This is a genomic window from Acidovorax sp. NPDC077693, from assembly GCF_044542805.1.
Classification (GTDB): domain Bacteria; phylum Pseudomonadota; class Gammaproteobacteria; order Burkholderiales; family Burkholderiaceae_C; genus Acidovorax.
Window position 1 is genome coordinate 56,375 of sequence record NZ_JBITVD010000021.1, and the last position, 55,349, is coordinate 111,723.

Here is a 55,349-nt window from a genome sequence, read left to right on the forward strand (position 1 = left end):
GACGACCCGCCGCCGCAGGCCGTGAGGGTCAGGGCCAGGGCGCCGCCCAGTGCCAGCGCCAGAGGGGAAGAAGATGTGTGCATGGAGTCGCTCCTGATCATGGTTGTGGAAGGTGAAGATGCCGTCACCGCAGGCGCTCGATGGCGATGCTCAGCGGTTGCCTGACTGTCTGCAAATGCGGCACGCTGCGCATCCCATGAACATGGGGGCCGTCCGTCTTGTGTGCCGGCAGGTTTGCCCCTACGCTGGGGCGCATGAAAATCGTCTTCACTTCCTGCATGGACGCCGAGCGTGTGGCAGACCAAGAGATATGGAGGCGCATCGCAGAACACGAGCAGCCGGACGTGCTGATGCTGCTGGGAGACCACATCTACATGGATTGGGGCCTCGGGCCCGGCGCCAGGGACTGGCGCTCGCTGATCGCCCGCGAGCCCGTCCAGGGCCTGCGGGCCTATGCCATCGATATGCACCGGCGCTACGCGTTGCAGTGGGGTGTGCAGGCCTTTCGCGACATGGTCTGCGGCTTTGCCGGGCGGTCGGACCCGGCCCGGCTGCTGCTGACCTGGGATGACCACGACTACGCGTGGAACAACAGCCTGGGCGTGGACGGCACTGGCGATGCCTACCGGCACGGCGTGCCCGAGCGCGTGAAGGCGGTGTCGCGCCGCTTGTGGGCGCAGTTCGAACACCAGTTGCGCGAAGCGGCTGTCGATGCTGCCTACCCGGCCGGGCTGCCCCCCGACTGGGACAGCCCTCTGCCCGCTGGCGTCGGCGACCTGTTCTGGTCGGGTGCTCTGGGTGCAGAGGATGGCCCCACCTGCTTGCTGCTCGACACGCGCTGGCACCGCCAGGCGCGGGCGCCGGGTGCCAGCCTGCTGGGCGTGGAACAGGCCCGGGCGCTGCGGGATGCAGCGGGCGAGCCCGGCGCCGGCCTGCTGCTGGTGGCGGCGGGAACGCCCATGGCCCACCACTACCTGTTGTCCCAGCAGGGCTGGCATGCCGAGGGCGGGCACAGCTATGCGGAGTACGACGGCACCCTGCGCGCGGCGCGGCGGCCGGTGTTGTTTCTGGGGGGCGATGTGCATGCCAACGTCTGGAGCGGCCGCTTGCCCGCCTCCGATGGCGCCAGCAGCCGGGTGGTGCAGGTGCTCTCGTCCGGCGCTGCGATCGGCCGGTACGGACCCCAGCGCTTTGCCCCCTCGTATGGCGTGGCGACCGTGCCGGAGACCTGGCGCACGGGCGGCGTGGTCGAGGTGCAGTTGTGGGCGCAGTCGCGTGGCGGCGCGTGGGAGCCCGACCCTCCGATGCCGCCGCTGCCCTTCGATGCCGGCGATTGGACCGAGCCCCTGCAGGCCCAGGCGCACAGCCGCGTGGACGCCGCAGCGGATGACCATCCTGTGGCGGTGCTGGCGGCCCGGACGCGGTCCGGTGCATTCCGGGACCGGACGCAGGTGTCGCTGCCCCAGGGCCTCGACGGCCTGGACGCGGTGTATCTGGACGAGCCTATGCAGGATGGGCACTATGCCGAACCTGTGCACTGGTGCGTGGCGGCAGATGGTTCGGCACGCCTGGAGGGTGAGGCGGACATGGGCCGCCCCGGCGACTGGCCCGCAGCCACCTACCGCCTGGTGCAATCCGCGTTCGACCGTGCGCTGGCGCAGCCGGAAAAAACCGCGGTGGTGCTGTTCATCCATGGCTTTGGCAAGTCTCCCGCCATGGGGCTGGAGCAGGCCTATGGGCTGCGTGCGGTGTATCCCGCATGCGAGCCGGTGTTGTATGGCTGGGAGGCGGGGCGCGGTGGCGGTGTGCTTGCCGCGCTCAGTGGTGTGCCGCGCGCCCGGCAGGGTGCCCAGGGCGGCAGCTTTGCGCTGGCGACCGTGCTGCATGCGTTCAACACGGTGGCCGCGCAGCCGGCCTACGCGGGGCTGGCCAAGGTGGTGCTCGCGCGCAGCGCGGGATGTCTCGCCTTGCACCACGCTCTGGAGCGCATGGGCGTGGGCGGGCACCGTCTGGCGAACCTGAACCGTATCGTGCTGTCGGCGCCCATGCTCAAGGCGTCCGAATACCGCCGCCAGGCAGGCCTGGGAGGGCTGGAGCTCCCGGTGGTCATGACACGCAATCGCCATGACCAGACGCTGCGGTTTGCCGACTGGTTCGATGGCGCGGGTGCGTTGCTGGGCGTGGACGAAGACTTCGTTCCTGCGCGCCAGGGCCACAGCTGCCTGGATTTCTCGGACAGCGCTGGCGTAGGCCCGCAGCACGACTATCTGCTGCTGCGCATCAACCCGCAGCAGCACCGGCTGCACGAGACGCTGCTGTGCCAGCGCGACTTCGCGTGGTCTGATGCGGTGGCTGAGGGCCTGGTGTCGGCAGCCGGCGCAGGGGTCTTTGATGTGCCGTGACCGCACACCCGTGCCACGCCGGGTACCGCGGGCCTGCCGCCACGACGCCGCTTGAACGCCATGCACCGCACCCCCTTGCCCAGCCCGGAGATCTCGGTCGCCCTGGTGGAAGACGACCCCCGCACACGGGAGCGCCTGGTGCAGGCGCTCTCCCGCGCGCCGCGCCTGAGCCTGGCTTTCACCGCCGCCACCGTCGGCGACATGGTGGGCTGGCTGCGCGACAACAGCGTGGATGTGCTGCTGGTGGACCTGGGCCTGCCGGACGGCTCCGGCCTGGAAGTCATCCGCCAGTGCCGCGCGCTGTCTCCGGTCACTGAAGTCATGGTCATCACCATGTTCGGCGACGAGGCCAACATGATGAATGCCTTTGAAGCCGGTGCGCGCGGTTACCTGCTCAAGGACGGGACGGAGGACGACCTGGCGCAGCACGTGCTGAGCCTGCGTGCGGGCGGCTCGCCCATGACGCCCATCATCGCGCGGCAATTGCTCGCCAGGCTGTCGCCGCGCCCGGCCGTGCCCCACAGCCTGGCGCCGGCCGATACGCTCACGGCGCGCGAGCAGGATATTCTGGCGAAGCTCGCACGTGGCTACACCTATGCCGAGGTCGCAGAACTCCTGGGCATCGCGCCCTCCACCGTCCAGTCCCATGTCAAGAACATCTACAGCAAGCTGGCCGTCCATTCCAAAGCCGAGGCCATCTTCGAGGCGCGGCAGATGGGGCTTTTGTAGCCGCACTTCGGCCCGCGCGCGCGGCGGCGTGGCGCTGCGCCGGTGGGTGCTGTGGCCGGTGCTCTGGGTCGTGCTTGCATCGTGGGCAGGGCTGGCGGGTGCACAAGATGCGGATCACGACGCCGCACCGGCCTCTGCCGCACAGCCCGGTGTTCACGTCCTGCACAAGGCCTTCGCGTACCTGGAGCCCGAGGGCGCGGCGCCGTGGTCCGGAACGTTGACGCTGCCCCACCGGTGGGACAAGGCGTTCGCGGGCCTGTCCGGGACGGCGCGCTATGTGCTGGAGATCCCCCCCGTGCCCAAGGGCAGCCCGCTGTCGGGCGTGTACTTCCCGCGGATCGGAAACCAGGTGGAGGTGTATGTGGGTGGCGAGTTGCTCATGCACCGTGGGGCACTGGGAGACACCCGCACCGACGCTGCCAAGTCGCCGCTGTGGATGCCGGTACCCGCGAGTTTTCTGTCCGACGTGGAGCCCACCCCGCTCGAGGTGCGCGTGACCGCGCAACCCGGGCGCTGGGGTGGGCTTGCCACGCCGCAATTCGGGCCCGAGGCAAGCCTGCTGCCCGAGTATCACGAGCGCTATGTCTGGCGGCAGTGGGCTGCGGTCGGCGTGGTGTTTTCACTGGCGCTCACCGGGGTGATTGCCGGTGGCTTGTGGCGCTTGAACCGCGAGCCGGTGTATGGATACTTTGCGCTGTGCGCACCGTTTGGCATCGTGCGGTATGGCGACAGGCTGTGGGAGACACCGCCCATAGGCTGGCCGCTGTGGGGCGGTCTCATGGCTTTTGCATTGGCCATCCATCTGCTGCTGCTCACCCGCTTCGCGCTGGCGATGGTGGGATGCGATGGCCCGCGCGTGCGCCAGGCATTCTGGGCATGGCTGGTGGTGGAGGTCGTGGTGATCTCGGGCGCGTTCGGAGCGGGCGTGCCCTGGCTCTGGACGCTGGGCCTGGCGCTGTTGTTTCCGCCCGCGTTCTTTGCCTACGCTTTGTCGACCCGGCACGCGGTGGTGACGCGGGAGCCCGAAGCGATCGCGCTGTGCCTGGCAAGCTTCATCCCTGTCGGCGCGAGCATCTACGACTTCATCGCGGTGCGCATTCCCAGTGCGGGGCAGGGCCGCACCACGGTGCTGCCCCTGGCCACCATGCTGTTCGTGCTGCTGGTGGGCTGGCTCATCCTGAGCCGCTACGGCCGCCAGGCGCGCGCCTACCAGGGCCTGAGCAACTCGCTGGACGAGAAGGTGCGCCAGCGCGAGCGCGAGCTGCAGGTCAGCTACGACCTGCTGCAGCAAGAGCACGCGCAGCACGCAGCGCTGCAGGAGCGCCAGCGCATCATGCGCGACATCCACGACGGCGTGGGCTCGCAGCTGGTGGGCTTGCTCAGCCTCATCGGCAAGGGCCGCGCCAGCCGCGCCGAACTGCGCGAGCACGCCAATGCCGCGCTGGATGAACTGCGCATGGCCGTGGATGCCATGCAGCCGGTGGATGGCGACCTGGGCACGGTGCTGGCCACCCTGCGCTACCGGCTGCAGCCGCGCCTGGCGGCCACGGGCATCCAGGTGGACTGGCAGGTGCAGGAACTGCCCACTCTCGACACCCTCACGCCGCACATGGTGCTGCAGATCCAGCGCATCCTGCTGGAAGCCTTCACCAATGTGCTGCGGCATGCCCAGGCCACGAGCGTGCGGGTGAGTGCGCGCCACCAGGCCGCGCTGGCGAATCAGCCGCCGCGCCTGGTGCTGGAGATTGCCGACAACGGCGTGGGCATGGAGGGCACGGCGCAGGCACGCGGCCAGGGCCTGGCCAACATGCGGGCGCGTGCGCAGGCCGTTGGCGCGCTGCTGGAGATCACGGCTGCGCCGGGCCAGGGGACGTGTGTGCGGATTGCGTTGCCTGTGGTGCCGCAGGCGCCCGCACCCGCGATGCCAGCCACACCAGCACCAGCACCGGCAGCCCCAGCAGCGCCGTCGACGTGAAGAAGTGCGCGTAGCCGAAGGCGTTCACGTAGTCGCCCGAAAACCCCGCGACGAACTTGGGCAGCAGCAGCATCATGGAGCTGAACAGCGCGTACTGCGTGGCCGAGTAGCTCACGTTGGTCAGGCTCGACAGGTAGGCGATGAACGCGGCCGAGGCGATGCCGCTGGCCAGGTTGTCGGCCGAGACCACCGCGATCAGCGCCGTCACATCGTGCCCATGCCCTGCGAGCCAGGCGAACAGCAGGTTGCTGGCCGCGCTCAGGATGGCGCCCAGCATCAGGATGCGCATCACGCCGAAGCGCATGGACAGCACGCCGCCCACGACGGCGCCCGCCAGGGTCATGATGACGCCGTACACCTTGGTGACGGCGGCCACCTCGTCCTTGGTGAAGCCCATGTCCACGTAGAACGGGTTGGCCATGATGCCCATCACCACGTCGCTGATGCGGTAGACGGCGATGAGTGCGAGGATCAGCGCCGCGTGCCAGCCGTAGCGGCGCAGGAAGTCGGCAAACGGCTCGATCATCGCGCCCTGGATCCATTCGGCCGCGTTCTTCGCGGGGGGCAGCTCCACCGGCGCGGGCTCGCGCGAGAACAGCACCGTGACCACGCCCACGGCCATCGAGGCGGCCATCACCAGGTAGGCCGTTCGCCAGGCGCCGTTCTGGTAGGCCGCCGCACCTTGGGCGATGGCCTGGCCGAGGGCGGGCGCGACCTCAGAGCGTGCCGCGATCCACAGCACGCCCGCGCCCGCCCAGATCATGGCCAGGCGGTAGCCCGTCTGGTAGGACGCGGCCAGCGCCGCCTGGTGGTTGGCGTCGGCCGATTCGATGCGGTACGCGTCGAGCGCGATGTCCTGCGTGGCCGAGCCGAACGCCACCGCCAGCGCGCACCACACGATGGGCCCGAGGGTCAGGCGCGGGTCGCAGACCGCCATGCCGATCAGCCCGGCGACCACGATGGCCTGCGACAGCAGCAGCCAGCTGCGGCGCCGGCCCAGCAGCGCGGTCAGGCCGGGGATGGGCATGCGGTCCACCAGCGGCGCCCACACCCATTTGAATCCGTAGGCCAGGCCCACCCAGCTCAGGTAGCCGATGGTGCTGCGGTCGATGCCCGCCTCGCGCAGGCGAAACGACAGCGTGCCCAGCACCAGCAGCAGCGGCAGCCCGGCCGCGAAGCCGAGCGTGAGCATGCGCAGGCTGGCGGGCTCCAGGTACACGCGCAGCGTCTGCAGCCAGGGGGTGCGGCGGGGCGTTTCGGGGGGCAGGGCGGGGTGGGTGGAGGGGGATTGGTTGGCGGAGGTGTCTGACATGGGCGCCCGGGGGTTTTGTCTATCATCGCTGACACCTTGCAGCCTGGCGCGCCGACCTCCATCGGGCTGGCGACGCCGCTGCGGGGGACACGGCCTGTGCCGTGCGGTCCCGCGTCAGTGCAGCCGCCTATTATTCCCTTGCCCTCTTCCCTTCCCTTCAGGTGATCCGGTATGTGCCTTCTGTGCCCCACGCCTTCCGTCGCTCCCTCGTCACCCTGGTCCGCGCGCCGCGCCTTCCTGCTGGCCGCTGGCGCCACCGCTGCCGCGCCCGTGATGGCGCAGGTGGATGTGGGCACGGCCTCCAGCGTGCGCAAGCTGATCCCGGCGGAAACGCTGGAGAACTCCGCCGCCCAGCAGTACCGCCAGATGCTCGAGCAGGCCAAGGCCAAGCGTGCGCTCGCGCCGGAGGGCCACCCGCAGCTGCAGCGCCTGCATGCCATCGCCAAGCGCCTGATCCCGTACACCGCGCCGTGGAACGACCGCGCCAAGCAGTGGCGCTGGGAGGTCAACCTGATCGGCAGCCAGCAGATCAACGCCTTTTGCATGCCCGGCGGCAAGATCGCCTTCTACACCGGCATCCTCGATCAGCTCAAGCTCACCGACGATGAGACCGCGATGATCATGGGCCACGAAATGGCCCATGCCCTGCGCGAGCATGCGCGCGAACGCCTGGCCAAGACCCAGGGCACCAACCTGGCGCTGCGCCTGGGCTCGCAACTGCTGGGGCTGGGCGATCTGGGCCAGGCCGCGGCCGGCCTGGGCGGGCAGCTGCTCACGCTGCAGTTCAGCCGGTCGGACGAGAGCGAGGCCGACCTGGTGGGGCTGGAGCTGGCGGCCCGCGGCGGGTTCGACCCCGCGGCGTCGGTCAGCCTGTGGAAGAAGATGGGTAATGCCACGGGCGGCAAGCAGGGCGGGCTGGCCTTCCTCTCCACCCATCCCTCGGGCCCCGCGCGCATCAAGGAGCTGGAGATGAACGTGCCCAAGGTGCAAAAGCTCTACGAAGCGGCACGCAAGGGCTGAGCGGTCACGCGGTTGCGGCCGTCGTGCTTGCTGCGGTACAGCGCCTTGTCGGCGCGCGCGATGGCCGCGGGCAGGTCGTCGCTGCTGGCCACCTGCGCCACGCCGAACGACATCGACAGCGGCACGGGCACACCCTGGTGGTCCAGGGTAATCCGCTCGATGGCCGCGCGGATGCGCTCAGCCACCTCCACGGCGGATGCCAGCGAACTGGCCGGCATGAGCGCCAGAAACTCCTCGCCGCCCCAGCGCGCGAGCACGTCGCTCTCGCGCAGTTGGCCGGCGAGCACCTGCGCCACGGCCACCAGAACGCGGTCCCCCGCCGCGTGGCCGTGGCGGTCGTTCACCTGCTTGAAATGGTCGATGTCGCACAGCATGAGCGCCACCGGCTCGCCCGTGCGCTGGATGCGGGTGAGCGTGTGCCCGGCCAGCGTCTGGAAGTGCGCCCGGTTGTTCAGCCCCGTCAGTGCATCGAGCGTGGCCTGCCTGAGCAGGCGGTTCTCGGCGATCAGGATGGTGCGCCGGTAGAACGCCGCCAGCGCCGCGAACATGCCGAAGACTACGCACACGTGCAACATGTTGACGATCTTCTGCCCCTGCCCGGCCAGCGGTGCCAGCGGGCCCAGGTGGTCGCACACCAGGCGCAGCCCCAGGTAGTAGGCCAGCAGCGCCAGCACCACGGGGACGGCGTAGCGGCCGGAGTTGGCGATCACCACCGCAGGAATGAACAGCAACAGGTAGTAGTGAAAGCCGCTGTCCCAGCCCACGAGCAGCGATCCCAGCGCCGAGTGCGCGATCACCTCCAGCCAGATGAGCAGGATGCCGGCCGTGTTGCGCCGCCGCCGGATGAGCGCATGGGCGCACAGGTACATCGCGATGCTGACCACATTGACCAGCGCGAGCGGCACCGAGCCCAGCCAGAGAAACAGTGCGATGTACAGCCCATCGATGCAGGCTGCGGTGAGCGCCACCCGCTGCGCCATCGCCCAATAGGCCTTGCCCGCCACGCTGGAGCCGCGCTGCGCAGGCTCGTAGGGGCGTGGTGCACGGGGTGCGGGCGGGGAGGAGCTTGCAGAGGAATCCATGGCGTGCAGCAGCCGGAGGGCGCATGACGCCCGAGGTTGTTAACAAAATGTCACATCCTAGGCCGCGCCTGCGCGAGGCATCCGACGATCAGGGCAGCGAATACCGGTCAGTTGCCGGAAAGCCTGCTTCGGTGGACCCTTGGGTGCAGGTACGGGTACGGGTACGGGTGCAGGCCCGGACGGCAGCGCTGGGCTGCAGCGCATGCATCGGCGTCATCCGCTGGAATGCGAATGCTCCTATTTTGATAGCTGCTACCGCTTGTGTAGTGAGCGGTAGGGGCCAAAAATACCCCGGAGGCCTTCGTGCACCGCAGGCTGATCAGGTCCCGCCCACGTAGGGATTGCTCTGGCGCTCCCGCCCGAAGGTGCTCTCCGGGCCATGCCCGGGGATGAACACCGTCTGGTCGCCCATGGGCCACAGCCGCTGGGTGATGCTGTCGATGAGGTCCTGGTGGTTGCCCATCGGAAAGTCCGTGCGCCCGATGCTTCCGGCAAAGAGCACGTCACCGACGAAGGCGCGGTCGATCTGCGGCGCGTGGAACACCACGTGGCCGGGTGTGTGCCCGGGGCAGTGCCGCACCTGCAGCGTCTCGTGGCCGATCTGCACCGTGTCGCCATCGGCCAGCCAGCGCGTGGGCGTGAACGGTTGTGCTGGCGGAAAGCCGAACATCGCGCTTTGCTGCGGCAGCCCGTCGATCCAGAACTGGTCGCCGGGGTGGGGACCCACGATGGGCAGGGTCAGGCGCTGCGCCAGTTCGCCCGTGCCACCCGCATGGTCGATGTGCGCGTGGGTGAGCCAGATCTGCTCCAGGGCCAGGCCCCGCCGCTCGGTCTCGGCCAGCAGCGTGTCGAGATCGCCGCCCGGGTCGATGACCGCGGCCTTGTGGGTGGCATCGCACCAGACGATGGAGCAGTTCTGTTGGAACGCCGTGACGGGGACGGTGAGATAGCGGAGCATGGTTCAGGGTGTGGGTTGTTGCGAGCAATGGGGGATTGTGCAAACAAAGTTCGCCCTGTCGGTGGGAATGTTCCTGCAGCGGTGGGTGGTAGGCGCATCCGAGAGGCGCCATGTCTTTGGCCACCCTGCCACCAACAAAAAGGGCTCCCACACGGGAGCCCAGTTTGCTGTCGCGTCGCGGCGGGTCCAAAACACTCCCCATGGCAGCAGCACCAGCGACATGCCGCCAATGCCACCACCATGGGAAGGCCCGCAACTGCGTCAATTACATCGCGCTGATTTCGCCCGAAGGGATCGTGCCGGTGCGCACGGCTTCAGCAGCCTGGGCACGCACGGCAGCGCGGTCAGCCGTGGACTTGTAGGTCACGACGCGCGAACCAGCGGGCTCGATGCTGCGGGTCTGGGCAACGGTGGAGGCTTCGGCAGCCACTTCGGCGCGGGTGCGGTTCGTTTCGAACTTCGTGGCGAATTGCGAAGCATCGGCTTCGTCAGCGTGGGCACCGAAGGCAGCGAAAGCGGACACAGCGGCGATGGAGAGGAAACGTGCAGTCTTGTTCATGATGAAAGTCCAGTGTATTTTTTAGAAGTCAGGTTTTTTATGGAGAGAGTCAGGAAGCTGAATCCGTCGGATCCAGATCAGCCTTGCTCACCCGAAGGGATCTGGCCGGTGCGCACAGCGTCGGCAGCCTGGGCACGCACGGCAGCGCGGTCGGCCGTGGACTTGTAGGTCACGACGCGCGAACCAGCGGGCTCGATGCTGCGGGTCTGGGCGACGCTCGAAGCTTCTGCAGCCACTTCGGCGCGGGTGCGGTTGGTTTCGAACTTGGACACATATTGCGAAGCGTCGGCTTCGTCGGCTTGGGCGCCAAAGGAAGCGAAGGCAGCGACAGCGGCGATGGAGAGGAAACGTGCGGTGTTGTTCATGATGAAAGTCCTTGAAGTTAAAAGCGTCTCAATAAAGCCGGTACAAAAACCATTCCTGAACCGGGTTCGGTGAGTCGCCTTGCGGGTTCGGCTCATCGATGGGTTGAACTGTACGCCGGTGGTGTCCAGAGAAAAACCACCCAGTCGCGAACTGACTGTTCCAGTATTGAGAACAATCCGGGCGAGATCTCAGTCCTTCGTGGTTAATGGGAAAATCGCCGCAGATGCACAGCACTTCCTCCTCCCTTCCCAGCCGGTGTGGCATTTGCGGCGCCACCAGCTATCACCGCGTGGTGGCCCGCGATGGCGGTGGCGTCATGCGCTACACCGAGCGCCTGCAATGCACCGGGTGCTCGCACGAGTTCGCTGACGTGAAAGCGTGGCGCGAAGGCGCCTGCGCAGAACCACGTGCCAACGCACAGTCCGCATGAATTCGACGCGTCATGCAGGCGTGCCGCCGCGCTTCACCACCACGACATCCTCCTGAACCCTGATTTCCCGATGACCACCTACGCAGAACTCCTTGCGCAAAAGCGCAACCTCGACGAGCAGATCCACAAAGCCCGCAAGGCGGAAGCCTCCGCTGCGCTGGAAACGGTCAAACAGTTGATCAAGGAATTCGACTTCACGGCACAGCAGGTGTTTCCCTGGACACCCGACCCCAAGAAGGTCCCCGCCAAGTACCACGATCCGCAGTCCGGCTCCACCTGGACCGGCCGCGGCAAGCCGCCGAAATGGATTGCCGGCAAAGACCGCGAGCAGTTCCTGATCCGATAAGGCGCACTGTCCAGCGCAGCCAGAGGGCAATGGCAAGGGACCGGCTCCTACAGTGCCGGTCAGGCGGGTCAGGCTCAATCTCGCCTTTCATTCCCATTCGGAGATTGCCATGGACTCGATCAACCAGAACCAGCCCGAGGACACCCACAAGCACTTGACCGGAAACGATGCCACGCAGCGCATCCGGGACATGGCCGAGGATGCCCAGTCGTGCTTCTTTTGCACCAACGCTCCCCACAGTGAAACGGGCGGGACGCGGCCCATGGGCGTGGAGAAGGTGGACGAAGCCGGCCACCTGTGGTTTCTGAGCGCGTCCGACAGCCACAAGAACCGCGAGATCGAAGCAGACCCCAAAGTGCGGATCTTCATGCAGGGTTCCAAGCACTCGGGCTTTCTGGTGCTGGACTGCACCGCCAGCATCCACCGCGACCAGGCCTTGATCGATGAGCTGTGGGATCCCATCATGAAAACCTGGTTCACCGAAGGAAAGCACGATCCGCGCATCACCGTGATCGAAGTCGCGCCCGTGTCGGGCTACTACTGGGACACCAAACACGGCAGCCTGGTCGCTGCCACCAAGATGGTGATTGGCGCGGCCATCGGCAAGACGCTGGACGACTCGGTGGAAGGGCGCCTTCGCCCATGATGCAGGGCCTGCGGCGCCTGGGCCGTGCCATTACCGAGCTCCCGGTGGTGGGTGTGCTTTTGGTGGCCGTGCGCAATTACGTCTTGCACCAGAGCGCCAACCAGGCGGGCAGCCTGGCATTTTCTGCCGTGCTGGCGATGTTCCCGCTGTTGCTGCTGCTATCGGCAGCGGCGGGCTTTGTCGGCCAGCCCGGCGACGCGGCCGCGCTGGCCGAACGGGTGCTGGGCTACGCGCCGCAGCTGGTGCGCGATGTGATGCAACCCGTGGTGCAGCAGGTGCTGGCTCAGCGCAACGAGGCGCTGCTCACCGTGGGGCTGGCCATCACGCTGTGGACCGGTTCCTCCGGCATGCAGGCGGTGCGCTCGGCGCTCAACCGCTCGTACGGCATCGACCGGGGTCTGCCGTTCTGGAAGGCGCGCATCAAGTCCACGCTGTTCACCGTGGTGGTGGGGTCGGGGCTGCTGCTGGTGTTCAGTTCCGTGATCGTCATGCCGCGCATCTGGCAGTTCGTGGTCACCAATGTCGCGGCCGACGGCGACGAGGCGATCTGGCTGTACGACAGCGTGCGCTATGGGGCCGCCTACCTCACGCTGGTCGTGCTGTATGCGCTGCTGTATGGCTGGTTGCCGGACATTCCACAGCGCGTGGCCACGGTGCTGCCGGGCGCGCTGGTCGGCGCAGCGCTGTGGGTGGTCGCTGCGGCCACGCTGTCGTACACCCTGCGCACCGCGGGCAAGTTGGTGTTGATCTACGGCAGCTTTGCGGGCGTGGTCGCCACCCTCGTGTTTTTGTACGCGAGCGCGACGACGCTGATCTACGGCGCGGAGGTCAATGCGGTAATCCGCGAGCGGCATTGACAGCGCGCGGGCTCCCTACAGGCTGAAGTCGTAGTCCACCGTGATGGGCGCATGGTCCGAAAACTTCTCGCCCTTGTAGATGGACTCGCTGCGCGCCAGCGCTGCCAATGCCGGCGTGGCCAGGTGGTAGTCCAGCCGCCATCCCACGTTGTTCGCATACGCCTGGCCGCGATTGCTCCACCAGGTGTAGGCCGTGTCGGTAGCCGTGGGTTGTAACTGACGGTAAACGTCGATGAGCCCGCCGCCTTCATCAGTTGTGTGTAACAACTTTGTCATCCACGCACGCTCTTCGGGCAGGAAGCCGCTGTTTTTCTGGTTGCTGCGCCAGTTCTTGAGGTCGATCTGCTGGTGCGCGATGTTGATGTCGCCGCACAGGATGAACTCGCGTTCGCCCTTGGTGCGCATGAGATGGGGATGGAACTCCGCCAGAAAGCGGAACTTGGCCAGCTGGCGCTCCTCGCCCGACGAGCCGCTCGGGAAGTACGCACTGATGATCGACAGCTTGCGCGCGGGCGTGTCAAAGCGCAGTTCGACATAGCGGCCCTCGGCGTCGAACTCGGCCGAGCCGTAGCCCACGACCACGTCGGACGGCTCGTGGCGCGTGTAGATGCCCACGCCGGAGTAGCCTTTTTTCTGGGCAAAGTGAAAATGCCCCTGCAGGTCTGCCACGCGTTCGAAGCGGTTGGCGATGTCGGCCGCCTGGGCTTTGACTTCCTGCACGCAAATACAATCCGGCCGCGTGGCTGCCATCCAGCTTTCCACGCCTTTGCTGGTGGCCGAGCGAATGCCATTGAGATTGAGGCTGGTTAATTTGAACAAGGATTTTCCCATGGTGGATGTTGGCGCACAAAAAGATGGTCAGGGCCAGCTGGCGCAGGATTTTGTACGTTTTGCGGTCGAATCGGGGGTGCTGCGCTTCGGCGAATTCAAGACCAAGGCCGGTCGCTTGAGCCCGTACTTCTTCAATGCGGGACTGTTCGACGATGGCAGCAAGATGGGCCGGCTGGCGGAATTCTATGCAAAAGCCCTGATCGCCAGCGGCATCGAATTCGACATGGTCTTCGGTCCGGCCTACAAGGGCATTCCCCTGGCCGCCACCGTCGCCGTGGAGCTGGCGCGGCTGGGGCGCAACGTGCCTTTTGCGTACAACCGCAAGGAGGCCAAGAACCACGGCGAGGGCGGGACCCTCGTGGGAGCGCCGCTGAAGGGCCGCGTGCTCATCGTGGACGACGTGATGTCCGCCGGCACGGCAGCCCGTGAGTCGATCGCCATCATCCGCGCGGCCGGTGCCACCCCGCACGCGGTAGCCATTGCGCTGGACCGTCAGGAGAAAGCCACCGAGAATGGCCAGGACGTGGACCACAGCGCGGTCCAGTATGTGCGCCAGCAACTGGGCATGCAGGTGTGCACGATCGCGCGGCTGGCAGACTTATTGCTGTATCTCTCGCAAAACGGGGGGGAGGGGATGCGTTCCCATCACGAAAATGTGCTGGCATACCGCCAGCGGTATGGCGTCAATGAAGGGTGAATGATTTGAGCAGGTCGGCGTGGATCGTCGGTACGGTGTTGTGCGCCACCCTGGTCGCGGATCTCGCGCGCGCGCAGCAGCCGCCAAGCGGTGGCATCTATACCTGTGTGGATCGCAACGGGCGCAAGCTCACGGCCGACCGCCCCATTCCGGAATGCCTGGACCGCGAACAGCGTGAACTGAGCCCGATGGGCACGGTCCGCCGCCAGATCGGCCCGTCGCTCACGGAGAACGAGCGTGCGGCCCAGGAAGTGCAACGCCGCAAGGAGGCCGAAGAGCGCGCCCGTGTCGTCGAAGAGCGCCGCCGCGAGCGCGTGCTCACGGCCCGCTACCCCGACAAGGCCACGCACGATGTCGAACGCGCCGCCGCCATCCAACTGGTGGACGACGTTACGGCCACGGCAGAAAAGCGCATTGCCGAACTCAAGCAGCAGCGAAAAGGCTTCGATACCGAAATGGAGTTCTACAAGAAGGACCCCAACAAGGCGCCGATGACGCTGCGCCGCAAGATCGCGGAAAACGAAGACAGCATTGCCGAGCAGCAACGCTTTTTGGCCGGGCAGGACCAGGAAAAGCGCCGGGTGCACCAGCGCTTCGATACCGAACTGGCGCTGCTGCGCAAGCTGTGGGAGTCGCAGCGGGCACCGGCACTGGCACCTGCGGCCACCGGCGCAGGAGAGCTTGCTGCGCCCGCTGCGTCACGCTAGGCGGTAGATTCAAAGAGCTTGTATCCGGCCTGCGCGCAGCGGGGCGACGGCACGAAAAAAGGGGCATGATGCCCCTTTTCCGTTGCTGCATGCCGGGGAGTTTTCCACCCCCGGAGTTGATCACTCAGCCTGCCAGCTTGGCGCGCAGCACGTCGTTGACCTGCTGGGGATTCGCCTTGCCCTTGCTGGCCTTCATGATCTGGCCGACCAGCGCGTTGAAGGCCTTGTCCTTGCCCGCGCGGAACTGCGCCACGTTGTCCGCGTTGGCAGCGATGACCTCGTCGATGATCGCCTCCAGCGCGCCGGTGTCGTTCATCTGCTTGAGGCCCTTGGCCTCGATGACTGTATCCACCTCGTGGCCGTCACCCGTCCACAGCGCGTCGAACACCTGCTTGGCCGCGTTGTTGGAGATGGTGCCGTCGGCAATGCGCGCGATCAGCGCGGCCAGCTGGGCCGACGATACCGGCGCCTGCTCGATGCCGGTCTCCACCATGTTCAGGCGGCGCGACACCTCGCCCATGATCCAGTTGCTGGCGAGCTTGGCTTGGCCACACGCCTTGGCCGCGGCCTCGAAATACGCGGCCATGGCCTTGCTCTGCGTCAGGGTCGTGGCATCGTACTCGGGCAGGCCATAGTCCGCCACGAAGCGCGCCGCCATGGCGCGCGGCAGTTCGGCCATCAGCGCGCGTTGTTCGTCGACCCACTGCTGCGAGATGTGCAACGGCGGCAGGTCCGGGTCCGGGAAGTACCGGTAGTCGGCCGCATCTTCCTTGGTGCGCATCGCACGCGTCTCGCCCGTGTCGGGGTCGAACAGCACGGTGGCCTGCTGGATCGCGCGGCCGTCTTCGATCTCTTCGATCTGCCAGCGGATCTCGTAGTCGATCGCCTGCTGCATGAACTTGAAGCTGTTCAGGTTCTTGATCTCGCGGCGCGTGCCCAGCGGCTCGCCCGGCTTACGCACCGAAACGTTCGCATCGCAGCGGAACGAGCCCTCCTGCATGTTGCCGTCGCAGATGCCGATCCAGGTCACGATCTTGTGCAGCTCCTTGGCGTAGGCCACGGCCTCTTCGCTCGAGCGCATGTCGGGCTCGGTCACGATCTCCAGCAGGGGCGTGCCGGCGCGGTTCAGGTCGATGCCCGACTGACCGATGAAGTCCTCGTGCAGGGACTTGCCCGCATCTTCTTCCAGGTGGGCCCGCACCAGGCGCACGGTCTTTTTCTCATCGCCCAGAAAGAACTGCACTTCGCCGCCCTGCACGACCGGGATCTCGAACTGGCTGATCTGGTAGCCCTTGGGCAGGTCGGGGTAGAAGTAGTTCTTGCGGGCAAAAATGCTCTTCTGCGCAATGTGGGAGCCCAGAGCCAGTCCTAATTTGATAGCGCAGACCACCGCTTCGCGGTTCATCACCGGCAGCGTGCCGGGCAGCGCCAGGTCCACCGGCGATGCCTGGGTGTTGGGCTCGGCGCCGAAGGCGGTGGGCGAGCGGCTGAAGATCTTGCTCTGCGTGGCGAGCTGGGTGTGGGTCTCGAAGCCGATGACGACCTCGTAGCCGTGGATCAATTTGGGGGTCGTCGTCATGTCACAGGCCTCCGGGTTGGCGGAGGTGGTAGTCGGTGGCTTGCTGCAGGCGGTGCGCAGCGTTCAGAAGGCGGGCTTCCTGGAAGTAGTTGCCGATGAGCTGCAGGCCCACGGGCATGCCGGCGTCGCCAAAGCCCGCGGGCACGCTCATGCCGGGCAGGCCGGCGAGCGAGCCGGGAAGGGTGAAGATGTCGGCCAGGTAGTCGGCCAGCGGGTCGGCGCCGTGCTCGCCCAGCTTCCAGGCCACGGTGGGTGCCACGGGGCCGGCGATCACGTCGCAATCCTTGAACGCGTTCTGGAAGTCGTCGGCGATCATGCGGCGGATCTTCTGCGCCTGCAGGTAGTACGCGTCGTAGTAGCCGTGGGACAGCACGTAGGCGCCGATCATGATGCGGCGCTTGACCTCGTCGCCAAAGCCTTCGGCACGCGTCTTCTTGTACATGTCCACCAAGTCGGTGTAGTCCTTGGCGCGGTGGCCGAACTTCACGCCGTCGAAGCGCGACAGGTTGGACGACGCCTCGGCCGGGGCGATGATGTAGTACACCGGGATCGACAGCTCCGTGCGGGGCAGGCTGATGGGCACGAGTTTGGCGCCGAGCTTCTCGTATTCCTTGAGCGCGCCGTCCACGGCAGCGCGCACGTCGGGTGCCAGGCCTTCACCGAAGAACTCGGCAGGGATGCCGATGCGCAGGCCGTCGATGGAGTCGTTGAGCGAGCGGCTGAAGTCTTCCGCGGGCACGTCCAGGCTCGTCGAATCACGGTCCGGATCGGGGCCGCACATGGCGGACAGCAGCAGCGCGCAGTCCTCGGCGCTGCGGGCCATCGGGCCGGCCTGGTCAAGGCTGGAGGCGAACGCGATCATGCCGTAGCGGCTGGCCCGACCATAGGTGGGCTTGATGCCGGTGATGCCGCAGAACGACGCCGGCTGGCGGATGGAGCCGCCCGTATCGGTGCCGGTGACGGCCGGGGCCAGGCGCGCGGCCACGGCCACGGCGCTGCCGCCCGAGGAGCCGCCGGGGACGCGGCTGGTGTCCCATGGGTTGCGCACCGGTGCGGGCGCATCGAAACCCACCGGGGCCACGGCAGAATTCTCGTTGGCCGAGCCCATCGCGAACTCGTCGCAGTTGAGCTTGCCCAGCGTCACCGCGCCGGCGTCGGCCAGCTTGGCCACCACGGTGGCGTCGAACGGCGACTGGTAGCCCGCCAGCATCTTCGAGCCTGCGGTGCTGGGGAAGTCGCGCGTGACGAAGATGTCCTTGTGCGCCAGCGGCACGCCTTCCAGCGCGCCTGCCGTGCCCGCGGCCAGGCGGGCATCGGCGGCGCGCGCCTGCGCCAGGGTGGCTGCTTCGTTCAGCGCCACAAAGGCGCCCAGTTGGGGGTGGGCCTGGGTGCGCGACAGAAAATGCTGCGCGGCTTCCACCGCAGAAAATTGCTTGTCGCGCAGGCCGGCGGCCAGTTCGGTCACGCCCAGGTCGTGCAGGGCTTTGTTCGTGGTCATGGTCATGCGGGCCTTCCTCACTCGATCACTTTGGGGACGAGGAACAGGCCACGCTCCACGGCAGGGGCGCTCTTCTGGTTGGCTTCGCGCTGATTGGGCTCGCTGGCGACGTCGTCGCGCAGGCGCAGGGCCACGTCCTGGATGGCCGCCACGGGGTGCGCCAGCGGTGCAACGCCCGAAGTATCCACAGCCCGCATCTTTTCCACGATGTCGAAGAAGCCATTGAGCTGTGTCAGCATGCGCTCACTTTCGGAGGGTGTCAGCTCAAGCCGCGCCAAATTGGCAATGCGGCCGATGTCCTGGGGGGTCAGTGCCATAGGGAGGAGAATCTAGAGAAACCAGAAGTAAAGCTGTGATCCACGCCGCGCCGGGGGGAGTTATTCACAGGGGATCGGGTATTATCCCGGCTTTGCCGCAATAGCCTCCTTCCTGCCGGTCATTGTGCGAAAAAAGCGATATTTGACCCCGTAAACCCGGCGATGGCAGGCCGACGTGCATGCCGTGCCTGAGAGGATTTTTGAATGTTCGGAGCTTTCCGTCGGTACTTCTCCACCGACCTTGCCATTGACCTTGGCACAGCCAACACCCTCATCTTCGCCCGCGACAAAGGCATCGTCCTCGACGAACCTTCCGTGGTGGCCATCCGCCACGAAGGCGGGCCCCACGGCAAGAAAGTCATCCAGGCCGTAGGCCGCGAAGCCAAGGCCATGCTGGGCAAGGTCCCGGGCAACATCGAAGCCATCCGGCCCATGAAGGACGGCGTGATCGCCGACTTCGTGATCACCGAGCAGATGATCAAGCAGTTCATCAAGATGGTGCACCCGCGCACGCTGTTCACCCCCAGCCCGCGCATCATCATCTGCGTGCCCTGCGGCTCCACCCAGGTCGAGCGCCGCGCCATCAAGGATGCCGCAGAAGCTGCTGGCGCCACTGCTGTCTACCTGATCGAAGAGCCCATGGCTGCCGGCATCGGTGCAGGCCTGCCAGTCTCTGAAGCCTCGGGCTCCATGGTCGTCGACATCGGCGGCGGCACCACCGAGGTGGGCGTGATCTCGCTGGGCGGCATGGTCTACAAGGGCAGCGTCCGCGTGGGCGGCGACAAGTTCGACGAAGCCATCATCAGCTACATCCGCCGCAACTACGGCATGCTGATCGGCGAGCCCACCGCAGAAGCCATCAAGAAGAACATCGGCTCGGCCTTCCCCGGCTCCGAAGTGCGCGAGATGGAAGTCAAGGGCCGCAACCTCTCCGAAGGCGTGCCGCGCAGCTTCACCATTTCTTCCAACGAAGTGCTGGAAGCCCTGACCGACCCGCTCAACCAGATCGTCTCCGCCGTCAAGAACGCGCTGGAGCAGACCCCTCCTGAACTCGGCGCCGACATTGCCGACCGCGGCATGATGCTGACCGGCGGCGGCGCGCTGCTGCGCGACCTCGATCGCCTGCTGGCCGAAGAAACCGGCCTGCCGGTGCTGGTGGCCGAAGACCCGCTGACCTGCGTGGTGCGCGGCTGCGGGATTGCGCTGGAGCGCATGGACCGCCTGGGCAGCATTTTTACCAGTGAATAATGGCACTCCCCCCTGAGTCGCTTCGCGCCTTCCCCCCTCTCTCTGCGCGCTCCGCGCTCCGGGAGTGTGGACGCACCCCGTGGCCTGGCAGAGCCAGTTCCACGGGTGCGCTGGCCTGGGCCTCGCCAGTTTTTTAAGGTAGGGGTAGCGCACAGCGCTATGAATCACTGACATGCCGCTGGGTACCCTCGAGCGCAGCGCTCCCCCCTTCTTCAAGCAAGGCCCTTCGGCCCTGTCGCGTTTGGCCGTCTACAGCGCTTTGGCGCTGTTTCTCATGGTGGCCGACGCACGCTTTGAGCTCACCGGCCCGTTCCGTCAGGCGGTGGGCACGGTGCTGTACCCCGTGCAGTGGCTCATGCTCAAGCCCGTGGAGATGGCTGGCCACAGCTCGGACTATTTCCAGTCGCTGACCACGGCCCAGCAAGAGCTGGACGATGCGCGCAAGAAGATGACCGCCATGGGCCAGCGCGCCACCCAGGCCGAGCAGCTGGCGCTGGAAAACACGCGCCTGCGGCAACTGCTGGCGCTGCGCGAGCGGCTCGAAACGCCGGCCCAGGCGGCCGAGGTGATCTACGACACCGCCGACCCGTACACGCGCCGCGTGGTGCTCGACCGCGGCCAGATGGGCGGCGTGGAGCTGGGCTCGCCCGTGATGGACGAGGCCGGCGTGCTGGGCCAGGTCACGCGGGTGTTCCCGCTGGTGAGTGAAGTCACATTGCTGATCGACCGCGACCAGGCCATCCCCGTGCTGAACATCCGCACCGGCGCGCGCGGCGTGGCCTACGGCGACCCGGTGGCGGGCCACGGCGGCGGCATGGAGCTGCGCTTCATGCCCGCCAACGCCGATGTGCGCGAGGACGACCTGCTCACCACCAGCGGTGTGGACGGGCTCTACCCCTCGGGCTTGCCCGTGGCCAAGGTCGTGCGCGTGGAGCGCCGCGCCGACTCGGCCTTTGCCCGCATCTACTGCGTGCCGCTGGCGCAGGTGCAGGGCGCGCGGCACGTGGTGGTGCTCAAGCCGCTGGCCGACAACGCGCTGCCCCGGCCCGAGCCTGCGCACCCGGCGCCGGCCAAGCGCGGGGCGCGCAAAGGATGACAACCATGCCGCCACGTGCAGCCACCCGGCCGTTGGCCCGCGTGCCCGCAGCGGGCACACTGCATTTTCTGAAAGGGCCCACGCCATGATCATGCCGCGCGGCGAGCCCTTGCTGCTGCCGGTCAACCCGGTGTTCATCGGCGTGAGCCTGGCCGTGGGCCTGGCGGTCAACATGCTGCCGCTCGGCCGCATCGTCTGGACCCCCGATCTGCTGATGGTGTTGCTGGTCTTCTGGGGCGTGCACCAGCCGCTGCGCATCGGCATGGGCGTGGCATTCGTGCTGGGCCTGTGCATGGACGTGAGCCAGTCCGCGCTGCTGGGTCAGCATGCGCTGTCGTACACCGTGCTGTCGTTCGGCGCCATCGCCATCCACCGCCGCCTGCTGTGGTTCAGCGTGCCGTCGCAGGCGCTGCAGGTGCTGCCGCTGTTTGCGCTGGCGCACGCCATCGAGCTTTTGCTGCGCATGGCGGCGGGCGGCCTCTTTCCGGGGCTGTGGAGCTTTCTGGCGCCGCTGATCGAGGCGCTGCTGTGGCCGCTGGCCAGCTGGGTGCTGCTGGCGCCGCAGCGCCGGCCGCCGGACCGTGATCAGAACCGGCCGTTGTGATGAAGCTCCCCCTGAGTCGCTTCGCGCCTTCCCCCTCTCCTTCGGGAGGGGGACGCCACCCGTGGCCTGGCAGAGCCAGTTCCACGGTGGCACTCGCCTGGGCTGCGCGCTTGCGTAGGCTGCGCCGAGTGGTGAGGCACCTTCTGCGCCACTTCGCGTCTTCCCTTTTTCTGTCGGGACGGGGGCACGCCCGTGGCCTCTTGCCGTCAGCTCCAGTGGTGGCAATCGCCGGGGGCATAGCCGTCTCGCGGAGCGCGCTTGGGTTTCGCCATGGAGCGCAACGATGACCGAGCTGCGCAACAGCGAAGCCGACGCATCGCGGTTTCGGGTGCGGGCGTTCGTCATCGGCCTGGTGGTGATGTTCGCATTCGGCCTGGTGGTGGCGCGGCTGGTGTACCTGCAGGTGGTGCGGCACGAAGACCTGGCGGCGCAGGCCGAGAGCAACCGCACGGCGGTCGTGCCCATCGTGCCGAACCGGGGGCTGATCCTGGACCGCAACGGCGTGGTGCTGGCCACCAACTACTCGGCCTACACGCTGGAGATCACGCCCTCGCGCGCCGGCGTGCTCGATGAAACCATCGACGAGCTGGCCAAGATCGTGGACATCCAGACCCGCGACCGCCGCCGCTTCAAGCGGCTGATGGAAGAGTCGCGTAACTTCGAATCCCTGCCCATCCGCACGCGGCTCACCGACCAGGAGGTCGCGCGCTTCACGGCGCAGCGCTACCGGTTTCCGGGCGTGGACATCAAGGCCCGGCTGTTTCGCAACTACCCCATGGGCGACGTGGCGAGCCACGCCATCGGGTACATCGGCCGCATCAACCAGACCGAAAAGGCGCGCATCCAGGACTCGGAGGACGAGGCCAACTACCGCGGCACCGAATACATCGGCAAGCTCGGCGTCGAGCAGAGTTTCGAGTCGTCGCTGCACGGCACCACCGGCGTCGAGCAGATGGAGACATCGGCCGGCGGCCGTGCGGTGCGCAAGCTCTCCAGCCACGCGGCCACGCCCGGCGACAGCGTGATGCTGTCCATCGACATCAAGCTGCAGAAACTCATCGAGGAGCTCTACGGCAGCCGCCGCGGCGCGCTGGTGGCCATCGACCCGCGCAACGGCGAGATCCTGGCCCTGGTGAGCAAGCCCACGTTCGACCCCAACCTCTTCGTCGAAGGCATCGACGTGGAGAACTGGGCGGCGCTCAACGAGTCCATCGACAAGCCCCTGCTCAACCGCGCGCTGCGCGGCACCTACCCGCCGGGCTCCACCTACAAGCCCTTCATGGCGCTGGCGGCACTGCAGCTGGGCAAGCGCTCGCCCAGCCTGGTGGTGAACGACCCGGGCTCGTACACGTTCGGCGGCCACACCTTCCGCAGCCACGAAGGCGGCCTGGGCGGTGTGGACATGCACCGCGCCATCCAGTTCTCGAGCAACACCTATTTCTATTCGCTGGCCGTCGAGATGGGCGTGGATGCCATCCATGACTTCATGAAGCCGCTGGGCTTCGGCCAGAGCACGGGGATCGATCTGAACGGCGAAGTGCGCGGCACGCTGCCCAGCACCGAGTGGAAGCGCAACACCTACAAGCGCGCCGACATGAAGCGCTGGTTCCCGGGCGAGACGGTGTCGCTGGGCATCGGCCAGGGCTACAACAACTTCACCATGCTGCAGCTCGCGCTGGCCGAGGCCACGCTGGCCAACGGCGGCACGCGCTACCGGCCCCACATGGCCAAGGCCATCAAGAACTCGGTCACCGGCGTGGTCACGGAGATCGTGCAACCCCCGGGCGAGAACCTGGGCTATTCCCCGAAGAACGTGGAGATCGTGCGCAACGCCCTGGTGGCCGTGAACAAGGGCGGCACCGGCACGCGCGTGTTTGCGGGCGCGCCCTACACCTCGGCGGGCAAGACCGGCACGGCGCAGGCGGTCAGCCTGGGCCAGAACGTGAAGTACAACGCCAAGGCGCTGGAAGAGCACCAGCGCGACCACTCGCTGTTTGCCGCCTACGCCCCTGCCGAGGCGCCCAGCATCGCCCTCGCGGTGATCGTGGAGAACTCGGGCTTTGGCGCAGCGCACGCCGCGCCCATCGCGCGCCGCGTGTTCGACTACTGGCTGCAGGGCGACTACCCCAGCGAAGAAGACATCGCCGCCGTGCAAAAGGGCCTGGCCTCCGCCCCCATCGGCAAGCCACGCCGGGCGGCCGACGTGGCCCTGCCGCTGCCCTGACGCAGCGCACCAGCGTCTGCGCGGCGCGGCCCGGTCCTCCGGGTACCGCCCGCGTTGCATGCGATTGCAATTGCTATCGTTTCGGTAGCTTGCGGCGCTTACCCAGCAAGCGGTAGGCGGCTGTTGGGGCATAACGGCGTGGCCGCATGAACGACTTTCTCTCAGACTCTACATCGTCCATCCGTTCGGGCTGCGCTCGTCTAAGCCTTGCGCGCTCGGGCACGCCCTGGCCTCGACAGGCCCAGCCCGAACGGATGGGGGTCTGAGGCCTGCAGCGCATCCGGCAGTGTTGGATTCAGCCCGGTAGCCGCACCTTGGTGTGGGCGGATGGCGCCAGCTGGCTGAACACCAGCGCCGCGACGATGAGCGCCGCGCCGGCAAGGCCGGCCCACCCCAGCCGCTCTCCCAGCAGCGCCCAGGCGGTGAGTGCGGCAAACACGGGCTCCAGCCCGAAGACGATCGCGCTGCGCATCGCATCCACCCGCTGCTGGCCCCAGGCCTGCAAGCTCACCACCACCACGCTCGCCAGCAGGCCCAGGTACAGCAGGGCCACCCAGGCATCGGCGGGCAGTGGGGCGGCGGATTGCCGCAGCCAGCCCATGCCGCCGCCCTGGCCCAGCAGCAGGGCGGTGGACGCCAGCGCCATCACCGTGGCCTGCGCAGCCGCCATGCGCGTGGCGCGCAGCGGGTGCGCGGCCGTGCGGCTGGCGCAGGCCTCCAGCGCCAGGATGTACAGCGCGTAGAACACCGTGCTCGCCAGCGTCAGCGTATCGCCCAGGTTCCAGGGCTCGTTCTCGTGGAACATCAGGGCCATGCCGGCACACGCCATGGCGCACGCGGCCCACAGTGCCCAGCCGTAACGGCGCCCCAGCGCGGCCATGGCGATCAGCGGCACCACCAGCACATTGAGCCCGGTCACGAACGCATTGCGGTTGCTGCTGGTGCGCGCCAGCCCCTCGATCTGCAGCCAGAACGCCAGGAACAGCAACACCCCCAGCGCACAGCCCCACCGTCGCTCGGCGCGCCGCATGCCCCACCACAGCGGGGCCAGCACCACCAGCGCGATGACAAAACGCAGCCAGATGATCTGCAGCGCATCCAGGTGCGCGGACAACAGTTTCATGGCGGGGAAGGTGGTGCCCCACACCACGGTCACTGCCAGCAGGGCGATCAGGCCCAGACGTTCGGATTTCATAGGCTCCAAAACAAGAAAGGGCTGGCCGGTTTCCCGGCCAGCCACTTGCAAAAGATTCCTTGCCGCGCATTGCGCACGGCGCACGGCCGTCGCTCAGGCGCCGCCCCAGGCCAGTGCCACCGTGGAACTGGCTCTGCCAGGCCACCGGTGGCGTCCCCCTCCCGTAGCGCGGTGAAGGCGCGCAGCGCCTCAGGGGGTGTCAATTGAAAAGATAGCGTGCCTGCAGGTTCAGGCGCAGCATGTCGCCCTGCTGGCCGTCGAACGTCGTGCGGCGGCCGCCGATCAGCTCGCCGCCCAGCTCCACGTTCTTGATCGGCAGGTAGTACATGCCGGCGTGCCATTGGTACAGCTTGTGGTTGCCTTCGGCGCCGTACGCGTTCACGTAGGCGTCGCCCAGCTTGTTGCGCGAGCGCACCATGCCCAGCGACACGGTGCCGCGCAGCTTCTCGCTGAACACGTTGGACAGGCCCAGCACCACGCCGTGCGATTTGTCGAGGCGCACCGTGCCGCCATCCAGCACGGGGTAGTTGGTGCCCACCAGGTAGGCTCCGTCGCCGTCGCCGTCCAGGCGCGTGTACTGCGCCATCAGCGTGGTGGTGCCGGTGATCTTGTAGCCCGCGCCCAGGCCGAAGCCCATGCCGCGCTTGCTCACGCCGTCCACACGCTGCTCGTGCGACATCAGGCGGGCGTTGACGTTGCCCCAGTCGAAGGCCTTGTCCACGCGGGCCACCAGGTTGGGGCTCCTGGCGCCGTCGGTGGGTTCTTCAATGGCGAACTGGAACTTGGCCAGGTTGGGGTCGTTGTACGTGTAGCGCACCTGCGTGGGGCGGCGGAAGGTCGCGCCGGGCGGGCCGTTGAAGTCCACCGTCTCGGGCAGGTTGTCGGTGTCCATGAAGGTCGACCAGGTCTGGCCGATCAGCCAGCCGGCGTACTCGCCGTAGGCGTGGCGCAGGCGCAGGCGGCCCCGGTTGCACTCGCTGCCGCAGTAGGCATAGAAGTCGGCTTCGATCTTGGTGTTGAACGTGCCGATGGAGGTGGGCGTGGAGGTCTCGAAGCCGAAGCGCGAGGTCTGCGCAGTCAGGCTGGCCTTGCCCGAGTGGTTGTCACCCAGGGGCTGCTCCATCAGGTTGGTGAAGGTGTCGCCGGGTGCGGTGCCCTTGAAGTCCTTGACCATGTTAGCTTCTGCAAAACCGTAGATGCGGATCGATGTCTCGCTGCCCGGCAGGCGGAAGCTGCCCGGAATGTCGCCCAGCACCACGGCGTCCTTCTGCTTGAGCTCGACCGCATCGATGCGGTCGTTCCAGGCCGATGCCGACGCGCCCGCGGGCGCTGCAGCGGGTGCCTGGGCCTGCTGGGCCTTGAGCTGGTTGAGCTCGGCACGCAGCGCCTTGAGCTCGTTGCGCATCTCTTCGAAATCCTTGGCGGTCTGGGCCAACGCTGCGGGTGGCAGGCTGCACAGGCCGGCGGCCAGCAGGGCGAGGAACGTGTGGTTCAGTTTCATGGTCACTCCGGTAGGGGCTTGTGGTGGTTGTCGCAGAGCACCTGGATCTCAGGCGCCCATGCGTCCGATGAAGGCTCGGATACGGTCGTTGGCGGGGTTGGTAAAAAATTCGCTGGGAGGTGCGTCGTGCGCGATGCGCCCCTGGTCGAAGAACATCACGCGGTCGGCCACCTCGCGGGCAAAGCCCATCTCGTGGGTCACCACGATCATGGTCATGCCGCCACGGGCGAGCTCGCGCATCACGTCGAGCACCTCCTGCACCATCTCCGGGTCCAGGGCCGAGGTGGGCTCGTCGAACAGCATCACCTGGGGCTGCATGGCCAGCGCGCGGGCAATGGCCACGCGCTGCTGCTGCCCGCCCGACAGTTGCCAGGGGTACTTCTGCGCATGGTCCTGCATGCCCACGCGGCGCAGCAGGGCCATGGCCTGCTCGTTGGCCTGTGCGCGTGGCGTGCGGCGGATGCGGCGGGGGGCCAAGGTCACGTTGTCCAGCACGCTCATGTGGCCGAACAGGTTGAACTGCTGGAACACCATGCCGACCTCGCTGCGCTGCTTTTGCAGCGTGGCCAGGTCGTCGGTGACGTCTTCGCCCCCGATGGTGATGCGGCCGGAGTCGTGGGGTTCGAGCCGGTTGATGGCGCGCAGCAAGGTGCTCTTGCCCGAGCCCGACGCACCGATGATCACGGTGACCTCGCCGGTGTTGAACACGGTCGACACATCGCGCAGCACCTGGTGGGCGCCGAACGACTTGCAGACCCTGTCCACGACGATGAAGGGTGTGGACGCGCCTGTCATTGGTTGCGGCCTTCCACATCGAAGCGGTACTCCACCGCGTTCGAGATCTGCGTGACCAGGGTGGTCAGCAGCAGGTAGGTGATGGCCACGGTGGACAGCGTGGCAATGGGCTGGAACGTGGCCGACTGGATGCGGTTGCCCACATTGGTCAGCTCCACCACGCCGATGGCGTAGGCCAGCGACGAGTCCTTGAGCAGCGCCACGAAGTTGCTCACCAGCGGTGGCAGCGAGATCTTGAACGCCTGCGGAAACACCACGTCCATGAAAACGTGCATCCGCCCCAGGCCCAGGGCCTTGGCGGCCTCGGTCTGGCCGCGCGGCACGGCCAGCAGGCCGGCGCGGATGGCCTCGGCGTTGTAGGCGCCCACGTTCAGGCCCAGTGCCAGCACGGCGGCTGCGAAGTCGGGCAGGTTCAGGCCCGGCACCAGCACCGGCAGCGCGAAGTACACGAACAGGATCTGCACCAAGAGCGGCGTGCCGCGGATGACCCAGATGTAGAAGCTCGCGACCCAGCGCACGGCCGCGAAGCGCGCGGTGCGGGCCAGCGCCGCGGCGGTGCCCAGCACCAGCCCCACGCTGCCGCTGATCAGCGTGAGCCACAGGGTGGTGCGCGCACCGTCAGAGAACGCCTGGGCGTTGGGGCCGATGGGATCGGGCAAAAAGGACAGCAAGCTGCCCAGCAGTGATAGCGCCAGCACCATCAGGATGACGGCCGAGACGAGCGTGGCGTTGCTGCGCTGCTGGCGGCTCCAGCGCTGCGGCCAAAAGGCAGTGAGCATGAAAAAAGACCCGGGTGACTACGAGCAGGTCGTGCTTACTGGCAGCGGACGTCTTCGTTGAAATACTTCTTGGACAGCGCGGCATAGCTGCCGTCGGCCATGACTTCGGCCAGGGCCTTGTTCCAGCCGCCGGCCAGCGAGGTGTTGCCCTTGGCCACGGCCGCAGCGATGCGCTCGATGAACAGCATGTCGCCCAGCTTGAAGCCGGCGCCGGGGTTCTTCTCGGCCACGGCCTTGGCCACGAAGCGGTCGGTCACCCAGGCGTCCACGCGGCGCGAGTTCAGGGCGCTGCGGGCGTCCACGTCGGTGGGGAAGTTCTTCATTTCCTTGATGGAGGAGACCTTCTGCACGTTCTCGAGGTAGCTGGTGCCGGTCTGCACGGCCACCACCTTGCCGGCCAGGTCCTTGGCGCTCTTGATGGCGGGGTCCATGGCGATGATCATGCCGCCCGAGCAGTAGTGCGGGTCGGTGAAGGTGACGGCCTTGGCGCGCTCGTCGGTGATGCCGTGCGAGGCGATCACGAGGTCCCAGCGGTCCTGGCGCAGTCCGGTCAGCAGGGCGTCGAAGCCCAGGGTCTTCCACTGGATGGTCACACCCATCTTCTTGGCCACCAGTTCGGCCGTCTCCACTTCGAAGCCCGTCAGCGTGGTGCCGTTGAAGAAATTGAACGGAGCGAACTGCCCCTCGGTCGCAATCAGGATCTTGCCGTCCTTCTTGACCTCGTCCAGCGTGCGGGCCTGGGCAGAAGTGAAAGCGGCACAAAGCGCGAGGGCGGTGGCTACAGCCTTGAACAATTTCATGGGAGGGGTCCTGTCAGGGGTATTTCAGGTACAAAAAATCCGGCATGCGGGTAGCAGGCCGGAGGCTGGTGGTTCGAACGCGCAGGCATCGCAAAACGCGAAGCCTGCCGTCATCAAGTGGTAATGATTATAAATATGCGAATTTTTTCCTTGGGCCTGCGGACAACCCTCAAAGCCCCGTTGTGTGCCAATTCACAACAGGTTTAGAGCGGTGTCCCCAACCAGACGCAGGGGCTGGGCCCGCGGTTGCAGGGCGCGGTCTGCACTACCGGCGCGCCCCAGCCCAGTGCCCCCGCGCAAGGGCCGCCCCGCCGCGCTGGGGGCGTCCCCCTCCAGGGGGAAGGCGCCGAAGGCGACTCAGGGGGTTGCCGAAGAAATGCGTCGTAGCCGGTCTTGAGGATCAGCGTGCTCACCACCACGATGAAGATGCCGCGCACAAAGCCCGTGCCGTGCTTGAGCGCCAGGTGCGTGCCCAGCAGGCTGCCCACCACGTTGGCCACCGCCAGCGTCACCGCGAAGTGCCACCACACGTGGCCCTTGGCCGCGAACAGTGCGATGGCGGCAAAGTTGGTCGCGCAGTTGAGCAGTTTGGCCGACGCCGATGCGTTGAGGAAGTCATACCCCAGCAGCCGCACGAACAAAAAGACGAAGAAGCTGCCGGTGCCGGGGCCGAAGAACCCGTCGTAGAAACCGATCAGCACGCCGATCAGGCTGGCGGCCACCACCTCCGTGCGGCCGCTGTAGCGCGGCGTGTGGTGCCGCCCCAGCTCCTTCTTGGCCAGGGTGTAGGCCAGCACACCCAGCAGCACCAGCGGCAGCAGCTTGCGCAGAAAGTCCGCCGACATCACCGTCACGGCCCACGCGCCGGCAAAAGAGCCCGCGAACCCTGCGGCGGCCGCGGGCAGCATGGCGTGCCACCGCACCTGCACGCGCCGGCTGTACTGCCAGGTGGCCATGGCCGTGCCCCACACCGACGCGGCCTTGTTGGTGCCCAGCAGCGTGGCCGGCGGCGCCGCCGGAAAAGCCGCGAACAGCGCCGGCACCATCACCAGCCCCCCTCCGCCCACGATCGCGTCCACAAACCCTGCCAGCAGCGAGGCCAGGGTGATAAAAATCCATTCCATCGCTGGATTGTCGCACCCGGTGCGCTATCAATTCAGGAGTCATCGGTGCGCCCGTCGAGGCCGCACACGCTGCGAGCAGGCAAGAAAAAGGCGCTGGGATCGCCAGCGCCTGGAAAGGGTCTGCACCTCGTTGGGTGCTTTGAATATGTTTATTGGTAGAAAGTGTCTCCTCGGGCCCCTCGCTTGGCACACCGAAGCGCGCTCTCGAGTGCCGCAACTGTAACGGCCGCACCCCTGTGGTGCATTGGGGGTTTCCCGACCCCTTTCCGGGGCATGGGGCTGGGGCACCCCCTGCATCTCCCTGGCATTTTCTGCTGGCATGGCTCGTGCAACCTGCTTGTAACAATTTGCGATAAGGAGCCTTCATGCGGGGAACTGTGCACCGGATTGTGGCGTGGGTGGTCTTGACCTTGGGGCTGTGTGCGGCTGCGCTCGCGCAGGGCACGCCGCCGGACGCAGTGCCTGCGCCCGTGCGGCCCATGCTGGTGGCCCAGGACACGATCAGCGCTGCGCACACCGGCTGGATGATGACCTCGACCGCGCTGGTCCTGCTGATGACGCTGCCGGGCGTGGCGCTGTTCTATGCGGGCATGGTGCGCAAGAAGAACGTGCTCAACACCATGGCCAGCGTGGTGGCGGTGGCGGCGCTGGTCAGCCTGTGGTGGTTCGCGGCAGGCTACTCGCTGGCCTTCACGCCCGGCAGCCCGTGGCTGGGCGGGTGGGACCGGGCGGGCTTTACCGGGCTGGACTTCGATCTCGCGGGCGGCAAGCTCGCGGTGAGCCATGTGGCGCCGCACATCCCCGAGTCGGTGTACGCGATGTTCCAGCTCACCTTCGCCATCATCACCGCCGCGCTGCTGGTGGGGGCGCTGGTCGAGCGCATGCGGTTTTCCGCGCTGCTCATCTTCACCAGCCTGTGGACCCTGGTGGTCTATGCGCCGGTGGCGCACTGGGTGTGGGAGCCCGGCGGCTGGCTCGCGAAGATGGGCGCGCTCGACTTTGCGGGCGGCTCGGTGGTGCACGTCAACGCGGGCGTCGCGGGGCTCGTCTGCGCGTGGTTCCTGGGGCGGCGCACGGGGTACGGGCGCGAGCCTTTCGAGCCCTACAACCTGGGGCTCACCATGGCGGGCGCCGGCATGCTGTGGGTGGGCTGGTTCGGCTTCAACGCCGGTTCGGCCGTGGCGGCCGATGGCCGCGCGGGCCTGGCGATGGCGGTCACGCACCTGGCGGCGGCCGCGGGCGCCCTGTCGTGGATGGTGGGCGAGTGGATCGTGCGCGGCCGCCCGTCGCTGCTGGGGCTGTGCTCGGGCCTCATCGCGGGCCTGGTGGCCATCACGCCGGCCGCGGGTTTTGTCACGCTGCGCTCGGCGGTGATCATCGGGCTGGTGGCGGGCCTGGCGTGCTACTGGGGCGCCACGGGGCTCAAGCGCCTGCTGCGTGCCGATGATTCGCTGGATGTGTTCGGCGTGCATGGCATCGGCGGGATCGTGGGCTCGCTGCTCACCGGCGTGCTGGCCAGCCCCACGGTGGGCGGCGCCTCGGGCAGCCTGCTCACCCAGGCCATCGGCGTGGGCGCCGTGATGGCCTACAGCCTGGTGGTGACCGGGGTGCTGCTGTGGATCACCAACTTCGTGGTGGGCCTGCGGGTGGACGAGCAGAGCGAGCAGACGGGGCTGGACATCGCCCAGCACCGTGAGCGGTTGGGGGGGTAGCGGTGTTCCCCCTGAGTCGCCTTCGGCGCCTTCCCCCTGGGGGGGACGCCACCGGTGGCCTGGCGAGCCCAGTTCCACGGCGGCCCTCGCCTGGGGGGCGCAGGCTCGAAGGCCGTGGGCAGGGCCTCCCTTCAGACGTTACCTCCACTGAACTGTGACCCCTATGTCTCAAGGAGCGACCATGCCTGATTCCGACAAGCTGGCCATTGCCGCCCACCTGCACGTGCTGCTGCGCCGCAAGACGGGGCGCGTGACGGATACCGAGTGGATGGCCGTGAACGTGGACTATGCGGCCGAGGTGGTGCGTTTTGCGCGCCAGCGCGCCCAGGAGGACGGCGTGCCCGAACTCGCCGACTGGGCCGACCGGCTGGACCACGCCATGCACGCTGCGCCACCGCCTGCCGCGCGGCGCCCGCTGCTGGACGTGGCGACCCAGGCCATGCGCCAGCGCGGTGCACCAGCCGCGCCCGAGCCCGCTCCCGAGGTGCCGCGCTATGTGGGCGGTATCCGCTAGGCGCTGCCCCGACGCTCCGCCCCTTTGCCGTCACTTCGCCGCCCGTGCTGTGGTTCAGTGCGCGGGCGTGCCGCCGGCAAACAGCGCGGCGGTGGGCAGCAGCCCGTGGAGCCTGTCGTCGCCATAGGTGCGCAGCACCTGCGACACCACCACCTGGTAGCCATTGAGCCACTGCGCCTGCGCGGCCTTGGCCTCGAGGTGGGTGGGGTGGCTCATGAGCGCCTGCAGTGCCTCGAGCGACTGCCAGTAATACACGTTGGAGACGAGGCCCCGCGCCGTGTCCTCCCACGCCTCTTCGCCCAGGTAGCCGTCGATGGAGCGGGCGGCGGTGGCAATCGCCTGGTCCAGGCGGTGGAAGGTGTCGTCGAACTGCCGGGTGGCAAAGATGAAGGTGGAGGAGTACATGGGGCGCGATGGTAGTCACATCGCAGGCGGTCGCCTCGCTTCATCCACGCCAGTTCCCGCTGGCCTGTCTGCCTGCCTGTCTGCCTGCCCGCCTGCGGGCATGGGTGGTGGTGCCGAGGATCGTTGCGGTTGTTCCGGGGTCGTGCCCGGTGGCTTCCAGCAACCCACCACCGTTCGCGCCGAGCCCGTCGAAGCGCGGCGCAGGCTTCGACAAGCTCAGCCCGAACGGTGGGTGGGAGTGCTGGAGCCCGCCGCCTGCGATGCCGCCATCAAGCCCTCATCGCTCCCTATCCGCTCCCTATCAAACTCCATCACGCCCCCGTCAGGCCGCTTGGCGCGCTGCCTGACGCGCCTTCACGATCCACTCCGCCGCCTTCTCGGCCAGCATCAGCGTGGGCGAGTTGGTGTTGCCGCTGGTGATGGTGGGCATGGCGCCCGCGTCCACCACGCGCAGGCCGGCCACCACGGCGCCGGGGCCTCCGCGCGGATCGCGCACGCGCATCTGCGAGTCCAGCACGGCCATCGGGTCGCCGTCGCGGCCCATCTTGGTGGTGCCCACGGGGTGGAAGATGGTGGTGGCGATGTCGCCGGCCAGGCGGGCCAGGTCTTCGTCGCTCTCGAACTGCACGCCGGGCTTCCATTCCTCGGGCTGGTACGCGGCCAGCGCGGGCTGGGCCACGATGCGGCGCGTGACGCGCAGGCTGTCGGCGGCCACCTGGCGGTCTTCGGGCGTGGAGAGGTAGTTGGGCGCGATGGCCGGTGCGGCCTTGAAGTCGGGCGCCTTGATGTTCACCGTGCCGCGGCTGGTGGGGTTCAGGTTGCACACGCTGGCCGTGAACGCCGGAAAGCTGTGCAGCGGCTCGCCGAAGGCGTCGAGCGACAGCGGCTGCACGTGGTATTCGATGTTGGGGTAGGGCTGGCTTGCGCTGCTGCGCGTGAACGCGCCCAGCTGGGACGGGGCCATGCTCATGGGGCCGCTGCGCTTCATGGCGTATTCCAGGCCGATCTTGGCCTTGCCCCAGAGCGAGCCGGCCATGGCGTTGAGCGTGGGCACGCCATTGACCTTGAAAACCGCGCGGATCTGCAGGTGGTCCTGCAGGTTGGCCCCCACGCCCGGCAGGTCGACGGCCACGTCGATGCCGTGCTGGCGCAGCAGCGCGGCGGGGCCGATGCCCGACAGCTGCAGCAGCTGCGGCGAGTTGACGGCGCCGGCGCTGAGGATCACTTCATCCGTCGCCAGGGCGGTGACCATCTCGTGGCCGTCCCACACCTGCACGCCGGTGCAGCGCCGGCTGCCGTCGGGCTGGGTCTCGATGACGAGCTTGGCCGCCTGCGCGCTGGTCCACATCTCGAAGTTGGGGCGGCCGTAGCAGGTGGGGCGCAGGAAGGCCTTGGCCGTGTTCCAGCGCCAGCCGCTCTTCTGGTTGACCTCGAAGTAGCCCACGCCTTCGTTGTCGCCGCCGTTGAAGTCGTCGGTGGCCGGAATGCCCGCCTGCTGCGCGGCCTGGGCGAAGGCGTCCAGCACGTCCCAGCGCAGGCGCTGCTTTTCGACCCGCCACTCGCCGGTGCTGCCGGTGGACTTGTTGCCGTGCAGGCGCTTGAAGTTTTCATTCACGCCGCCGGGCTGGTCCAGGCGCCAGTGGTCCTCGTGGCGGCGAAAGTGGGGCAGGGTGTTCTCCCAGCGCCAGCTGGCGTCGCCGGTCAGCTCGGCCCACTGGTCGTAGTCGCGGGCCTGGCCGCGCATGTAGATCATGCCGTTGATGCTGCTGCACCCGCCCAGCGTCTTGCCCCGTGGGTAGCGCAGCGTGCGGCCGTTCAGGCCCGCGTCGGGTTCGGTGTGGTAGAGCCAGTCGGTGCGCGGGTTGCCGATGCAGTACAGGTAGCCCACGGGGATGTGGATCCAGTGGTAGTCGTCCTTGCGGCCGGCTTCGATCAGCAGCACCCGGTAGCGGCCGTCGGCGCTCAGGCGGTTGGCGAGCAGGGCGCCGGCGGTGCCGCCGCCGATGATGATGGTGTCAAACGTGGTGTCGCTCATGGGCAGGGCAGATCGGATCGGGGCAGCGGTGCTGGCAGGGTGGGTCGGTGCGCCATTGTGCGGATCGCACATGCCCTGTCGATAGGGGTCCTGCCTATTGCTATTGTTTTAATAGCTGGTGGCGCTTTAAGGTCCAGCGGTAGGGGGCTGTTTGATATTAATTTCACGCGCGGAAGGCCTGCAGCCCTGCCTTCGGCGGGCGTAAATCCTACGCGCTGCGGTGGCGCGCCTCCGCTACCATGCAGCCTCTCTCATCCCATGGCGGCCGCGCCGCCCAGTCCATGACCGACCCAGCACCCCGCATCGTTCGCGCAGACACGCCCCAGGGCGCGTGTGCGCAACTGCACGGGCGCTGGGGTGCTGCCGAGCTGGGCACCCGCAGGCAGTGGGCGGCCGTCTCGGGGCAACTGCAATCCAACCCCGCCGCGCCTGACCTGGGCTGGGACCTGACGCCGCTGCAATGGCTGGACCACGTGGGCGCGCAGCTGGTGTGGAACCACTGGCAGCGGGCCTGGCCCGAGCGGCTGGACTGCACCGACGCCCAGCGCGACATGCTCGAACGCGTGGCGGAGCTCACCACCGGCACCGAGCCGCCGCGCGAGCCGTGGCGGCTGGCCGAAGAGGTGGACCGGCTGGGCGTGCTGGTGCTGCATGGCGTGAACCACGCGCGCCACATGCTCGAAATGGTGGGCCAGCTGGTGCTGGACATGGGCCGCCTGGCGCGCAACCCGCGCCGCGGGCCCTGGCGCGACGTGTCGGGCCACCTGTACCGCATGGGGGCCACCGCGCTGCCCATCACGGCGCTGGTGGGCTTTCTGATCGGCGTGGTGCTGGCCTACCTCATGAGCCTGCAACTGCGCCAGTTCGGGGCCGAGTCGTTCATCGTGAACATCCTGGGCATCTCGCTGATCCGCGAGCTGGGGCCCATGCTGGCCGCCATCCTGGTGGCGGGCCGCTCGGGCTCGGCCATCACCGCGCAGATCGGCGTGATGCGCGTGACCGAAGAACTCGACGCCATGCGCGTGATGGGCATCCCGCACGGCTTTCGGCTGGTGATGCCGCGCACCATCGCGCTGGCCATCGCCATGCCGCTCATCAGCCTGTGGACCACGCTGGCCGCGCTGGCCGGGGGCATGCTGGCGGCCGACCTGGCCATGGACATTTCGCCCGCGTACTTCGTGCAGGCGCTGCCGGCGGCCGTCAAGGTGGGCAACCTGGGGCTGGCCATGGCCAAGTCGGTGGTCTTCGGCGCCTTCATCGCGCTCATCGGCTGCCACTGGGGCCTGCGCGTCAAGCCCAACACCCAGAGCCTGGGCGAAGGCACGACGGCATCGGTGGTGACGTCGATCACCATGGTGATCATCGTGGATGCCCTGTTCGCCATCGGTTTCAAGAACATCGGTATATGAAGTCCCCCCTGTGTCGTTTCGCTCCATCCCCCCTCAAAGGGGACGCCACCCGTGGCCTGGCGAAGCCAGTTCCACGGTGGCACTGGCATGGGGGCGCGCCAGTTGCTGCGTTGGGTGGCGGTACATACGCGTCTGGGGAGTGGTGCCATGACTGAACGCATCGCCAAGCCCGAGCACATCGCCGTGGCGCCGGACGAGCCGCCGGTGGTGGACGTGCGCGGGCTGTGGAGCATTTTCGGCAAGGGCACCGAAGCGTTCACCGTGCACCAGGACCTGAACTTCAGCGTGCAGCGCGGCGAGATGCTGTCGCTGGTGGGCGGCTCGGGCACGGGCAAGACGGTGTTGCTGCGCCAGATACTGGGCCTGGCCAAGCCGGCGCGCGGCACGGTGACGGTGCTGGGGCGGCCCGCGTCGGAGATGGGGCGCGAGGGCGCGGCCAGCCGCGTGGGCATGCTGTTCCAGCACGGCGCGCTGTTCTCGGCCTTCAACGTGCTCGACAACGTGGCCTTCGCGCTGCGCGAGCAGGGCACGCTGCCCCACGATCTGGTGCGCGACGCGGCGCTGGTCAAGCTGCAGATGGTGGGCCTCAAGCCCGAGCACGCGAGCCGCATGCCGTCCGATCTGTCCGGCGGCATGGTCAAGCGCGTGGCGCTGGCGCGTGCGCTCATCATGGACCCGCCGCTGTTGCTGCTCGACGAGCCCACGGCGGGGCTCGACCCGAACAGCTCCGACGAATTCTGCGCGCTGCTGCGCGAGCTGCGCGCTGCGCTGGGGCTCACAGTGGTGATGGTCACGCACGACCTGGACACCCTGTTCGCCCTGAGCACCCGCGTGGCGGTGCTGGCCGACAAGAAGGTCATCGTCACCGGGCCACCGCACGAGGTGGCGCATTTCAAGCACCCGTTCATCGAGCAGTTCTTCATGGGCGAACGCGGCCAGCGCGCCATGGCGCCGGTGCAGGCCCCCGCACCCGAATCCGCATCCGCCCCCCTCACTGAACCCGCACCTCCACCCCCACCTGCATTGGCGCAGGGCCCCGCGCAGCCGGCCGCACCCCAGCCAGACAAGGAACACACCTGATGGAAAACAAATCCCACGCGCTTGCCGCAGGCATCTTCGTGCTGGTGGTGGCCGCCATGCTGGCGGGCCTGGCCATCTGGCTCACGCGCGACAGCGCCAACTACGAGCAATTCGAGCTGTCCACCAAGGACGGCGTGGGCGGCCTGCAGCCCCAGGCCGCAGTGCGCTACAAGGGCGTGGCCGTCGGCAAGGTCACCCGCATCGGGTTCGACCCGCAGGTGAGCGGCAACGTGCTCATCCGCATCGCCGTCAACGAGCAGGCGCCCATCAGCCCCACCACCTTTGCCGTGCTGGGCTACCAGGGCGTCACGGGCCTGGCCCACATCCTGCTGGACGACGCCGAAAAGCCCTACCCCGAGCTGCCGCCGGGCCCGAGCGGCCTGCCGCGCCTGCCCATCAAGGCGTCACCGTTCGGCAAGCTGGCCGAACAAGCCCCCGCGATCCTGAGCCAGGTCGAAGAAGCCACGCGCCGCGTGAACCAGATCCTGTCGGACAGCAACCAGCAAAAGCTCTCCGAGGCCATCGGCAACATCGCGCTGGCCGCCGGCAGCGTCAACACGCTGACCCAGCGGCTCGATGCCACCGTGGCCCAGCGCCTGGACCCCGCCCTGGCGTCGATCCCGCCCCTGGCCAACGACGCGCGCAAGACCCTGCAGTCGCTGCAGCAGGCCGGCGCCAGCGTGTCGTCGCTGGCGGCCGACGTGAGCAAGACCACCCAGCGCCTGGGCGCCGACGGCGGGCCCATCGACCAGATCACGATCGGCACGCAATCGCTGGCGCGCGCGGCCGACCAGTTCAGCACCACCACGCTGCCACGCCTGAACCGCGCGGCCGACGACACCTCGCGCGCCGCACGGCAGCTGAGCCGCACTGCCGGCGGCGTGTCGGACAACCCGCAACTGTTCATCTACGGCTCGGGGCGCGTACCGCCCGGCCCGGGTGAAGCGGGGTTCAGCCCCCCCTGAGCCTCGCCTGCGGCGCCTTCCCCCCGAAGGGGGGCGCAGCCGGTGGCCTGGGGAAGCCGGTTCCATGGGTGCGCTGGTATCCCGGCAGCGCCGGTCGTGAAGCGTGTGGCGATGCCGCCGAAATGGATCTCTGAGGAATGCAAATGAAGACTATCAAAAGCATAGCTGGCCGCGCTTATCTGTCCGGCGTGAGCGCCGTTCTGGGCCTGATCCTGCTGGCTGGCTGCTCGGCCCTGCCCACGCCGCCCGCACGGCCCGTGCTGTACGACTTCGGCCCCGGCGCGCTGGCCCCGGTGCCCACCGACCGGCGCGCGCCACTGCCGCCACTGGCCCTGGCCGACGTGGACGCGCCCGGCCTGCCCGAAGGCAGCAACGCCGTGCTCTACCGCCTGATGTACGCCGACACCCAGCAGCTGCGCCCCTACAGCCAGGCCCGCTGGAGCCAGCCGCCCGCGCAGTTGGTGCAGCAGCGCCTGCGCGAGCAGCTGGGCCAGCGCCGCGCCATCCTCAAGGCCGACGACGCCGCCGCCCAGGCGCGCGACCCGGCCCAGGGCAGCCGCCTGCCGTCGGTGCTGCGTGTGGAGCTGGAGGAGTTCAGCCACGTGTTCACCAGCGCCACCGACAGTGCCGGCGTGGTGCGCCTGCGCGCCACGGTGGTGGACCTCGCCTTGGCGGGCGAGGTGCTGCGTGGCCAGCGCGTGTTCATCGTGCGCACCCCCGCCCGCAGCGCCGACGCCGCAGGCGGCGTGGCCGCGCTGTCGGATGCATCGACGCAAGTGGCGCAAGAGCTGTCCCAATGGCTGGAGCAGGTGGCCGACGTCCGGCCCTGATGCCGCCGCCGTGAGGCGCGGCCCCGTGGGGCCACCCTGCTGTGCGGGCCATGGTGGTCTGTGTGTACACCGCCTTTCGTTCGAGAGGATTCCAGGCGGGCGAGCACGGCACTGCGTTGCGTGATGGAAACAGGGACGCATTCCCAGGCGCATCCCCGGAGCACTGGCAGCCGCAGTGCGTACCATGCGGCTTCCCGTTTCCCAAAAATCACACAACACACCGAGAGGGGTTCCCATGTTCATCGTCTGGGGGAAGAAGCTCGTCTATCGAAAACTCGGCCATGTGGCCGATTTCTGCCCTATCTGCCGCAAGCCGCGGCCCTTCGTGCTGCGGCGCCTGGGCTCGGCGGGGCACGTGTACTACATCACCGTGAGCCAGGGCGAACTGGTGGGCTACGAGCGCACCTGTGCGCGGTGCGGCACCGCGTTCAACGCCGAGCCCACCCACTACGCGGCGGTGGCGTCCCAACCGGCGTCTTTGCCCGAGCTGGCGCGGCAGACCTTCCCGAACCTGGAGCAGGCCTGGAAAGAACGGCTGGACCTGGAGCGGCAGCTGCGCGAAGACCCGCGCGCCCTGCATGCCGATGACCGCAAGGCGCTGATCCGCAGCCCGTTTTTGCTGCTGTCGCCCAAGGTCGAAAAGCGTTTTGCCTCCACCCATTTCGACAAGGAGGTCGGTATCTCGGCGCTGGTCGCGCTGGGCTTGATGATCGCCGGGCCCGCCCTCGTGCACAAGGTGTCCCCCGACTCGTCCGACCTGGCCGTGCTGGTGTTCATGGCCCTGGGCGTGCTGCTCGTGATCGTGCAGATGGTGCTGGCGGGCGGGCGGTTCATGCGGCGCGAGGTGGTGCCGGTGCTGGCCCAATGCCTCAGGCCGCTGCAGCCGACACCCGGTGAGTTGCAAGCCGTGATGGCAGAGCTCAAGACCCTGCGGCACAAGATGGCCAGCAAGCTCCGGCTGGAGGACCTGATCGCGCACCTGCGGGGCCCGCAGGGCGCTGCCGGGGCGCGCGGCTGAACCAGGTTCTGGGAACGCCGGCGTGCAGGCGGGGCGGGAAGACGCCGCCCCGCTGCGGTACTGCGGCGTCCGTGCCCTACGGCTGGGGCTTGTCGGGGGTTTTGGATACCGGCGCTGCGGCCACGGACGGTTGCCCCTCGATCCCCGTCACCACCCGCGCATAGCGCGCGAAGCTCCAGTACGCCCAGGCCCAGTCCATCAGCACGACCAGCCGGTTGCGAAAGCCGATCAAAAAGTACACGTGCGCAAACAGCCAGAACAGCCACGCGAAGTAGCCCGAAAACCGCACCGGCCCCGCGGGCGAGGTGAGGTCCACCACCGCCGAGTTGCGGCCGATGGTGGCCAGGTTGCCGTAGTCGCTGTAGCGAAACGGCTGCGTGGGCTGGCCACCGAGCCGCCGCAGGATGTTGGCCGCCGCGGCGCGGCCCATCTGCTTGGCACCCGGCGACACGCCGGGCACCGGCTTGGGCTCGTGCCCGGGCGCATGGCTTTGGGCCGAGGCCAGGTCGCCGATCACGCTGATCTCCGGGTGGCCGGGCAGCGACAGGTCGGGCGCGACCACCACGCGGCCTGCGCGGTCGGTGGTGCAGCCGGTGGCTTCGGCCAGGTGCCGCCCCAGCGGCGAGGCCGCCACCCCCGCAGCCCAAACAATGCATTTGCTCTTGATTTGATAGCTGTTGGCGCCTGCTGAACCAGCGGTAGCGGGCGATTCCACCATCAAACCTTCAGCATCAATGGCCGTGACACGGGCCTGCAGCCGCACCTCCACGCCCAGCTTCTCCAGTTGCTCCTTCGCGCGTTGGCTCAGCGCCTCGGGCATGGCCTGCAGCACCCGCGCGCCGCCTTCGAGCAGGATGATCCTGGCGCTGGCCGGGTCGATGTGGCGAAACTCGCCGGGCAGCGTGTGGTTGGCGATCTCGGCCAGGGTGCCCGCCATCTCCACACCGGTGGGCCCGGCGCCCACCACCACGAAGTTGAGCCAGTCGGCGCGGCGCGCGGGGTCGGGCTCCTTCTCGGCGGCTTCGAACGCCAGCAGGATGCGGCGGCGAATCTCGAAGGCATCGTCCAGCGTCTTGAGCCCCGGCGCATGCGTGGCCCACGCGTCCTGGCCAAAGTAGCTGTGCGTGGCGCCAGCAGCCACGATGAGGTGGTCGTAGTGCAAAGGCTCCGACGGGTGCCCGCCTTCCTTCAGGTGCACCGCGCGCGCCGCCACATCGATGCGCGTGACTTCGCCGAGCAAGGTGGTGACATTGGGCTGCTGCCGAAACAGATGTCGGATGGGCGCCGCAATGGCCGGTGCCGACAGCCCGGCCGTGGCCACCTGGTACAGCAGGGGCTGGAAAAGGTGGTGGTTGGTCTTGTCGATCAGGGTCACATCCACCCCGGCACCGCGCAGCGCGCGGGCGGCTTCCAGGCCGCCGAAGCCGCAGCCGATGATGACGATACGGGGGCGGGGTGGCAGAGAAGCGGCAGAAGGATTGGTCATGCCGCCATTATTGGCGCATGGACCACAGCTGCCTGGCATGGCGCGAATGCGAGGCGGGGCTACCGACTGACCGGGCCACCAGGTCAGCGCGTGCAAACAGCATGCAAAGGCACCGCCCGGCGGCTGCGCGACGGCACGCCGTCCTGCGTCAGGCCATAAATCCCAGATTCGCCGGATAGTCCGCCCCGCCAAAGTGGCTGAGGTTGGGCAGCACGCCCGGCAGCTCGGTGTTGCTCACGCCGAACCAGCTGGCCAGCGTGGCCGCGTACTGGTCGACCGAGGTGCTGGGCAGCAGGCGGCCTTGGCCCACGTGCCACTGGTCGTTGGCGTCTGTCGTGTTGGTGATGCTGACCGGCGGCGCCTTGCCGTAGAAGGCCTTGCCCTTGACCGCACCGCCGACCATCAGGTGGTGGCTGCCCCAGCCGTGGTCCGATCCGTCGCCGTTGGAGCTGAGCGTGCGGCCGAAGTCCGACGCGGTGAACGCGGTCACCTTGTCGGCCAGGCCCAGCTCTGCCGTGGCGTTGTAGAACGCGGTCATGGCTTCGCTCACGCGCTGCATCAGCACGGGCTGCTGCGATATCAGGTTGTCGTGCAGGTCGAAGCCTCCCAGCGACACCATGAACACCTGCCGTTTGCTGCCCAGCGCGGTGCGCGCGCCGATCAGGCGGGCCACCATCTTGAGCTGGTCTGCGAGCGGGTTGTTGGTGGGGAACGCGGTGGTCAGGTTGACCCCGGCCAGTCCGGAGGTGATGGTGGCTTCGGCCCCCACGGCCCGGGCGGTGATGCGGTTGTATTCGTTCTCCAGCGCCTGGCCGCTGTTCTGCTGGATCAGCGAGGTCAGCGCCGAGCGCACGGCGGTGGAGCCATACACGTTGTTCTTCACGCCATTGATCGGAATGGCGCCGCCCGTGCTGACCTGGTATTGCAGCGCCGAGTCGCCCGACAAGAACACCGCATTGCCGGTGACGGAGATGCAGGTGAACAACGAGGTGCCGTTGGACGACAGCGCCAGGTCGCCCAGGTTGCCGCCCCAGCCCACGGTGGAGCCTTCGGGCGAGGACGACTGCCACACCGATTGCTGGTCGTTGTGCGAGAACAGCTTGGGCGGCAGCGGGTACAGCGCGCGATTGCTGTTGTTGTACTGCGCGCGTGTGAGCGGCACCACCAGCGGCCCCACGTTCAGCTGCACGGCGGCCTTGCCGGTGTTGAACAGGTTGGTCAGGCCCGTCATCGCGGGGTGCAGCGCGTACTGCCGCCCACCGGCCAGCGGCGTGGTGGGCGCGAGCAGCGTGGGGGTGAGCGCGGACTTGGCCAGGGCGATGCCGCCCGCCGCCTGCCCGCCTGCGCCGCCGCGGATGGTGCTGTATTTGTTGTAGCTGTCGTCGTCGTAGGTGATGACGGTGTTGGCGTAGTCGTTGCCGCCGTACAGGAAGACGCAGACCAGCGCCTTGTAGTCGGTGGCGGTGAAGGCCGCGGCCTCGCCGACCGCGGCGAGGTTGAGCGCAAACGGCAGCGCGGTGCCCGCGATGCCCAGCTGGGCCGAGCGGCGCAGGAAGGCGCGGCGGGAATGGAGTTCGGGCTGGATGAATTGCATGGCGGCGCGCCTTACTTCTGGATCAGGTATTCGGCCGAGGCCATGACGAGGAAAATCGCGGCGGCCACGCGGTCGCGCTTGGCGTTGTCCGTGCTGGCCGCGGTCACCGCCGTGGCCTTGAGGGCGTCCGCAATCAGCTTCACGGTGCCGGCGGACAGCTGGCCGCCCGTCATCAGCAGGTTGACCCGCGCGACCAGCGCATCGGCATCGGCCACCATGGCCAGCTCGGTGGTGTAGGCCGCCTTGATGTCGTAGCCGTTGGTGGCGTTGCTGCCGCCGTTGGGCAGGTCTGGCGCATTGACGAAGATGCCGTTGCGGATCACGCCCTGCATGTAGTTGAGGTAGCCGCCCACGCTGCTCTCGTTGACCAGCTGGAACTCGGGCGCGACGGCACCGGCCGTGGCCAGCGCGGTGGAGGGGGGCACGTAGCCGGGCCGAAAGAAGTTGAACACCGAGGGCGAGCGCAGCGGGCTTTGCGCCAGGCGCGTGCCGGCCGAGCTCAGGTCGCCGATCTTCCAGCTGCCGTACTGCGACGAGATGCCGAAGGTACGGCCCCATTGCACGAAGCGCAGCATGGGTTCGCGCAGCCGTCCGAACATGGGGTCGGCAAGGCCCGCGGGGCTGCGCGCATCGTTGTCCAGCAGCACGGCCTTGATGACCGCGCGCATGTCGCCCCGCACGCCGGCGCCATTGTTGTTGAAGGCGGCCGACACGCGGCTCACGTAGCCGGGCGAGGGGTTGCTGGTGACCAGCCGCTGGATCAGCTGCTTGCCGATGAACGGCCCGACGTTGGGGTGGTTGAAGATGGTGTCGAGCGCCGTCTTGAGCGCCGCGGCGCCGGGCGTACCGGCGGCCACCGTGGTGCCCAGGAAGGTGGCCGCCAGCGTGGAATGCAGCGACGTATTGAGCGACATGGGCAGCCGCGTGAAGTCCGTGCTGGGCACGGTGCGCGTGGTGCCGGGCACGGTGACCGGGCTGTTTTGCGACTGGTTGTAGTCGTAGCCGGTGAACACGCGCGCCAGGTTGGTGACGTCGCTTTGCGTGTAGCTCTCGACCACCTGGCCCGAGCCGTTGCGCTTGGCGGTGCCGTCCTGGTTCAGCTCCACGAGGCCGATGGACATCAACTGCAGGATTTCGCGGGCGTAGTTCTCGTCGGGCTGGCGTCCCGAGGCCGCGTTTTCCTTCTGGTTGCCACGGGTGTTGAGGTAGTAGCCCATGGCGGGGTTCAGCGTCACGTCTTCGAGCAACTGGCGGAAGTTGCCGAACGCATTGGCCACGAGCTGGTCCCAGTAGTGGGCCATGGCGTGGCTGCGCCAGTTGAAGTCCAGGCCCGAGAGCGACACCACGCAGATCTCCGACAGCGCGAGCGCGACCCGCTTGCGCAGGCCGTCGGTCGATGTCATGAGCTGCTGCCAGATCATCGCGTCGCCGGGGTAGGTGTTGTCGTAGTACGCGGTGGCGTTGTCCACCGCGTTGTAGCCGCGCTGGTTCAGCCAGTCCCAGCCCTTGGTGCCCACGGGCTGGCCGAACTGGTCGTTGACCCACGCGTCGTAGCTGCTGGCCCGCAGGCTGGCGATGTCGGTGGTGGAGGCGGAGAACTGCGCCTGCAGCAGAAAGCGCGCGGCCTCCTGGTCGGTGCGTGCCGTGGGGTAGGCGGAGGTGGCCGGCGCGGGCGGTGGGGGCGACGATGGCGTGGGCGCCGGTGAGGGCGCAGGCGCAGATCCGGGCGCGGGCGCGGGTGTGGGAGCGGGTGCCGGCGCGGGACCGGTGGGCGCAGGTGCCGGGGGGGCGCCGGGCGCGGGCGTGGCCGGGGGGGCCGCGTTCTCGTTGGCGGCATCGCCACCGCCGCCGCAGGCCGCCAGTGCGACGCTGGCCATCAGTGCGGCGAGTGTGGCGTCCCGGGGCAGGGGCGCGGCCGGGCGTGGGGCGGGTGCGGCTATGGCAGCGCTGTGGGATTCCCGTGCAACCTCGGCGTCCGCTGCGGCGTGAGGCGCTTCTTTCATCTGTGTCATGGTGTTGTGCTGGTTGTTTTTCGCGAAGCACCTTCCCATGGAGCACACGCAGCACGCCTGAATCGGTGAAATGCTGCACGTCTGCTGAGGATGCCACGGCCCTGTAGCCAAGTGTATGGATTTGCAACTGGGAGCCTCCAGCCCTAAATCGTTATCAGTGACTACAAACAGTCACCAAATGAAACTGTTTCCACAGGGGCTCCGGTTTCGACTAGCTCCCAGCGTCGAGTCCCACACGCCCATCGTGTTGCGTGGCCCCTTGTCCGGCATCGCTGTAGTCCACCAGCCGACGCCGGCTTCCCCCCAATGCCTACGCGCCGCGGAGCGCCATGTTTTTACAGTGACTCCATCGCTGCAAGGCACCGTGAACCGCCATATCGGCGGAAGGCCACGGCGAATCAACCCTCTAGGAGGAAGACCATGAACGAAGACACCATCAAGGGCAACTGGAAGCAATTCAAGGGAAAGATGGTTGAGCAGTGGGGCAAGCTCACCAACGACGATTTCGATGTCATCGATGGCAAGCGCGAACAGTTCCTGGGCAAGGTCCAAGAGCGCCAGGGCATCGCCCGCGACGAGGCTGAAAAGCAGCTCAAGGACTGGCAGTCGCGCCACCCCGATTTCCGCTTCAACGACTGAAGCACCGGTTCTGCCGACCCTGATTCCCCTGACCCATACCAAATCACAGCAACGCTGATCGAGGAGAAAAACCCATGAAATTCGCACGTACCCTGATTGCTTCTGTCGCCGCTGGCCTGCTGGCCACTTCCGCCTTCGCGCTGACAGATGCCGAATACAAGACCGGCAAGGAACGCATCTCTGCCGACTACAAGGCCGCCAAGGCCCAATGCGACACGCTGAAGGCCAACGCCAAGGACATCTGCGTGAAGGAAGCCAAGGGCGCGGAAGACGTTGCCAAGGCTGAGCTCGACGCGCAGCACAAGCCCAGCCCCAAGGCCACCCGCAAAGTGGCTGAAGCACGCGGTGACGCTGCCTACAACGTCGCCAAGGAAAAGTGCGATGACCTGAAGGGCAACGAGAAGGATGTGTGCGTGAAGGATGCCAAGGCAGCCCACGTGAAGGCCAAGGAAGACGCCAAGGTTGCCGAAACCCAGGCCAAGCCTGCCGACAGCGCAGCTGAAAAGGGCGCAGCCGTGGCCGAAGCCAAGAAGGACGCCAACGCCGAGAAGAACGAAGCCAACTACAAGGCTGCCAAGGAGCGCTGCGATGCGCTGTCGGGCGACGCCAAGTCCAAGTGCGTGGACGACATGAAGCGCATGTACGGCAAGAGCTGATCATGCAGCCTGATCACGCAGCCCTGCGCTGCTGATCCTGTGACCATTGCGCCCATGGCCTGATGGTTGTCCAAGACAAATGCCCCGCCTCCGCGGGGCATTTGTCTTGGGCGCAGCGCATAGGGTCGCTGCGTTGCATCTGACCTGCATCAACATGCGGCGGGCCCCTTGAAACTAAGCTCGTTCCCTTGTCTTTCACACAGTGCGCGCGGCGCAGCAAGGGAACACTCCATGGCTCAACTCGAATGGTCGGACGCTCTCGCCCTGGACCTCGATCTGATGGACGACACGCACCGGGAATTCGTCGACCTGCTGGCCGTGGTCGACCACGCCGACGATGCGCAGTTGCTCCCTGCCTGGGAGCGGCTCGTGGAGCACACCGAGCAGCACTTTGGCCAGGAAGACGCCTGGATGGCATCGACACGGTTTGCCTCGGGCAACTGCCACAGCATGCAGCACCGCGTGGTGCTGCAGGTGATGCGCGAAGGCGCCGCGCTCGCGCGGCAGGGCGACGAGAAGGTGCTGCGCGTGATGGCGAGCGAGCTGGCGTTGTGGTTTCCGCAGCATGCCCAAAGCATGGACGCGGCGCTGGCCCTGCACCTGCGCCGGGTGGGGTTCGACCCTGCCACGGGCGTGGTCCATGCACCGCAGGCCTTGCCAGGTGAACTCATCCACGGCTGCGGCGGCGCCACCTGTTCGGACGCTTCCAGCCTGGGCGCAGTGCAGTCGGTGCAGGCCGCGTTGGCCTGACACCTGCGGCGACGTGGGGCTTGGCAGCGCTGTGCGGTGCTGTGCTGTGCTGTGCTGTGCTGTGCTGTGCTGCGTGGCGGCCACGGTAGCGATGGCGTCATCCGTGAAGGTGCGCACCCAGGCCGCCCCGCGGGTTCTTGCGCTGGGTCGCGCCGGCGGCGTATGGCATGCTGGCGGGGTGTTGTGCCACCGCCCCCTGCCATGGACACCCTCGCCTTCCCGGACCCCCTCATCGACGACGTGCAGCGTCTGCTGGCCCTGCAGCGCTACGCCATCCTGGATACGCCCATGGAGCCGGCCTACGATGAGCTGGCCGACATGGCGGGCCATGTCTGCGCCGCCCCGGTCGCGCTGGTGAGCTTCCTGGACCGCGAGCGCCAGTGGTTCAAGGCCGCGGTGGGCCTGGAAGTGCGCGAGACACCGCTGGACCAGTCCATCTGCCGCTACGCAGCACGCCAGACCGGCGTGTTCGTCGTGCCCGACCTGGCGCAGGATGCGCGCTTCGCGCACTTCGACATCGTGACGCAGGAGCCCCCCATGCGGTTCTATGCGGGCGCGCCCCTGGTGACCGCCGACGGCTATGTGCTGGGCACGGTGTGTGTGCTGGACTACGTGCCCCGCCTGCTGGCGCCGCGCCTGCAGGATCTGCTGCTGGCCATCGCGCGCCAGGTGATCCGGCTGCTGGAGCTCAAGCGCGCCAACGAGCGCCAGGGCCACATGCTGGTGGAGCTGGAAGAAGCCCGCCGCCAGATGGCCGTGCTCGCCCACACCGACGTGCTCACCGGGCTGGCCAACCGCCGCTCGTTCACCGACCGGCTGCGCCAGGAGCTGGCCCTGCTGCAGCGGGGTGGCGAGCCCGCCTGCCTGCTGATGCTGGATGTGGACCACTTCAAGCGCGTGAACGATGTGCATGGCCACCATGCCGGCGACATGGCACTGCAGCACGTGGCCACGCTGTGCCGCGAAGTCTTCCGCGCTGCCGACGTGGTGAGCCGCTGGGGCGGCGAGGAGTTTCTGGCGCTGCTGCCGGCCACGCAGGTGGAGCAGGCCCAGGCCGTGGCCCAGCGCCTGCACGCTGCGCTGGCGGCCCGGCCTGTGCCGGGCATCGAGCCCACCCTGGTGCTGACGGCCAGCATGGGGCTGTCGCCGTTCGATCCGCAGCGCCCGCTGGACATCACGCTGCGCCACGTGGACGCAGCGATGTACACCGCCAAGCGCGAGGGGCGCAACCGCACGGTCGTGGCCTGACGCCGCGCGTTGCGATTTGCTATGTTTTTCATAGCTGATAGCGCTGTTGCAGAGCGCGGTAGAAGGCCTTGGGGACGGTATGGCACGCCTCATCCCTCGCGCTGGCGCGGCAGCATCAGGATCGCCATCCGCCAGCACAGGTCGCGCAGCGCCCGGCGCATCGCGGCTGACCCGGCACTGGCCCGGTCGGTGTCGGCGGCCCCGCGAAACGCGGCTTGCAGAACCTCCTGCTTGGCGCTGCGCAGCGCGCTGCGGTCCTGCGACCGCACGGCGGCCATGAGCCGGTCGCGGTAGCGCTGCACGCGCTGCGCCTCTGCCATCGACAACGCGGTGCCCGGCTGCGCCACCGTGTCCTGCGGCAAGCCTTCGCGCACGCCCCGTGCGCCGTGCTCGCCGTGCTCGCCGGGCTCGTGGCAGGCCGTGCCGGCCAGATGCCGCGCCCAGGCGTTGGCGGCCGGCGTGGGGGTTGCAGGTGCGGCGTTCATGGAGCCTCCGGGCGGACAGGCGCGGGGCGAGCCGCCGCTGGCGCCGGGCGCTGGGGCGGCGTGCCCTGAGACAGGCCGTACCAGTTGACCTTGCGCGTGAGCACCATCACCGCCGCCAGCACCAGGAACAGCGCGATCGCGCCCACGGCCAGAGCGGTCTGCTCCAGCTGCAGCAGCGCGTAGAGCAGCCCGTACAGCAGCGCAATGCCCGCGCCCAGCGGAATCCCGCGCGCCAGGCCGCCCAGCATGTGGCTGGCGTAGTAGGCGAGCAGCAGCACGCAGGCGCTGGCGGCCGCCGCATACGACACGCCAAACGGCAGATGCTCCGACAGGCTCACCAGCAGCAGGAAGAAGCTGCACAGGGCGCTGCCCACCAGCAGGTACTGCACCGGGTGCACGCGCAGCTTCTTCATCAGCTCGAACAGGCCCACGGCCACGAAGGTCAGCGCAATGAACAGCACGCCGTATTTGGTGGCGCGGTCGCTCAGCGAGTAGGGGTTCACCGGGTCGACGAACGCCACGTTGAAGCTGTCGGCGCAGTCGCGCGGCGTGGCGCCGCCGGGGGCATAGTCGCCCGGGCTGTCGTCGTAGCCGCCGATGCAGATGCGACTGCCTTTTTCGATGTCGGCCTGCGCCGTGGTGGCCAGCGACGACAGGCGCCACTGGGCCGAGAAGCCATCCTTTCGGACCTCGCGCTCCGACGGCAAAAATCGCCCGCCGAAGGAGGGGTGCGGCCAGCTGCTGGTCATCTGCACCTCGGTGTTGCCCCCCAGCGGCACGATGGCGATGCGCTCGGTGCCCACCAGTTCCAGGTCCATGCTGACCGACAGGCCCGGGGCCTGGCCGCGCACCGTCTCGGGCAGCACCGCATGCAGGCCGCGGCTGTAGGTGGGGTGGAAGGTGCCGGGCTTGAGCGCCAGCGTCTGTTCGCCCATCGTGAGCTGCGCCGTGCGGATGCCGCGGGCATCGCCGACGGCCATCATGATGATCGGCGCGCCGCAGTGCATGCGCGAGTTCTTCTGGGTGGTCTGCGGCTGCAGGCCGGCCAGCGAGCCCCATTGCGCAGTGAGGTGCGCCTTCAGGTTGAAGGTGTTCACCTTGTGCAGGCCGCGCGCCCGCTCTTCCATGGCGGCGCCCGAACGCAGCTTGAGCTGCTCGGGCATGGCGGTCAGCAGGAACTCGCGGCGCTGCTCGACCACGCGGCGCTCGTCGCCCTTGCCGGTCTCCACGTCCCAGCTCTCCACGCAGGCGCTGTGGATCATGGGACCCATCAGCGTCTGCGGCCCGGCCAGGCTTTCGGCCACGCTCTGCGCGGTCAGGCTGCGGTAGCGCTGGCGGTCGCGCACCACGTCTTCGATCATGGAAAGGCCAAACAGCAGCAGCACGGTGATGGCCGCCAGCGCTGCCAGTTTGGTAAAGAGTGGGTGTTTCAAGGAGTCCTCCGCAAGTGATGTGCAGGCAGTGTTGGCCGCGGGCGTGAGGTGTCGATGAAGTTTGTGAAGCCGGTGTGAAGTGACGAGCGCCACGCACTCCGCAGGTCGCGGGTCGCAGGCTGACCTGGGCGGCGGCGCGGCGCCCGTTACCTGCGAGGTCATCGACGGCCGGCGCGCGCAGGGCTACAAACAGGCCTTCCATCCATGAAGAAAGGCAAGCGCATGCGCTGGATCGTCTCGGGGGTTCTCATGCTGGTGGCCGTGGTCCATGCCCTGCCGCTGGCCGGGGTGCTGGGGGCCGGCAAGCTGTTGCAGCTGTACGGCGTGCCGGTGCAGGACCCGGGCCTGGAACTGCTGCTGCGGCACCGTGCGGTGCTCTTCGGTCTGCTGGCCGCGCTGCTGGGCTATGCGGCCTTGCACCCGCCGCTGCACCGCGCCGCGCTGATCGCGGGCCTGGTGAGCGTGGTGTCGTTTCTGTGGCTGTGGTGGTCGACGGGCACCACCAACGCGGCGCTGGCCAGGGTGGCGCTGGTCGACGGGGTGGCGCTGGCGCTGCTGGTGGTGGGCGCGGTGGCACACCTCAGGGCAGGCGCTGCAGCCGCGCCCTAGCCCAGGCCGTGCGGTGCGCGGTGCGCAAACTCCAGCGCCACCCGCAAGCCCGGCGCCGTGTTGCCCACCACCATCTGCCCGCCATGCAGCGCCATCACGCGCCGCACGATGGCCAGGCCCAGGCCCGAGCCGCTGCGCTCGCCGCCGGGCCGTGCCGTGGTGAAGAATCGCTCGCCCAGGCGCGGCAGCGCGTAGTCGGGCACGCCGGGGCCCGTGTCCTGCACGGCCACGGTGCTGCCCTGCAGCGCCACCTGCACCGTGCTGCCCTCGGGCGCGAAATCGATGGCGTTGTCCAGCAGGTTGGTCAGCGCCAGGGTGACCAGCTCGGCCTCCCACGGGCCGCTGCCGCCTGTGCCTGCGAGGGCCAGGGTGATGCCGCGCTGCGCCGCGCGGCCGCGGGTCTGGCCGATGGCGGCCTCGGCGCAGGCCTGCAGCGCCACGGGGGCGCGGCCTTCGGCATGGTGGCGCTGCTCCAGCTTGGACAGCTCCAGCAGCCGGTCGATGATGCGCTGCAGGCGCTCGCTTTGCTGCACCACCTGGGTGGCAAATTCGGCCCGGTCGGCGGCGGGCAGCTCGTCCTGCAGCAGCTCGCCCGCGCCACGGATGGCGGCCACGGGGCTCTTGAGCTCGTGCGTCAGGGCGCGCACGTAGCCCTCGATGTAGTCGCGCCCCTCCAGCCGGGCGCGCATGCGGTCCATCGCACGGGCCAGGTCGCCCAGTTCACCGGGCACCTGCGGCACGGCCAGGGCGGCGGTGGGCGGCGCATCTGCGTCGTGGTGCTCGCCGTCGGCGGGTCCCTGCACGCTCAATGCATAGTCGCGCAGGCGGCGCACGTTCCACACCATCCACAGCGTCACCGCCACGCCCACGGCGGCCGACAGCGCGAGCAGCAGCAGACCGCCCATGAACACCTTGCGCTCCGCGCGGTCGATGAAGCGCTGCACGGTGCGCGTGGGCTTGGCCACCGTGAGCACCCCGGCGATCTCGCCCTTCACGTAGATCGGTGCCGCCACATGCATCACGCCCGTCGTGTCATCGCTGTCCACCTCGCGCGTGGAGCGCGCGCCGTACTCGCCCCGCAGCGTGCGCGCCACATCGCGCCACTGCGAATAGTCGGCGCCCACGGCCCGGTTCTCCGAGTCGAACAGCACGCGGCCGTCCCGGTCGGTCACGTAGATGCGGTAGTCGAGCGACTGCTTGGAAAACCCCCAGATCGCCGCATCCACCGGCCGGCTCGCGTAACGGCGCACGTTCTGCGCAAACGGGCTGGCCTGCCCGCTGCCGCCGGCCAGCCGCCCTGCGCCCAGGTCTTCACTGGCCAGCTCGGCGAGGATGTTGGCCGTGTCCACCATCATGTCCTCCATCACCTCGCGCACGCTCGGCTTGATCTCGGCCATGAACACGCGCAGCACGAAAAACGCCGCGATGCCGTTGATGAGGAAGAAGGCGAAGAGAAGGCGGATGCCCAGGCGCATCGGCTAGCCCCCCGCCACGCGCACACGCGCCGAAACAGGCGCGGCGCAAGCCAGCGCCACCGTGGAACCGGCTCCGCCGGGCCACGGGTGGCGTCCCCCTGCGGGGGAAGGCGCGCAGCGACTCAGGGGGACTTCAGACATCGGCTTCACACATCCAGGCAGTACCCCATGCCCCGGTGCGTGCTGATGTATTCCTTCACCGCATCCACCTCGCGCAGCTTGGCGCGCAGGGTCTTGATGTGCGTGTCCACCGTGCGGTCGGTGCTGTCGCTGTCGTCACCCCAGGCGGCGGCCAGCAGGGCCTCGCGCGAATGGATGCGGCCTGCGCCGCGCAGCAGGTGGGCCAGCAGGCGGTACTCGCGCCGGGTGAGCGGCAGCGGCTGGCCGCGCAGGCTGATGCGCTGGCCGGCCTCGTCGTCCTGGAAGAGGCTGCGGGCGCTGCCCTGGGCCGGTGGCGTGGCGGTTGCTCCGCCAGCGCTGCTGCGGGCGCCCGCGCGGCGCAGCAGCGCCTTCACGCGGGCCGCGAGCTCGCGGGGGCTGAAGGGCTTGGCCAGGTAGTCGTCCGCGCCCAGCTCCAGGCCGAGCACGCGGTCGATCTCTTCGCCGTGGGCACTGAGCATCAGCACGGGCAACGTGGCTGTGGGGCTGGCGTTGCGCAGCTCGCGCAGCAGGTCGAGCCCGCTGCCGTCAGGCAGGCCCACGTCCAGCACCAGCAGGTCGAAGTGCGCCGCGCGGATCTGGCGGCGGGCATCGTCCACCAGCAGGCTGTGCGTCACGGCCAGGCCGTCACGCTCCAGCGCATAGGCCACGGTGCGGGCGATCGCGGGGTCGTCTTCGAGCAGCAGCAGGCGGGCGGACATGGCTCAGCGGGCGATCAACACCGGGAAAATCTTGCCCAGGCCGTCGGCCATCACCTCTACCGCCAAGGCCGCCAGGATCAGCCCCATCAGCCGGGTCATCACGTTGATGCCTGTCTTGCCCAGCACCCGGGCGATGGGGTCCGCCAGGGCAAAGCACACGGCGGTGGCCAGGGCGATGACAACGCCGTAGCCCACCAGCGCCAGGGTTTGCCAGACGCCCTGGGCGCGGTCGGCGTAGATCACCACCGTGGACATGCTGGCCGGGCCGGTCAGCAGCGGGATGGTGAGCGGCACCACGGCGATGGAGCTGCCCGCCGCGGCCTTCTCGGCGCCTTCTTCATATTCGTTGGTGGTGGGCTTGGCCTCGGCCGGCTGGGCGTTGAGCATGTTCATCGCGCTGATGAGCAGCAGCATGCCCCCGCCCACCTGAAAGCTCTGCAGCGAGATGTTGAAAAAATCGAGGATCTGCAGGCCCAGCAGCGCGCAGGCGGCGATCACGCAGAACACGCTGAAGCTGGCCACCTGGATGGTGCGCCGCCGCTGCGGGTACGAAAACCCCTGCGTGTAGTGGATGAAAAAGGGGACGATGGCCAGCGGGTTCACGATGGCCAGCAGGGTGATGAGGGGCTTGAGGTCCATCAGGGCGCTCCGAAGGGCAAAGGAAAAGGGCAGGGCGGTTCGTCGGGGGCCGGCGCGGGCGGCACAACGGCGTTGCGGGCCCCCGGCTGTGCGCGAGTATGCGGTGTTTTCGGGCGGATCCGGCCCACGCGCATGCTGCGCTGCAGCGGACCCGCGCCGGGCCCAGGCAGCGGTCAGCGCCCGCCCGACACATCCATCAGCGTGGCCGTGGCGTAGCTGGCCCCCGGCGACATCAGCCACACGATGGCCTCGGCCACCTCTTCGGCGGTGCCGCCGCGCTGCATGGGCACCTGGTGCGACAGGTCGCGCACCCGGTCGGGCAGGCCGCCGCTGGCGTGGATGTCGGTCTCGATCAGGCCGGGGCGCACGGCATTCACGCGGATGCCGTCGGCGGCCACCTCGCGCGCCAGGCCCAGGGTCATGCTGTCGATGGCGCCCTTGGCCGCGGCGTAGTCCACGTACTGGCCGGCCGCGCCCAGGCGCGATGCGGCGCTCGACACGTTGACGATGCTGCCGCCGGCGCCGCCGTGCTTCGTGCCCATGCGCAGCACGGCCTCGCGCGCGCAGATGAAGCTGCCGATCACGTTGATGTCGAACATGCGCCTCCAGCGCGCCACGCTCATGGCCTCCACGCGGGACGGCACGTCCACCACGCCGGCGTTGTTCACCAGCGCCGACAGGCGCCCGAGCTGCGCGTCCACGGTGCGGAACATCGCCAGCACCTGCGCTTCGTCGGCCACGTCGGCCTGCACCGCGATGGCGGTGCCGCCCGCTGCCGTGATGGAGGCGACCACCGACTGGGCAGCCTGCGCATCGCGGGTGTAGTTGACGGCCACGGCCCAGCCCTGGCGGGCGGCCAGGCGCGCGGTGGCCGCGCCGATGCCCCGCGAACCTCCGGTGATGAGTGCTACTTGGTGGGTGTCGTTCACGGCGGGGCCTCCTGAAGAAAATGGCCCGCATTTGAACAGAGGACCGCGCTCCGTCCAGAATGTCGCTTTTGCCAGGCACACGGGGTGCGTGCAGAAGGGCTGGCAGGCTGTGGTCGCCGTGCCGCAGCCCTGGCGCCGTTGTCAGCCTCCGTCCGTGCGCCTTATCCCGCCAATCAACGCTACAAGGAGTCCATACCATGGGTCAATTCGTCAATCTCACGTCCAGCGATGGGGTCGTGGTGCCCGCCTGGGTCGCGCAGCCCGATGCCGCGCCGCGCGGTGCCGTGGTGGTGCTGCAGGAAATCTTCGGCGTGAATTCGCACATCCGCGCCGTGGCCGACCGCTTTGCCGCGCGCGGCTACCTGGCGGTGGCCCCGGCCACCTTCCACCGTGTGCAGCCAGATGTCGAACTGGGCTACACCGGCGACGACATGCAGGCCGGCATGGGCCTCAAGGCGGCGGTCGAGGCGTTGCCCGCCCCGGGCGTGATGCCCGACATCCAGGCCGCCATCGACTACGCCGCCGCTCAGAGCGGGCGCAAGGTCGGTATCGTCGGCTTTTGCTGGGGCGGCCTGCTGACCTGGCGCGCGGCCTGCACGCTGACCGGCCTGTCGGCCGCTGTGCCGTACTACGGCGGCGGCATGACATCGGCCGATGAAGCGGCCCGCGTGCCGAAGGTGCCGGTGCTGGCGCATTTTGGCCAGCGCGACCACTACATCCCGGTGGACAGCGTGCAGGCCTTCGCCCGCGCCCATCCCGAGGTCGAGGTGCATTTGTACGAGGCCGACCACGGCTTCAACTGCGACCAGCGCGGCAGCTACGACGAGGCCTCGGCCATGCTGGCGCGCGACCGCACGCTGGCGTTCTTCGACAAGCATCTGATGGCTTG

General features: G+C 68.1%; 51 protein-coding genes and 2 pseudogenes (2 of these 53 running past the window's edge). 26 read left to right on the forward strand and 27 right to left on the reverse strand.

Annotated elements, in window-relative coordinates; all coding sequences use genetic code 11:
- Window positions 1-83, reverse strand: partial view of a hypothetical protein gene (locus ACIGHN_RS24305; RefSeq protein WP_056410239.1) — the beginning only. Its footprint begins 1,573 nt before the window's first position; only the first 83 of its 1,656 coding nucleotides appear in the window; the start codon lies at window positions 81-83; its stop codon lies beyond the left edge, outside the window.
- Window positions 84-254: 171 nt separating this feature from the next.
- On the opposite strand from ACIGHN_RS24305, the gene ACIGHN_RS24310 reads away from it, so the two are divergent.
- The 3 genes and pseudogenes from ACIGHN_RS24310 to ACIGHN_RS24320 form a co-directional block, all read left to right on the forward strand.
- Window positions 255-2,402: an alkaline phosphatase D family protein gene (locus tag ACIGHN_RS24310; RefSeq protein ID WP_396506655.1), complete on the forward strand. Its 2,148-nt coding sequence runs from the start codon at window positions 255-257 to the stop codon at window positions 2,400-2,402.
- Window positions 2,403-2,462: 60 nt separating this feature from the next.
- Window positions 2,463-3,131: a response regulator transcription factor gene (locus tag ACIGHN_RS24315; RefSeq protein ID WP_056411535.1), complete on the forward strand. Its 669-nt coding sequence runs from the start codon at window positions 2,463-2,465 to the stop codon at window positions 3,129-3,131.
- 1,609 nt (window positions 3,132-4,740) lie between these two features.
- Window positions 4,741-4,968: pseudogene (locus ACIGHN_RS24320) on the forward strand (ATP-binding protein); the annotation flags it as partial.
- A gap of 10 nt (window positions 4,969-4,978) precedes the next feature.
- On the opposite strand, the gene ACIGHN_RS24325 reads toward ACIGHN_RS24320, so the two are convergent.
- Window positions 4,979-6,418 carry an AmpG family muropeptide MFS transporter gene (locus ACIGHN_RS24325; protein WP_396506657.1) on the reverse strand — a complete coding sequence of 480 codons (1,440 nt, stop codon included), beginning with the start codon at window positions 6,416-6,418 and terminating at the stop codon, window positions 4,979-4,981.
- Between the two features lie 171 nt (window positions 6,419-6,589).
- Here ACIGHN_RS24325 and ACIGHN_RS24330 point away from each other — a divergent pair, with 171 nt between their 5' ends.
- Entirely contained in the window at window positions 6,590-7,438 is an 849-nt protein-coding gene (locus ACIGHN_RS24330) for a M48 family metallopeptidase (RefSeq protein ID WP_056410232.1), read from the forward strand.
- Here the strand turns inward: ACIGHN_RS24330 and ACIGHN_RS24335 are convergent.
- The 4 genes from ACIGHN_RS24335 to ACIGHN_RS24350 all read right to left on the reverse strand — a co-directional run bounded on the left by ACIGHN_RS24335 (window position 7,414) and on the right by ACIGHN_RS24350 (window position 10,402).
- The gene (locus tag ACIGHN_RS24335) at window positions 7,414-8,520 is read right to left on the reverse strand and encodes a GGDEF domain-containing protein (protein WP_396506660.1); all 1,107 of its coding nucleotides are present in this window, start codon (window positions 8,518-8,520) and stop codon (window positions 7,414-7,416) included. The two genes, ACIGHN_RS24330 and ACIGHN_RS24335, sit on opposite strands and share 25 nt — an antisense overlap.
- A gap of 319 nt (window positions 8,521-8,839) precedes the next feature.
- On the reverse strand, window positions 8,840-9,478 hold the full coding sequence (locus ACIGHN_RS24340; RefSeq protein WP_056410228.1) for an MBL fold metallo-hydrolase: 639 nt from the start codon (window positions 9,476-9,478) through the stop codon (window positions 8,840-8,842).
- Window positions 9,479-9,743: 265 nt separating this feature from the next.
- Window positions 9,744-10,037 carry a DUF4148 domain-containing protein gene (locus ACIGHN_RS24345; RefSeq protein ID WP_396505370.1) on the reverse strand — a complete coding sequence of 98 codons (294 nt, stop codon included), beginning with the start codon at window positions 10,035-10,037 and terminating at the stop codon, window positions 9,744-9,746.
- A 77-nt stretch (window positions 10,038-10,114) separates the two neighbouring features.
- Window positions 10,115-10,402 carry a hypothetical protein gene (locus ACIGHN_RS24350; RefSeq protein WP_056168637.1) on the reverse strand — a complete coding sequence of 96 codons (288 nt, stop codon included), beginning with the start codon at window positions 10,400-10,402 and terminating at the stop codon, window positions 10,115-10,117.
- Window positions 10,403-10,903: 501 nt separating this feature from the next.
- Here ACIGHN_RS24350 and ACIGHN_RS24355 point away from each other — a divergent pair.
- The 3 genes from ACIGHN_RS24355 (at window position 10,904) to ACIGHN_RS24365 (ending at window position 12,682) form a co-directional block, all read left to right on the forward strand.
- Window positions 10,904-11,179 (forward strand): H-NS family nucleoid-associated regulatory protein, encoded by a 276-nt coding sequence (locus tag ACIGHN_RS24355; RefSeq protein WP_396506662.1) that lies wholly within the window; start codon window positions 10,904-10,906, stop codon window positions 11,177-11,179.
- A gap of 109 nt (window positions 11,180-11,288) precedes the next feature.
- A complete protein-coding gene (locus ACIGHN_RS24360) occupies window positions 11,289-11,825 on the forward strand; it encodes a pyridoxamine 5'-phosphate oxidase family protein (RefSeq protein ID WP_396506664.1) in 537 nt (178 codons plus the stop codon).
- On the forward strand, window positions 11,822-12,682 hold the full coding sequence (locus ACIGHN_RS24365) for a YihY/virulence factor BrkB family protein (RefSeq protein ID WP_056410167.1): 861 nt from the start codon (window positions 11,822-11,824) through the stop codon (window positions 12,680-12,682). The genes ACIGHN_RS24360 and ACIGHN_RS24365 overlap by 4 nt, the downstream gene beginning before the upstream one ends.
- Before the next feature lie 15 nt (window positions 12,683-12,697).
- Here the strand turns inward: ACIGHN_RS24365 and ACIGHN_RS24370 are convergent, their stop codons facing one another.
- Complete coding sequence (locus ACIGHN_RS24370) at window positions 12,698-13,501, reverse strand: exodeoxyribonuclease III (protein ID WP_396506726.1); 804 nt, start codon at window positions 13,499-13,501, stop codon at window positions 12,698-12,700.
- Between the two features lie 10 nt (window positions 13,502-13,511).
- Here ACIGHN_RS24370 and pyrE point away from each other — a divergent pair, with 10 nt between their 5' ends.
- Window positions 13,512-14,210: an orotate phosphoribosyltransferase gene (gene pyrE, locus ACIGHN_RS24375; RefSeq protein ID WP_396506666.1), complete on the forward strand. Its 699-nt coding sequence runs from the start codon at window positions 13,512-13,514 to the stop codon at window positions 14,208-14,210.
- 5 nt (window positions 14,211-14,215) lie between these two features.
- Complete coding sequence (locus ACIGHN_RS24380) at window positions 14,216-14,917, forward strand: DUF4124 domain-containing protein (protein ID WP_396506668.1); 702 nt, start codon at window positions 14,216-14,218, stop codon at window positions 14,915-14,917.
- A gap of 124 nt (window positions 14,918-15,041) precedes the next feature.
- Here ACIGHN_RS24380 and gatB read toward each other — a convergent pair whose 3' ends face one another.
- From gatB to gatC, 3 genes are read right to left on the reverse strand one after another with little or no spacing between them, the layout of a single operon-like run.
- Window positions 15,042-16,496, reverse strand: coding sequence for an Asp-tRNA(Asn)/Glu-tRNA(Gln) amidotransferase subunit GatB (gatB, locus tag ACIGHN_RS24385; protein WP_396506669.1), 1,455 nt, complete (start codon window positions 16,494-16,496; stop codon window positions 15,042-15,044).
- A 1-nt stretch (window position 16,497) separates the two neighbouring features.
- On the reverse strand, window positions 16,498-18,000 hold the full coding sequence (gene gatA, locus ACIGHN_RS24390) for an Asp-tRNA(Asn)/Glu-tRNA(Gln) amidotransferase subunit GatA (protein WP_056422074.1): 1,503 nt from the start codon (window positions 17,998-18,000) through the stop codon (window positions 16,498-16,500).
- Between the two features lie 11 nt (window positions 18,001-18,011).
- Entirely contained in the window at window positions 18,012-18,311 is a 300-nt protein-coding gene (gene gatC / locus ACIGHN_RS24395) for an Asp-tRNA(Asn)/Glu-tRNA(Gln) amidotransferase subunit GatC (protein ID WP_056164851.1), read from the reverse strand.
- A gap of 204 nt (window positions 18,312-18,515) precedes the next feature.
- On the opposite strand from gatC, the gene ACIGHN_RS24400 reads away from it, so the two are divergent.
- The 4 genes from ACIGHN_RS24400 (at window position 18,516) to mrdA (ending at window position 23,483) form a co-directional block, all read left to right on the forward strand.
- Complete coding sequence (locus ACIGHN_RS24400) at window positions 18,516-19,559, forward strand: rod shape-determining protein (RefSeq protein WP_005798130.1); 1,044 nt, start codon at window positions 18,516-18,518, stop codon at window positions 19,557-19,559.
- A 172-nt stretch (window positions 19,560-19,731) separates the two neighbouring features.
- Window positions 19,732-20,655, forward strand: coding sequence for a rod shape-determining protein MreC (gene mreC / locus ACIGHN_RS24405; protein WP_056410159.1), 924 nt, complete (start codon window positions 19,732-19,734; stop codon window positions 20,653-20,655).
- 85 nt (window positions 20,656-20,740) lie between these two features.
- Window positions 20,741-21,259, forward strand: coding sequence for a rod shape-determining protein MreD (gene mreD / locus ACIGHN_RS24410; RefSeq protein WP_056410157.1), 519 nt, complete (start codon window positions 20,741-20,743; stop codon window positions 21,257-21,259).
- A 283-nt stretch (window positions 21,260-21,542) separates the two neighbouring features.
- Window positions 21,543-23,483 (forward strand): penicillin-binding protein 2, encoded by a 1,941-nt coding sequence (gene mrdA / locus ACIGHN_RS24415; protein ID WP_396506672.1) that lies wholly within the window; start codon window positions 21,543-21,545, stop codon window positions 23,481-23,483.
- Between the two features lie 295 nt (window positions 23,484-23,778).
- On the opposite strand, the gene ACIGHN_RS24420 is transcribed toward mrdA, so the two are convergent.
- The 6 genes and pseudogenes from ACIGHN_RS24420 to ACIGHN_RS24445 all read right to left on the reverse strand — a co-directional run.
- Window positions 23,779-24,678, reverse strand: a complete 900-nt coding sequence (locus tag ACIGHN_RS24420) for a DMT family transporter (protein ID WP_396506674.1) — start codon at window positions 24,676-24,678, stop codon at window positions 23,779-23,781.
- Window positions 24,679-24,877: 199 nt separating this feature from the next.
- On the reverse strand, window positions 24,878-26,179 hold the full coding sequence (locus tag ACIGHN_RS24425) for a DcaP family trimeric outer membrane transporter (protein WP_056410152.1): 1,302 nt from the start codon (window positions 26,177-26,179) through the stop codon (window positions 24,878-24,880).
- Window positions 26,180-26,227: 48 nt separating this feature from the next.
- Window positions 26,228-26,974, reverse strand: a complete 747-nt coding sequence (locus ACIGHN_RS24430) for an amino acid ABC transporter ATP-binding protein (RefSeq protein WP_056410149.1) — start codon at window positions 26,972-26,974, stop codon at window positions 26,228-26,230.
- On the reverse strand, window positions 26,971-27,753 hold the full coding sequence (locus tag ACIGHN_RS24435; protein ID WP_396506676.1) for an amino acid ABC transporter permease: 783 nt from the start codon (window positions 27,751-27,753) through the stop codon (window positions 26,971-26,973). The genes ACIGHN_RS24430 and ACIGHN_RS24435 overlap by 4 nt, the downstream gene beginning before the upstream one ends.
- 35 nt (window positions 27,754-27,788) lie before the next feature.
- Complete coding sequence (locus tag ACIGHN_RS24440; protein WP_056410145.1) at window positions 27,789-28,553, reverse strand: ABC transporter substrate-binding protein; 765 nt, start codon at window positions 28,551-28,553, stop codon at window positions 27,789-27,791.
- A 368-nt stretch (window positions 28,554-28,921) separates the two neighbouring features.
- Window positions 28,922-29,677: pseudogene (locus ACIGHN_RS24445) on the reverse strand (sulfite exporter TauE/SafE family protein); the annotation flags it as partial.
- Between the two features lie 365 nt (window positions 29,678-30,042).
- Between ACIGHN_RS24445 and ACIGHN_RS24450 the strand changes: the two are divergent.
- Complete coding sequence (locus ACIGHN_RS24450) at window positions 30,043-31,389, forward strand: ammonium transporter (protein ID WP_396506678.1); 1,347 nt, start codon at window positions 30,043-30,045, stop codon at window positions 31,387-31,389.
- 181 nt (window positions 31,390-31,570) lie between these two features.
- Window positions 31,571-31,903: a hypothetical protein gene (locus ACIGHN_RS24455; protein ID WP_056410140.1), complete on the forward strand. Its 333-nt coding sequence runs from the start codon at window positions 31,571-31,573 to the stop codon at window positions 31,901-31,903.
- Window positions 31,904-31,957: 54 nt separating this feature from the next.
- Here ACIGHN_RS24455 and ACIGHN_RS24460 read toward each other — a convergent pair whose 3' ends face one another.
- Window positions 31,958-32,308: an antibiotic biosynthesis monooxygenase family protein gene (locus tag ACIGHN_RS24460; RefSeq protein ID WP_396506680.1), complete on the reverse strand. Its 351-nt coding sequence runs from the start codon at window positions 32,306-32,308 to the stop codon at window positions 31,958-31,960.
- A gap of 322 nt (window positions 32,309-32,630) precedes the next feature.
- Window positions 32,631-34,343, reverse strand: coding sequence for a GMC family oxidoreductase (locus ACIGHN_RS24465; RefSeq protein ID WP_056410137.1), 1,713 nt, complete (start codon window positions 34,341-34,343; stop codon window positions 32,631-32,633).
- A 281-nt stretch (window positions 34,344-34,624) separates the two neighbouring features.
- Between ACIGHN_RS24465 and ACIGHN_RS24470 the strand changes: the two genes are divergently transcribed.
- The 5 genes from ACIGHN_RS24470 (at window position 34,625) to ACIGHN_RS24490 (ending at window position 39,645) form a co-directional block, all read left to right on the forward strand.
- The gene (locus ACIGHN_RS24470; protein WP_056410135.1) at window positions 34,625-35,752 is read left to right on the forward strand and encodes an ABC transporter permease; all 1,128 of its coding nucleotides are present in this window, start codon (window positions 34,625-34,627) and stop codon (window positions 35,750-35,752) included.
- 147 nt (window positions 35,753-35,899) lie between these two features.
- Window positions 35,900-36,832, forward strand: a complete 933-nt coding sequence (locus ACIGHN_RS24475; protein WP_396506682.1) for an ABC transporter ATP-binding protein — start codon at window positions 35,900-35,902, stop codon at window positions 36,830-36,832.
- Window positions 36,832-37,797 carry an MlaD family protein gene (locus ACIGHN_RS24480; protein ID WP_056164824.1) on the forward strand — a complete coding sequence of 322 codons (966 nt, stop codon included), beginning with the start codon at window positions 36,832-36,834 and terminating at the stop codon, window positions 37,795-37,797. Before ACIGHN_RS24475 ends, ACIGHN_RS24480 begins: the two co-directional genes overlap by 1 nt.
- A gap of 143 nt (window positions 37,798-37,940) precedes the next feature.
- On the forward strand, window positions 37,941-38,627 hold the full coding sequence (locus ACIGHN_RS24485) for an ABC-type transport auxiliary lipoprotein family protein (RefSeq protein WP_396506684.1): 687 nt from the start codon (window positions 37,941-37,943) through the stop codon (window positions 38,625-38,627).
- 235 nt (window positions 38,628-38,862) lie between these two features.
- Window positions 38,863-39,645: a hypothetical protein gene (locus tag ACIGHN_RS24490; protein ID WP_056410132.1), complete on the forward strand. Its 783-nt coding sequence runs from the start codon at window positions 38,863-38,865 to the stop codon at window positions 39,643-39,645.
- A gap of 76 nt (window positions 39,646-39,721) precedes the next feature.
- Here the strand turns inward: ACIGHN_RS24490 and ACIGHN_RS24495 are convergent, their stop codons facing one another.
- From ACIGHN_RS24495 to ACIGHN_RS24505, 3 genes are all read right to left on the reverse strand, one after another.
- Window positions 39,722-41,131, reverse strand: a complete 1,410-nt coding sequence (locus ACIGHN_RS24495) for an NAD(P)/FAD-dependent oxidoreductase (RefSeq protein WP_396506686.1) — start codon at window positions 41,129-41,131, stop codon at window positions 39,722-39,724.
- Between the two features lie 148 nt (window positions 41,132-41,279).
- Window positions 41,280-42,725, reverse strand: coding sequence for a DUF1501 domain-containing protein (locus ACIGHN_RS24500; RefSeq protein ID WP_396506688.1), 1,446 nt, complete (start codon window positions 42,723-42,725; stop codon window positions 41,280-41,282).
- A gap of 11 nt (window positions 42,726-42,736) precedes the next feature.
- On the reverse strand, window positions 42,737-44,737 hold the full coding sequence (locus ACIGHN_RS24505; protein ID WP_396506690.1) for a DUF1800 family protein: 2,001 nt from the start codon (window positions 44,735-44,737) through the stop codon (window positions 42,737-42,739).
- A 420-nt stretch (window positions 44,738-45,157) separates the two neighbouring features.
- Here ACIGHN_RS24505 and ACIGHN_RS24510 point away from each other — a divergent pair, with 420 nt between their 5' ends.
- The 4 genes from ACIGHN_RS24510 to ACIGHN_RS24525 all read left to right on the forward strand — a co-directional run bounded on the left by ACIGHN_RS24510 (window position 45,158) and on the right by ACIGHN_RS24525 (window position 48,030).
- Window positions 45,158-45,376: a CsbD family protein gene (locus ACIGHN_RS24510; RefSeq protein WP_056410127.1), complete on the forward strand. Its 219-nt coding sequence runs from the start codon at window positions 45,158-45,160 to the stop codon at window positions 45,374-45,376.
- Between the two features lie 74 nt (window positions 45,377-45,450).
- Window positions 45,451-46,032, forward strand: coding sequence for a hypothetical protein (locus tag ACIGHN_RS24515; RefSeq protein ID WP_056410125.1), 582 nt, complete (start codon window positions 45,451-45,453; stop codon window positions 46,030-46,032).
- Window positions 46,033-46,263: 231 nt separating this feature from the next.
- Window positions 46,264-46,782 (forward strand): hemerythrin domain-containing protein, encoded by a 519-nt coding sequence (locus ACIGHN_RS24520; RefSeq protein WP_396506692.1) that lies wholly within the window; start codon window positions 46,264-46,266, stop codon window positions 46,780-46,782.
- A 201-nt stretch (window positions 46,783-46,983) separates the two neighbouring features.
- Window positions 46,984-48,030, forward strand: coding sequence for a GGDEF domain-containing protein (locus ACIGHN_RS24525; RefSeq protein ID WP_396506694.1), 1,047 nt, complete (start codon window positions 46,984-46,986; stop codon window positions 48,028-48,030).
- Between the two features lie 89 nt (window positions 48,031-48,119).
- Here ACIGHN_RS24525 and ACIGHN_RS24530 read toward each other — a convergent pair whose 3' ends face one another.
- Together ACIGHN_RS24530 and creD are read right to left on the reverse strand one after the other, a co-directional pair.
- Window positions 48,120-48,515, reverse strand: a complete 396-nt coding sequence (locus tag ACIGHN_RS24530; protein WP_396506696.1) for a hypothetical protein — start codon at window positions 48,513-48,515, stop codon at window positions 48,120-48,122.
- Window positions 48,512-49,948, reverse strand: coding sequence for a cell envelope integrity protein CreD (gene creD / locus ACIGHN_RS24535; RefSeq protein ID WP_396506697.1), 1,437 nt, complete (start codon window positions 49,946-49,948; stop codon window positions 48,512-48,514). The genes ACIGHN_RS24530 and creD overlap by 4 nt, the downstream gene beginning before the upstream one ends.
- A gap of 204 nt (window positions 49,949-50,152) precedes the next feature.
- On the opposite strand from creD, the gene ACIGHN_RS24540 reads away from it, so the two are divergent.
- Window positions 50,153-50,557: a phosphopantetheine adenylyltransferase gene (locus ACIGHN_RS24540; protein WP_396506699.1), complete on the forward strand. Its 405-nt coding sequence runs from the start codon at window positions 50,153-50,155 to the stop codon at window positions 50,555-50,557.
- Here ACIGHN_RS24540 and creC read toward each other — a convergent pair.
- The 4 genes from creC to ACIGHN_RS24560 form a co-directional block, all read right to left on the reverse strand.
- Window positions 50,554-52,032: a two-component system sensor histidine kinase CreC gene (creC, locus tag ACIGHN_RS24545; RefSeq protein ID WP_396506701.1), complete on the reverse strand. Its 1,479-nt coding sequence runs from the start codon at window positions 52,030-52,032 to the stop codon at window positions 50,554-50,556. The genes ACIGHN_RS24540 and creC overlap by 4 nt on opposite strands.
- A 146-nt stretch (window positions 52,033-52,178) precedes the next feature.
- Window positions 52,179-52,892 (reverse strand): winged helix-turn-helix domain-containing protein, encoded by a 714-nt coding sequence (locus ACIGHN_RS24550; RefSeq protein WP_396506703.1) that lies wholly within the window; start codon window positions 52,890-52,892, stop codon window positions 52,179-52,181.
- A gap of 3 nt (window positions 52,893-52,895) precedes the next feature.
- Window positions 52,896-53,531 carry a MarC family protein gene (locus tag ACIGHN_RS24555; protein ID WP_056164801.1) on the reverse strand — a complete coding sequence of 212 codons (636 nt, stop codon included), beginning with the start codon at window positions 53,529-53,531 and terminating at the stop codon, window positions 52,896-52,898.
- A gap of 173 nt (window positions 53,532-53,704) precedes the next feature.
- Window positions 53,705-54,460, reverse strand: coding sequence for an SDR family oxidoreductase (locus tag ACIGHN_RS24560; protein ID WP_396506704.1), 756 nt, complete (start codon window positions 54,458-54,460; stop codon window positions 53,705-53,707).
- Between the two features lie 197 nt (window positions 54,461-54,657).
- Here ACIGHN_RS24560 and ACIGHN_RS24565 point away from each other — a divergent pair, with 197 nt between their 5' ends.
- A protein-coding gene (locus ACIGHN_RS24565) for a dienelactone hydrolase family protein (protein ID WP_396506705.1) crosses the window boundary here: on the forward strand, window positions 54,658-55,349 show its 5' portion. It continues 1 nt past the right edge of the window; 692 of the gene's 693 nt are visible here — the first part of the coding sequence; it begins with the start codon at window positions 54,658-54,660; only part of the stop codon is in view: it crosses the right edge, with 2 bases visible at window positions 55,348-55,349.

Coding starts and splice junctions, on each gene's coding strand:
- ACIGHN_RS24360 (WP_396506664.1), top strand. CDS start 11,289: ATGGACTCGATCAACCAGAACCAGCCCGAGGACACCCACAAGCACTTG.
- ACIGHN_RS24335 (WP_396506660.1), bottom strand. CDS start 8,520: ATGGATTCCTCTGCAAGCTCCTCCCCGCCCGCACCCCGTGCACCACGC.
- ACIGHN_RS24420 (WP_396506674.1), bottom strand. CDS start 24,678: ATGAAATCCGAACGTCTGGGCCTGATCGCCCTGCTGGCAGTGACCGTG.
- gatA (WP_056422074.1), bottom strand. CDS start 18,000: ATGACCATGACCACGAACAAAGCCCTGCACGACCTGGGCGTGACCGAA.
- ACIGHN_RS24490 (WP_056410132.1), top strand. CDS start 38,863: ATGTTCATCGTCTGGGGGAAGAAGCTCGTCTATCGAAAACTCGGCCAT.
- ACIGHN_RS24430 (WP_056410149.1), bottom strand. CDS start 26,974: ATGACAGGCGCGTCCACACCCTTCATCGTCGTGGACAGGGTCTGCAAG.
- ACIGHN_RS24515 (WP_056410125.1), top strand. CDS start 45,451: ATGAAATTCGCACGTACCCTGATTGCTTCTGTCGCCGCTGGCCTGCTG.
- ACIGHN_RS24475 (WP_396506682.1), top strand. CDS start 35,900: ATGACTGAACGCATCGCCAAGCCCGAGCACATCGCCGTGGCGCCGGAC.
- ACIGHN_RS24530 (WP_396506696.1), bottom strand. CDS start 48,515: ATGAACGCCGCACCTGCAACCCCCACGCCGGCCGCCAACGCCTGGGCG.
- ACIGHN_RS24500 (WP_396506688.1), bottom strand. CDS start 42,725: ATGCAATTCATCCAGCCCGAACTCCATTCCCGCCGCGCCTTCCTGCGC.
- ACIGHN_RS24510 (WP_056410127.1), top strand. CDS start 45,158: ATGAACGAAGACACCATCAAGGGCAACTGGAAGCAATTCAAGGGAAAG.
- ACIGHN_RS24455 (WP_056410140.1), top strand. CDS start 31,571: ATGCCTGATTCCGACAAGCTGGCCATTGCCGCCCACCTGCACGTGCTG.
- ACIGHN_RS24425 (WP_056410152.1), bottom strand. CDS start 26,179: ATGAAACTGAACCACACGTTCCTCGCCCTGCTGGCCGCCGGCCTGTGC.
- ACIGHN_RS24450 (WP_396506678.1), top strand. CDS start 30,043: ATGCGGGGAACTGTGCACCGGATTGTGGCGTGGGTGGTCTTGACCTTG.
- ACIGHN_RS24460 (WP_396506680.1), bottom strand. CDS start 32,308: ATGTACTCCTCCACCTTCATCTTTGCCACCCGGCAGTTCGACGACACC.
- ACIGHN_RS24315 (WP_056411535.1), top strand. CDS start 2,463: ATGCACCGCACCCCCTTGCCCAGCCCGGAGATCTCGGTCGCCCTGGTG.
- ACIGHN_RS24355 (WP_396506662.1), top strand. CDS start 10,904: ATGACCACCTACGCAGAACTCCTTGCGCAAAAGCGCAACCTCGACGAG.
- mreD (WP_056410157.1), top strand. CDS start 20,741: ATGATCATGCCGCGCGGCGAGCCCTTGCTGCTGCCGGTCAACCCGGTG.
- ACIGHN_RS24365 (WP_056410167.1), top strand. CDS start 11,822: ATGATGCAGGGCCTGCGGCGCCTGGGCCGTGCCATTACCGAGCTCCCG.
- ACIGHN_RS24505 (WP_396506690.1), bottom strand. CDS start 44,737: ATGACACAGATGAAAGAAGCGCCTCACGCCGCAGCGGACGCCGAGGTT.
- ACIGHN_RS24400 (WP_005798130.1), top strand. CDS start 18,516: ATGTTCGGAGCTTTCCGTCGGTACTTCTCCACCGACCTTGCCATTGAC.
- ACIGHN_RS24350 (WP_056168637.1), bottom strand. CDS start 10,402: ATGAACAACACCGCACGTTTCCTCTCCATCGCCGCTGTCGCTGCCTTC.
- ACIGHN_RS24480 (WP_056164824.1), top strand. CDS start 36,832: ATGGAAAACAAATCCCACGCGCTTGCCGCAGGCATCTTCGTGCTGGTG.
- ACIGHN_RS24310 (WP_396506655.1), top strand. CDS start 255: ATGAAAATCGTCTTCACTTCCTGCATGGACGCCGAGCGTGTGGCAGAC.
- gatC (WP_056164851.1), bottom strand. CDS start 18,311: ATGGCACTGACCCCCCAGGACATCGGCCGCATTGCCAATTTGGCGCGG.
- mreC (WP_056410159.1), top strand. CDS start 19,732: ATGCCGCTGGGTACCCTCGAGCGCAGCGCTCCCCCCTTCTTCAAGCAA.
- ACIGHN_RS24345 (WP_396505370.1), bottom strand. CDS start 10,037: ATGAACAAGACTGCACGTTTCCTCTCCATCGCCGCTGTGTCCGCTTTC.
- ACIGHN_RS24325 (WP_396506657.1), bottom strand. CDS start 6,418: ATGTCAGACACCTCCGCCAACCAATCCCCCTCCACCCACCCCGCCCTG.
- ACIGHN_RS24485 (WP_396506684.1), top strand. CDS start 37,941: ATGAAGACTATCAAAAGCATAGCTGGCCGCGCTTATCTGTCCGGCGTG.
- pyrE (WP_396506666.1), top strand. CDS start 13,512: ATGGTGGATGTTGGCGCACAAAAAGATGGTCAGGGCCAGCTGGCGCAG.
- ACIGHN_RS24495 (WP_396506686.1), bottom strand. CDS start 41,131: ATGACCAATCCTTCTGCCGCTTCTCTGCCACCCCGCCCCCGTATCGTC.
- ACIGHN_RS24330 (WP_056410232.1), top strand. CDS start 6,590: ATGTGCCTTCTGTGCCCCACGCCTTCCGTCGCTCCCTCGTCACCCTGG.
- ACIGHN_RS24465 (WP_056410137.1), bottom strand. CDS start 34,343: ATGAGCGACACCACGTTTGACACCATCATCATCGGCGGCGGCACCGCC.
- ACIGHN_RS24550 (WP_396506703.1), bottom strand. CDS start 52,892: ATGTCCGCCCGCCTGCTGCTGCTCGAAGACGACCCCGCGATCGCCCGC.
- ACIGHN_RS24555 (WP_056164801.1), bottom strand. CDS start 53,531: ATGGACCTCAAGCCCCTCATCACCCTGCTGGCCATCGTGAACCCGCTG.
- gatB (WP_396506669.1), bottom strand. CDS start 16,496: ATGACGACGACCCCCAAATTGATCCACGGCTACGAGGTCGTCATCGGC.
- creC (WP_396506701.1), bottom strand. CDS start 52,032: ATGCGCCTGGGCATCCGCCTTCTCTTCGCCTTCTTCCTCATCAACGGC.
- ACIGHN_RS24435 (WP_396506676.1), bottom strand. CDS start 27,753: ATGCTCACTGCCTTTTGGCCGCAGCGCTGGAGCCGCCAGCAGCGCAGC.
- ACIGHN_RS24440 (WP_056410145.1), bottom strand. CDS start 28,553: ATGAAATTGTTCAAGGCTGTAGCCACCGCCCTCGCGCTTTGTGCCGCT.
- ACIGHN_RS24470 (WP_056410135.1), top strand. CDS start 34,625: ATGACCGACCCAGCACCCCGCATCGTTCGCGCAGACACGCCCCAGGGC.
- ACIGHN_RS24520 (WP_396506692.1), top strand. CDS start 46,264: ATGGCTCAACTCGAATGGTCGGACGCTCTCGCCCTGGACCTCGATCTG.
- mrdA (WP_396506672.1), top strand. CDS start 21,543: ATGACCGAGCTGCGCAACAGCGAAGCCGACGCATCGCGGTTTCGGGTG.
- ACIGHN_RS24340 (WP_056410228.1), bottom strand. CDS start 9,478: ATGCTCCGCTATCTCACCGTCCCCGTCACGGCGTTCCAACAGAACTGC.
- ACIGHN_RS24525 (WP_396506694.1), top strand. CDS start 46,984: ATGGACACCCTCGCCTTCCCGGACCCCCTCATCGACGACGTGCAGCGT.
- ACIGHN_RS24540 (WP_396506699.1), top strand. CDS start 50,153: ATGAAGAAAGGCAAGCGCATGCGCTGGATCGTCTCGGGGGTTCTCATG.